General features: G+C 54.3%; 49 protein-coding genes (2 of these 49 cut by a window edge). 34 read left to right on the plus strand and 15 right to left on the minus strand.

Going from position 1 to position 57671, the window contains the following annotated elements:
* Nucleotides 1-352: the 3' end of a DNA polymerase III subunit alpha gene (gene dnaE, locus ACZ1HV_RS01120; protein ID WP_472717051.1), read on the plus strand. 3140 nt of this gene lie to the left of the window's left edge; 352 of the gene's 3492 nt are visible here — the last part of the coding sequence; its start codon lies off the left edge, out of view; it ends in the stop codon at nt 350-352.
* Between the two features lie 44 nt (nt 353-396).
* On the opposite strand, the gene ACZ1HV_RS01125 is transcribed toward dnaE, so the two are convergent.
* Nucleotides 397-1317, minus strand: coding sequence for a LysR substrate-binding domain-containing protein (locus ACZ1HV_RS01125; protein ID WP_472717052.1), 921 nt, complete (start codon nt 1315-1317; stop codon nt 397-399).
* Nucleotides 1318-1494: 177 nt separating this feature from the next.
* Here ACZ1HV_RS01125 and ACZ1HV_RS01130 point away from each other — a divergent pair, with 177 nt between their 5' ends.
* Nucleotides 1495-2175 (plus strand): isochorismatase family protein, encoded by a 681-nt coding sequence (locus ACZ1HV_RS01130; RefSeq protein WP_298985926.1) that lies wholly within the window; start codon nt 1495-1497, stop codon nt 2173-2175.
* Between the two features lie 156 nt (nt 2176-2331).
* Here the strand turns inward: ACZ1HV_RS01130 and ACZ1HV_RS01135 are convergent, their stop codons facing one another.
* Nucleotides 2332-4011: a pentapeptide repeat-containing protein gene (locus ACZ1HV_RS01135; protein ID WP_472717053.1), complete on the minus strand. Its 1680-nt coding sequence runs from the start codon at nt 4009-4011 to the stop codon at nt 2332-2334.
* A 64-nt stretch (nt 4012-4075) separates the two neighbouring features.
* Nucleotides 4076-4474, minus strand: a complete 399-nt coding sequence (locus ACZ1HV_RS01140) for a VOC family protein (protein ID WP_298961684.1) — start codon at nt 4472-4474, stop codon at nt 4076-4078.
* Between the two features lie 320 nt (nt 4475-4794).
* Between ACZ1HV_RS01140 and rpsB the strand changes: the two genes are divergently transcribed.
* The 14 genes from rpsB to lpxB all read left to right on the plus strand — a co-directional run bounded on the left by rpsB (nt 4795) and on the right by lpxB (nt 19373).
* A complete protein-coding gene (rpsB, locus tag ACZ1HV_RS01145) occupies nt 4795-5667 on the plus strand; it encodes a 30S ribosomal protein S2 (protein ID WP_298820545.1) in 873 nt (290 codons plus the stop codon).
* A gap of 143 nt (nt 5668-5810) precedes the next feature.
* Nucleotides 5811-6728, plus strand: coding sequence for a translation elongation factor Ts (gene tsf / locus ACZ1HV_RS01150; RefSeq protein ID WP_298820547.1), 918 nt, complete (start codon nt 5811-5813; stop codon nt 6726-6728).
* Nucleotides 6729-6797: 69 nt separating this feature from the next.
* Nucleotides 6798-7517, plus strand: coding sequence for a UMP kinase (gene pyrH / locus ACZ1HV_RS01155; RefSeq protein WP_298820549.1), 720 nt, complete (start codon nt 6798-6800; stop codon nt 7515-7517).
* Nucleotides 7518-7627: 110 nt separating this feature from the next.
* Nucleotides 7628-8191: a ribosome recycling factor gene (gene frr, locus ACZ1HV_RS01160; protein ID WP_298820551.1), complete on the plus strand. Its 564-nt coding sequence runs from the start codon at nt 7628-7630 to the stop codon at nt 8189-8191.
* 29 nt (nt 8192-8220) lie between these two features.
* On the plus strand, nt 8221-8991 hold the full coding sequence (locus ACZ1HV_RS01165; RefSeq protein WP_472717054.1) for an isoprenyl transferase: 771 nt from the start codon (nt 8221-8223) through the stop codon (nt 8989-8991).
* Nucleotides 8992-9006: 15 nt separating this feature from the next.
* A complete protein-coding gene (locus ACZ1HV_RS01170; protein ID WP_472717055.1) occupies nt 9007-9849 on the plus strand; it encodes a phosphatidate cytidylyltransferase in 843 nt (280 codons plus the stop codon).
* A gap of 14 nt (nt 9850-9863) precedes the next feature.
* Nucleotides 9864-11069, plus strand: coding sequence for a 1-deoxy-D-xylulose-5-phosphate reductoisomerase (dxr, locus tag ACZ1HV_RS01175; RefSeq protein ID WP_472717056.1), 1206 nt, complete (start codon nt 9864-9866; stop codon nt 11067-11069).
* A 118-nt stretch (nt 11070-11187) separates the two neighbouring features.
* Nucleotides 11188-12330, plus strand: a complete 1143-nt coding sequence (rseP, locus tag ACZ1HV_RS01180; protein ID WP_298820559.1) for an RIP metalloprotease RseP — start codon at nt 11188-11190, stop codon at nt 12328-12330.
* A 161-nt stretch (nt 12331-12491) separates the two neighbouring features.
* A complete protein-coding gene (gene bamA / locus ACZ1HV_RS01185; RefSeq protein WP_298820561.1) occupies nt 12492-14873 on the plus strand; it encodes an outer membrane protein assembly factor BamA in 2382 nt (793 codons plus the stop codon).
* Between the two features lie 79 nt (nt 14874-14952).
* Nucleotides 14953-15990, plus strand: coding sequence for a UDP-3-O-(3-hydroxymyristoyl)glucosamine N-acyltransferase (lpxD, locus tag ACZ1HV_RS01190; RefSeq protein WP_472717057.1), 1038 nt, complete (start codon nt 14953-14955; stop codon nt 15988-15990).
* 50 nt (nt 15991-16040) lie between these two features.
* Nucleotides 16041-16505 carry a 3-hydroxyacyl-ACP dehydratase FabZ gene (gene fabZ, locus ACZ1HV_RS01195; protein WP_298820565.1) on the plus strand — a complete coding sequence of 155 codons (465 nt, stop codon included), beginning with the start codon at nt 16041-16043 and terminating at the stop codon, nt 16503-16505.
* A 6-nt stretch (nt 16506-16511) separates the two neighbouring features.
* Entirely contained in the window at nt 16512-17309 is a 798-nt protein-coding gene (gene lpxA, locus ACZ1HV_RS01200) for an acyl-ACP--UDP-N-acetylglucosamine O-acyltransferase (protein ID WP_298820567.1), read from the plus strand.
* Nucleotides 17310-17313: 4 nt separating this feature from the next.
* Complete coding sequence (locus ACZ1HV_RS01205) at nt 17314-18198, plus strand: LpxI family protein (RefSeq protein WP_472717058.1); 885 nt, start codon at nt 17314-17316, stop codon at nt 18196-18198.
* On the plus strand, nt 18195-19373 hold the full coding sequence (lpxB, locus tag ACZ1HV_RS01210; RefSeq protein WP_472717059.1) for a lipid-A-disaccharide synthase: 1179 nt from the start codon (nt 18195-18197) through the stop codon (nt 19371-19373). The genes ACZ1HV_RS01205 and lpxB overlap by 4 nt, the downstream gene beginning before the upstream one ends.
* A gap of 107 nt (nt 19374-19480) precedes the next feature.
* On the opposite strand, the gene ACZ1HV_RS01215 is transcribed toward lpxB, so the two are convergent.
* The 3 genes from ACZ1HV_RS01215 to gltX form a co-directional block, all read right to left on the minus strand.
* Nucleotides 19481-21907 (minus strand): methyl-accepting chemotaxis protein, encoded by a 2427-nt coding sequence (locus ACZ1HV_RS01215; protein WP_298985909.1) that lies wholly within the window; start codon nt 21905-21907, stop codon nt 19481-19483.
* 423 nt (nt 21908-22330) lie between these two features.
* On the minus strand, nt 22331-23623 hold the full coding sequence (gltA, locus tag ACZ1HV_RS01220; RefSeq protein ID WP_298820575.1) for a citrate synthase: 1293 nt from the start codon (nt 23621-23623) through the stop codon (nt 22331-22333).
* A 236-nt stretch (nt 23624-23859) separates the two neighbouring features.
* The gene (gltX, locus tag ACZ1HV_RS01225) at nt 23860-25284 is read right to left on the minus strand and encodes a glutamate--tRNA ligase (protein ID WP_472717060.1); all 1425 of its coding nucleotides are present in this window, start codon (nt 25282-25284) and stop codon (nt 23860-23862) included.
* A gap of 248 nt (nt 25285-25532) precedes the next feature.
* Here gltX and ACZ1HV_RS01230 point away from each other — a divergent pair, with 248 nt between their 5' ends.
* Nucleotides 25533-26075, plus strand: a complete 543-nt coding sequence (locus tag ACZ1HV_RS01230) for a DUF4131 domain-containing protein (protein ID WP_472717061.1) — start codon at nt 25533-25535, stop codon at nt 26073-26075.
* A gap of 77 nt (nt 26076-26152) precedes the next feature.
* Nucleotides 26153-27844, plus strand: a complete 1692-nt coding sequence (locus ACZ1HV_RS01235) for a ComEC/Rec2 family competence protein (RefSeq protein ID WP_472717062.1) — start codon at nt 26153-26155, stop codon at nt 27842-27844.
* A gap of 24 nt (nt 27845-27868) precedes the next feature.
* Here ACZ1HV_RS01235 and lexA read toward each other — a convergent pair whose 3' ends face one another.
* The 3 genes from lexA to ACZ1HV_RS01250 form a co-directional block, all read right to left on the minus strand.
* Nucleotides 27869-28591 carry a transcriptional repressor LexA gene (gene lexA / locus ACZ1HV_RS01240; RefSeq protein WP_298820581.1) on the minus strand — a complete coding sequence of 241 codons (723 nt, stop codon included), beginning with the start codon at nt 28589-28591 and terminating at the stop codon, nt 27869-27871.
* Nucleotides 28592-28748: 157 nt separating this feature from the next.
* Nucleotides 28749-29618: a PPC domain-containing DNA-binding protein gene (locus ACZ1HV_RS01245; RefSeq protein ID WP_472717063.1), complete on the minus strand. Its 870-nt coding sequence runs from the start codon at nt 29616-29618 to the stop codon at nt 28749-28751.
* Nucleotides 29615-31201, minus strand: a complete 1587-nt coding sequence (locus ACZ1HV_RS01250; protein ID WP_472717064.1) for an acyl-CoA synthetase — start codon at nt 31199-31201, stop codon at nt 29615-29617. Before ACZ1HV_RS01250 ends, ACZ1HV_RS01245 begins: the two co-directional genes overlap by 4 nt.
* 154 nt (nt 31202-31355) lie before the next feature.
* Here ACZ1HV_RS01250 and ACZ1HV_RS01255 point away from each other — a divergent pair, with 154 nt between their 5' ends.
* Both ACZ1HV_RS01255 and fumC read left to right on the plus strand, forming a co-directional pair.
* Complete coding sequence (locus ACZ1HV_RS01255; protein WP_472717065.1) at nt 31356-32165, plus strand: alpha/beta hydrolase; 810 nt, start codon at nt 31356-31358, stop codon at nt 32163-32165.
* Between the two features lie 22 nt (nt 32166-32187).
* Nucleotides 32188-33573 carry a class II fumarate hydratase gene (gene fumC, locus ACZ1HV_RS01260; protein ID WP_472717066.1) on the plus strand — a complete coding sequence of 462 codons (1386 nt, stop codon included), beginning with the start codon at nt 32188-32190 and terminating at the stop codon, nt 33571-33573.
* A 75-nt stretch (nt 33574-33648) separates the two neighbouring features.
* Here fumC and ACZ1HV_RS01265 read toward each other — a convergent pair whose 3' ends face one another.
* Nucleotides 33649-34395 (minus strand): FadR/GntR family transcriptional regulator, encoded by a 747-nt coding sequence (locus ACZ1HV_RS01265; RefSeq protein WP_298820590.1) that lies wholly within the window; start codon nt 34393-34395, stop codon nt 33649-33651.
* 763 nt (nt 34396-35158) lie between these two features.
* Here ACZ1HV_RS01265 and ACZ1HV_RS01270 point away from each other — a divergent pair.
* The 9 genes from ACZ1HV_RS01270 (at nt 35159) to ACZ1HV_RS01310 (ending at nt 47459) form a co-directional block, all read left to right on the plus strand.
* Nucleotides 35159-36784, plus strand: a complete 1626-nt coding sequence (locus tag ACZ1HV_RS01270; RefSeq protein ID WP_472717067.1) for a sensor histidine kinase — start codon at nt 35159-35161, stop codon at nt 36782-36784.
* 7 nt (nt 36785-36791) lie between these two features.
* Complete coding sequence (locus ACZ1HV_RS01275) at nt 36792-37490, plus strand: DUF3369 domain-containing protein (protein WP_472717068.1); 699 nt, start codon at nt 36792-36794, stop codon at nt 37488-37490.
* A complete protein-coding gene (locus ACZ1HV_RS01280; protein ID WP_472717069.1) occupies nt 37391-39028 on the plus strand; it encodes a bifunctional diguanylate cyclase/phosphodiesterase in 1638 nt (545 codons plus the stop codon). The genes ACZ1HV_RS01275 and ACZ1HV_RS01280 overlap by 100 nt, the downstream gene beginning before the upstream one ends.
* Before the next feature lie 273 nt (nt 39029-39301).
* The gene (locus ACZ1HV_RS01285; protein ID WP_472717070.1) at nt 39302-40024 is read left to right on the plus strand and encodes an SRPBCC family protein; all 723 of its coding nucleotides are present in this window, start codon (nt 39302-39304) and stop codon (nt 40022-40024) included.
* A 124-nt stretch (nt 40025-40148) separates the two neighbouring features.
* Nucleotides 40149-40640, plus strand: a complete 492-nt coding sequence (locus tag ACZ1HV_RS01290) for a (2Fe-2S)-binding protein (protein WP_152501626.1) — start codon at nt 40149-40151, stop codon at nt 40638-40640.
* 177 nt (nt 40641-40817) lie between these two features.
* Nucleotides 40818-43178, plus strand: coding sequence for a xanthine dehydrogenase family protein molybdopterin-binding subunit (locus ACZ1HV_RS01295; RefSeq protein ID WP_298966984.1), 2361 nt, complete (start codon nt 40818-40820; stop codon nt 43176-43178).
* An 83-nt stretch (nt 43179-43261) separates the two neighbouring features.
* A complete protein-coding gene (locus ACZ1HV_RS01300; protein WP_472717071.1) occupies nt 43262-44062 on the plus strand; it encodes an FAD binding domain-containing protein in 801 nt (266 codons plus the stop codon).
* 310 nt (nt 44063-44372) lie between these two features.
* A complete protein-coding gene (locus tag ACZ1HV_RS01305) occupies nt 44373-46121 on the plus strand; it encodes a type I secretion system permease/ATPase (RefSeq protein WP_472717072.1) in 1749 nt (582 codons plus the stop codon).
* Nucleotides 46122-46124: 3 nt separating this feature from the next.
* On the plus strand, nt 46125-47459 hold the full coding sequence (locus ACZ1HV_RS01310; protein ID WP_298963226.1) for an HlyD family type I secretion periplasmic adaptor subunit: 1335 nt from the start codon (nt 46125-46127) through the stop codon (nt 47457-47459).
* Nucleotides 47460-47468: 9 nt separating this feature from the next.
* Here ACZ1HV_RS01310 and ACZ1HV_RS01315 read toward each other — a convergent pair whose 3' ends face one another.
* From ACZ1HV_RS01315 to ACZ1HV_RS01335, 5 genes are read right to left on the minus strand one after another with little or no spacing between them, the layout of a single operon-like run.
* Nucleotides 47469-48674, minus strand: coding sequence for a molybdopterin molybdotransferase MoeA (locus ACZ1HV_RS01315; RefSeq protein ID WP_472717073.1), 1206 nt, complete (start codon nt 48672-48674; stop codon nt 47469-47471).
* Nucleotides 48674-49186: a cyclic pyranopterin monophosphate synthase MoaC gene (gene moaC / locus ACZ1HV_RS01320; RefSeq protein WP_472717074.1), complete on the minus strand. Its 513-nt coding sequence runs from the start codon at nt 49184-49186 to the stop codon at nt 48674-48676. Before moaC ends, ACZ1HV_RS01315 begins: the two co-directional genes overlap by 1 nt.
* Nucleotides 49187-49193: 7 nt before the next feature.
* The gene (gene trpC / locus ACZ1HV_RS01325) at nt 49194-50009 is read right to left on the minus strand and encodes an indole-3-glycerol phosphate synthase TrpC (protein ID WP_472717075.1); all 816 of its coding nucleotides are present in this window, start codon (nt 50007-50009) and stop codon (nt 49194-49196) included.
* A complete protein-coding gene (gene trpD, locus ACZ1HV_RS01330; RefSeq protein WP_472717076.1) occupies nt 50010-51023 on the minus strand; it encodes an anthranilate phosphoribosyltransferase in 1014 nt (337 codons plus the stop codon).
* Nucleotides 51024-51049: 26 nt separating this feature from the next.
* Entirely contained in the window at nt 51050-52948 is a 1899-nt protein-coding gene (locus tag ACZ1HV_RS01335) for a peptidylprolyl isomerase (RefSeq protein ID WP_472717077.1), read from the minus strand.
* Between the two features lie 226 nt (nt 52949-53174).
* Between ACZ1HV_RS01335 and tpiA the strand changes: the two genes are divergently transcribed.
* The 5 genes from tpiA to ACZ1HV_RS01360 form a co-directional block, all read left to right on the plus strand.
* Nucleotides 53175-53933, plus strand: a complete 759-nt coding sequence (gene tpiA, locus ACZ1HV_RS01340; protein ID WP_472717078.1) for a triose-phosphate isomerase — start codon at nt 53175-53177, stop codon at nt 53931-53933.
* Between the two features lie 110 nt (nt 53934-54043).
* Nucleotides 54044-54427 (plus strand): preprotein translocase subunit SecG, encoded by a 384-nt coding sequence (secG, locus tag ACZ1HV_RS01345; RefSeq protein ID WP_298821936.1) that lies wholly within the window; start codon nt 54044-54046, stop codon nt 54425-54427.
* A gap of 132 nt (nt 54428-54559) precedes the next feature.
* Nucleotides 54560-56188: a CTP synthase gene (locus ACZ1HV_RS01350; protein ID WP_472717079.1), complete on the plus strand. Its 1629-nt coding sequence runs from the start codon at nt 54560-54562 to the stop codon at nt 56186-56188.
* Nucleotides 56189-56215: 27 nt separating this feature from the next.
* Nucleotides 56216-57049 (plus strand): VOC family protein, encoded by an 834-nt coding sequence (locus tag ACZ1HV_RS01355; protein ID WP_472717080.1) that lies wholly within the window; start codon nt 56216-56218, stop codon nt 57047-57049.
* 182 nt (nt 57050-57231) lie between these two features.
* On the plus strand, nt 57232-57671 hold the 5' portion of the coding sequence (locus tag ACZ1HV_RS01360) for an efflux RND transporter periplasmic adaptor subunit (protein WP_298821933.1). 724 nt of this gene lie beyond the right edge of the window; 440 of the gene's 1164 nt are visible here — the first part of the coding sequence; the start codon lies at nt 57232-57234; the stop codon falls past the right edge of the window.

The following is a 57671-nucleotide window of genomic DNA, read 5'->3' on the forward strand; positions in this document are numbered from 1 at the left end:
GCTGGAACAATTCCGAGATGTCCTTCAGTCCGGCAGGTCCGTTGTGGTGCTGGTTGGTGCCGACATGCGTGACGATGAACCCTCGCTGAGGGTTGAACAGGTGGACCCGATCGACAAGGTGGCTGCACGCCTTCAAAAAAGTATGCGTGTCTTCGTTCGTGACGAGCGTCCCATCAGAAGCCTCGCCAATCAGCTTAAGGTCCGTGGGGAAGGGGATGTGACAGTGATCGTGCTACTTGAAAACGGCGCGCGCGAAGTAGAAGTCAAGCTTCCCGGAAGGTTCAGATTATCTCCGGAAATCGCAGGTGCGCTGAAGGCTGTTCCAGGCGTAATGGATGTGCAAATCGCGTGACAACGACGCCTGAAACAATTCAGCCGACCCTGCGAGATCATTGATTACCGGCTTAGGGGCCCGTTGCCTTCATCACTGGCGATCAGTTGCGGAATTTGGTCGGCTGCAAGGTCGACAAACGCCCTCACAGCTGGGCGCATAAGCCGCTGAGGCTGATAGACAAGATGAACTGGCACATGGCGGGCAAACCAGCCGGGGCCCACTCTGATCAGCTGATTGCTTTTAACAGCGGGGGCTGCAATCAACTCAGGCAAGACGGCGATGACGTCGCTTGCCAGGGCAGCGTCGAGCAGCAACCACGGATTCATGCATATTAGGCGCGGCTTGACGACGAAAGACCGGTTTTCGCCATTGGCGGAATGAAGTTGTAGTGTGGGATCAGCTTTCATACCCTTGTGAAGGAGTGCTACGGGCAGGTCGCTGAGGTCATTCAGAGAAACCTTCGGTGCTCCACCACGGCGGTAGAGGGCTGCGCGAACTATTCCGAGTGTTCTTGCAACGAGCGTGTCGTCTACGATCGGTCCGACCCGTATTGCAGCGTCATAGCCCTCTTCGGCAAGGTTGATGTGACCGTCGGCCAGGTCGATATGAAGGTCGCAATCCGGGTATTGAGCAAGGAACAGGCTGACAATCGGACTCAGCAGCGCTTGTCCAAAGATAGTCGGCGTAGTGATCCTGATCGTACCGACAGGTGCATCACGCATTGAAGACAATGAGGTTTCAACGGCCTCCACCTCCGAGATCATTCGCTGTGCATGATTGACAGCCAACGTTCCGGCTTCCGTGGGGCATACCGAACGCGTGGTTCTGTCAAAAAGCCGCAAGCAAGCTCTGTCTTCCATGCGCATGACGCGGCGGCTAACCGTCGCTGGCGGCATTCCGAGTGCCTTGGCGGCTGCCGCAAAACTCAATCTGTTATGCAACTCGACCAAAATCCGGGCGTCGATGAGGTCTTCGATAATCATTCCATTTTCGTCACTATTGAGATGCATTTGCTGCAGCTAGTCGCATGAGTGCAATTGTCTATATCGCGTTTTGAGCTCAGGACTCAACGCGTAAAGCTTCTCTTGGCCTAGCTCTGTCTCAAACGGAGTATGGCCAGGTTGCTGGCCTTTCACTCGTCAAAACACAGGAAATAGTGAATGACCCTTCCAACATCCGAACTCACGCCTGACAATTGCGTTTTCCTGATGATCGACCATCAGGTCGGGCTCATGCAGTTTCTGTCTTCGATTGATCCGATGCTGCTCAAGAACAACATCCTTGGTCATGCGAAAACCGCCAGGGCAATGAACATTCCGGTCGTGATGGGAACAAGTTGGCCTCAGGGCCCGAATGGCCCGACCATGCCCGAGTTAAAGGCATTGTTTCCGGAGATTGACGTGATTGACCGGCCATTTGTCAATTTCTGGAACGATCAGGCCTCACGGGAGGCTGTCCGCGCAACCGGGCGAAAAAAACTGGTTATTTCCGGATTGGCGACTGAAGTTTGTGCCGCTTTCCCTGCAATTGCGGCGCTACGGGAAGGGTACGAGACTTATGTGGTCATGGATGCAAGCGCGGATTTCAATCCCTTCATACAACAGGTTACGATGACCCGACTGGCGGCTGCGGGTGCGATTGTAACAACCTGGGTTGCCGTTCTCGCCGAATTATCGGCCAATACGCAAATAAACGGGCAGCATATCGGGCGGATTCTCAGCGAACATATGGGGCAATATCAAGCCGCTATGAACAACTTCCTCGGAACGGCTGCAAATGCGGCTGAAGTCCGTGAAGGGGTGGGGCTTACCGGCAATCCACCAATCCCGATGGCACTATAACAGCAAAGCTGACCCCGCCGAAGCACAAGGTCAATTGGACCTGTCTCGGCGGTGGTTCTTACGACACAGTCCTTCTGTGTGAAGCTGTCCTAAAAAGGTCCGGATTGAGTTGAAATTTGTTGGCTGTGATTCGTGCCAGTAAAGACCAAAAGGAGCCTATTGCTCGAACGGTTCGACGCGCTTGATACGCCAGACGCTGTCGGATCCGAGCAGTTCCTTGAAGTCGCCTGCCTCCAGCTGTGAAAATGTGGAGTAGGTTTCCATCACGGCTTCGATAGACGATGCCTCTTGAACAAAACGGCTTCGTTTGAAACTTCCCGGGTACGCTTTTTCGCCAATCCGATCCAGGAAATCTTGGGCAAAAACATAAGCTCCATCGAAATCGACCGATGCCAGGATCGCCCCGTTAAACTCTGCATGTCCCAACACAGTACCCCTGAAGGTTGATCCGCTCAGATCTGCTCCGCTAAAGTCTGTCCCCATGAGCGTTGCCCGATCGAAGTTTGCTGCTGTGAGCCGTGCGTTTTCGAACCAAACGAACTGCAGAAAGGCGTCGGTGAGATCAAGGCCGGTTAAGCGGGAAGTCAGAGGTTGAGAGGTTGTAACGACAGGAGGAACAGCGAGTTCTGGTTCAAGCGAAGAAAACCGTGCCGATTCTATACGTGCTTCCCGCAAGATCGCGTTTTCAAGATTTGCTCCCTGGAAGTCGACTTCCGTAAAATGGCCTCTTGCAAGGTCAGCATACGCCATCTTGCCATTTTGAAAGCTGAACGGACCGAAGAAAAAGTCGCGCAATGCGGCGTGCGACAGATCAAGTCCATAAAAATTCAGGAATTCGAACGATCTGATGCCAGAGCGCACAAGCGTGTCCAGCAGCTGACCACGTTCAGGGCTGTAGCTGCGTGCCACCAGTGCCCGGGCCTCGGGAGCCTCTTGCCAGTTTCCAAGGCGAGCCATGCGTGCAAATGAAGTCGGCAGTTCTTCACGCCGCCTTCGCATGGCGTCCTTAATCGCGCTTTGTACACTTCCGAAGTCATCACCGGCGTCCAGGTATCTATATGGCTTGGAGGCTTGCGAAGATGCGACGATCCGCATGATGAGGCTTTGGTCGAGGTCTTTGGCGGGATCAATCACCGGTATCTTGTCAGCGGCGACATCGCCTGTTGGAGCATCTGCTCCGTCTGACTGTGTAGCAACCTTGTCCATCACAGTGCCAAGCAGCGCGGCGATTCGGGTGATTTCGACGGCAATCGCTGCATTTCGGGCGGCTTCTGCAAGTTCGACTTGCTGGGTCAGCAATGCTGTTTGTTCCTCAATGCGGACATTCTGGCTCGCAATCAATTCATTCTGCCTAAATAGGAGAGCTGTGCCGGCGAGCGCTGCCAAAGACGCAATCAGCCCGGTCAGCGAAGCAATGATCCAGCGTCGCGCAGTGATCCAACTGTACCGGGCCAGCGTCAGCTGAACCAGTTCGCGGGCTGCGTGGGTTGCGCCTTCCGGATCTCTATCGATGGCCTTCTGAGTAACGCGGGACAAGGGTTCGGCAAACATGTCGAGCCGGGATTCCGCAATACCAAACAAGCTTGCCATCAGCTTGCCGCGGAACACGTAAAGGCCAAGACCCGTCAAAACAATGAGGGTTACCAGAACCACAAATCCGGCAAGCACGTGGGTGAAATAGACTTCAAACAGGTCAAAGCCTGAAAAGGCCAGGAAAAAGCCAGCGGCGATTCCGAAGAGGAAAAACAAGATGCCGAAACTGAAGGAATGGGTCTTCCGGTTCAGTCGTTCTGTTTCGGTCGCGGCAATTCCTGCTGGGTCTTCACTTTCATCCATTAAGGGACTCCGGATTGTTCCAGACGAGACAGAAGAGCTCTTGGTTTGCTATTCGCCGGAACAGCTAGCTCGCGGGCCAAATGATTTCGACACGAATGCCTCCCGGCTCAAGACACATCATATGCATGCGCGGCCCACCTGAAAGCAACTCCGGTTCGAATTCCATGCGGACGCCAGGCCAACTGCGAATTTTGTCTGCAAGAGCAAAAAGCATTTCCTTGGTCGAAACTTCGAAGGCAACGTGGTGCAAGCCAATATTGGACTTGCGGTCAAAGGCCGTCACGGGTTTGGAAGTATCCGCCTGCCAGAGAGTCAATCGGCAGGCACCGTCTGAAACAGTCGTGCGGGGGTAGCTTTCGTCTTTGGCCAACAGCGACCAACCGAGTCCTTTCGTAAAAAAATTGGTCGTGCTTGAAAGGTCCAGAACCGTCAGACCCAAATGATTTATGCCTTGCGTTGTCAATGGATCTCATCCGCTGGTTTGTTTCAGGTTTCTTGTTAGAAATACCTTTGTCGTGGGTCAATGTTTGCGACCCGGGCTGGTGTTCTACCTAAGTGATGCATCAGGTCCAGTTTGAAATTGCACAATCATAGCCTCGAAGCCAAAGAAATCCGGCGCTTAGGCCTTGAAATAATATTTCTTCCCAACTATAAGGCGCCCATTCCACACGCAAGGGGCGGAAACCGAGCTTATCGGTGTCCATCCGGTGGTTGAGGGAAAATTTCCTTCGGCCCAAACCCTCTTGCGGAGGTTAAACCGGAAAACTCAGGAGTTTAAGGGCCATGTCTTTGCCCGATTTCACCATGCGCCAGCTGCTTGAGGCAGGTGTGCACTTTGGTCACCAGAAGCACCGTTGGAACCCACGCATGGGTCAGTACATCTTTGGTGTGCGCAACGATGTTCACATCATGGATCTGTCTCAGACCGTTCCGCTTCTCCACCAGGCTCTGAAAGCTGTGTCCGACACAGTTGCCGGCGGTGGCCGCGTTTTGATCGTCGGCACCAAACGTCAGGCACAGGACGCCGTTGCCACTTCGGCACGCAATTCCGCACAGTACTTCGTGAATGCACGTTGGCTCGGCGGCATGCTGACCAACTGGAAAACGATCTCTCAGTCGATTCAGCGTCTGCGCAAGCTGGAAGAAACCCTTTCTTCCGATGCCGCAAACGCATTGACGAAGAAAGAGCGTTTGTTCATGGATCGCGAGCGCGAAAAGCTTGAGCGGAACCTTGGCGGTATCAAGGATATGGGCGGTATCCCGGATCTGATTTTCGTGATCGATACCAACCGCGAATCCATTGCCATCCAGGAAGCCCGTCGTCTGGGTATTCCTGTTGCCGCAATCCTTGATTCCAATTGCAGTCCGGATGGCATTACCTATCCGGTGCCGGGCAACGACGATGCAGGCCGTGCGATTTCGCTTTATTGCGATCTCATCGCTCGTGCAGCTATCGATGGTATTTCCCGTGCGCAGGGTGCTTCCGGCATGGATATCGGCGAAGCCGAAGAAGCTCCGGTCGAGGAAGTTCTTGCAGCTGAAGAGGCTCCGGTTGAAGAGGCTCCAGCTGAGGCCGCAGCAGCAGAAGAAGCTCCGGCTGAAGCTGCACCGGCAGAAGAAGCAGCTGCAACCGAAAAGGCTTCTACTGAAGCTTAAGCAGAATTTCGCCGCGGGTTAGCGGCGAAAACTTGTTGAATTCGCAAGACGGTCCGCGATTTTTCGCGGTCCCGTCATAAAGGCGCGGTTGGCCATGGGTTAGACCGCGTCTTATTCTGAAACCCCCATCCACGAGGCAATCGATGAGCATTACCGCTGCGATGGTAAAAGAGCTCCGCGAGAAATCCGGCGCTGGCATGATGGACTGCAAGACCGCTTTGACTGAATCTGGCGGTGACATGGAAGCGGCTGTTGACTGGCTGCGCACGAAGGGCTTGGCCAAGGCGGCCAAGAAGGCTGGCCGTGTGGCTGCTGAAGGCCTGGTCGGCGTTGCTACTGACGGCAAAAAGGCTGCAGTGATTGAACTGAATTCCGAAACCGACTTTGTCGCCCGCAACGAAGGCTTCCAGGAGCTTGTCGCCAAGGTCGCCAAGGTTGCCATCGGCACCGACGGTTCGGTTGAAGCACTTGGTGCTGCTGACCTTGACGGAAAATCTGTTGCAGATTCCGTCACTGAAGCGATCGCGACGATCGGTGAGAACATGACATTGCGTCGTTCCGCCGTTCTGAGTGTGAACGAAGGCGCGGTGTCCACCTATGTGCACGGTCAGGTTTCTGAAGGCCTGGGCAAGATCGGTGTCCTCGTCGCGCTGGAATCTTCCGGCGACAAGGACAAGCTGAATGCTCTTGGCCGTCAGGTTGCCATGCATGTTGCCGCAACAAGCCCGCTGGCCTTGAGCACAGACGAGTTGGACCCGGCTGTTGTTGAACGCGAAAGAACAGTGTTCTCCGAGCAGGCGCGTGAATCCGGCAAGCCTGAAAACATCATTGAAAAAATGGTGGAAGGCCGTTTGCGCAAATTCTACGAGGAAGTTACCCTCGTGAAACAAGCCTTCGTTATCAACCCGGATCAAACGGTTGAGCAGGCTGTTGAGGCGCTTGCAAAGGAACTCGGCACTGACGTCAAGCTTTCCGGTTTCGTCCGCTTCGCACTTGGCGAAGGGATCGAGAAGGAAGAGCAAGACTTTGCCGCAGAGGTGGCGGCAGCCACCGGGCAGTAAGCTCAAGGAAAAGCGCCGGCAAGACCGGCGCTTTTTTTTAGGAAGACAATTTTCTAGACGGGGGCACCCATGACGAATTCTTTGCGTTGGAAACGGATCCTTCTGAAACTCTCTGGTGAAGCGCTTATGGGCTCCCAGGCTTTTGGAATTGACCCGGCCATTGTGCAAAGGATCGCCAAGGAAATTGCTGATGCGGTAGCCCTCGGGGCCCAGGTTGGCGTTGTTGTCGGGGGCGGGAATATCTTCCGTGGTGTTGCAGTTGCCGCAAAGGGTGGGAACCGGGTAACCGGCGACCACATGGGAATGCTGGCAACGATCATGAACAGCTTGACCCTGGCCGATGCCCTGCGACGTCTCAAAGTGAATGCGCGTGTTCTGTCGGCCGTTGCAGTTCCATCCATCTGCGAGACGTTTTCACAGCGTGTGGCAGACCGCTACATGGAAGATGGTGATGTCATCATTTTTGCTGGCGGCACAGGCAACCCGTTTTTCACAACTGACAGCGGCGCGGCACTCAGAGCTGCGGAAATGAAATGCGACGCCTTCCTGAAGGGGACGCAGGTTGATGGTGTCTATTCGGAAGACCCCAAGGTCAATCCCGAAGCAGAACGCTATGAAACGCTTGGCTACGAAGAGGTCATCTCGCGCAATCTGAAGGTCATGGATACGACCGCGATAGCGCTCGCGCGTGACAATTCCATTCCGGTGATTGTGTTTTCCATTCACTCACCTGGTGCTCTGGTCAGCGTGCTCCAGGAGACCGGCACCTACACAGTCGTGGGTGACTGAAAGATTTAATCTCTTTCCCGAGCCAAGCTCTTGTGTTTCAGCGCGTTTATGCCATGTTGACGCGCGCCGAGACTCTATTCAGCCAAGATGAAAACAATAGTGAGGACAAAATGTCGGTAGAAGGTGTCGATCTGGATGATTTGAAGCGCCGCATGCAAGGAGCTCTTTCGGTGCTGAAGACCGAATTCGCTGGCCTTAGAACTGGCCGCGCATCTGCTTCCATGATGGACCCGATCTCCGTTGACGCCTATGGCCAGGCGATGCCGATCAACCAGGTCGCAACCGTTTCTGTTCCGGAGCCACGTATGGTCGCGGTTCAGGTCTGGGACAAGAGCATGGTTGCCGCTGTTGAAAGAGCAATTCGTGAATCGAATCTTGGGCTTAACCCGGTTGTCGACGGCCAGTTGCTGCGTTTGCCAATTCCCGAGCTGAACCAGGAGCGACGTCAGGAACTGATCAAGGTCGCACACAAATACGCGGAAAATGCAAAGGTTGCGATCCGCCATGTGCGCCGGGACGGGATGGACGACGCGAAAAAAGCTGAAAAAGACGGTGCGATCTCTCAAGATGACAGCCGGGTCGCTTCGGATGAAGTGCAAAAACTGACCGATACGATGATCGGTGAAGTGGATGCGATGCTTGAAAAGAAAGAACAGGAAATCTCTCAGGTCTGATTGGCCTGACCTGTGAGGTGAGGACTCCCATGAGCGTCAGTCCGGACCATACTCCGCAGAATGTTTCAGCGGATGGTTCCAGCGAAAATCTGCCGCGCCATGTTGCGTTCATCATGGACGGCAACGGGCGATGGGCGACTGCGAGAAGCCTGCCTCGAACCGAAGGACACAGGCAGGGTCTGGAGACCTTGCGCAGTGTTATTCGTCACGCGGGACGGGTCGGCATCGAAGTGGTGACGATCTATAGTTTTTCTTCAGAGAACTGGAGCCGGCCCGAGGCGGAAGTTTCTTTCCTGATGGGTCTGTTACGCCGTTTTGTTCAGCGGGATCTGAGCGAACTGCACAAGTCCAACGTTCGCATACGCATTATCGGCAATCGGGCAGATCTCGAACCAGGCATTCTTGCGCTTTTGAACGAGGCCGAGGAACTGACAAAAGAAAACACCGGGCTCAATCTGGTGGTTGCATTCAACTATGGATCCAGGGCGGAAATCGTGAGGGCAGCACAGAGCCTTGCTGAAAAAATTGCCCAGGGTGAGCTCCAGGCGAGCGACATATCAGAAAACGCTCTGACGGATGCAATGGACACTGCGGGCCTGCCGGATCCCGATCTCATCATTAGAACCAGCGGCGAAATGCGCCTTTCAAATTTTCTGCTGTGGCAGGCAGCTTATTCTGAATTCTATTTTTGTGACAAGAATTGGCCGGAGTTCTCGGAAGCCGATTTCGACGAAGCTCTTGCCTGTTTTGGCAGCCGCCAACGCCGCTATGGCGGACTTGACGCCAAGGCGTCGCTGTGACGTCTGGCGCAAAACATGGCAAATCCTGAAACCTCCGGAAAAAAACTCTCCGACCTTGGGCTCCGACTGGTTTCCGCACTTGTTCTTGGACCGCTCGTTCTCCTGATCACTTATTTGGGTGGCGTCGCCTTTGTTTTGCTGATGTGCCTGGCGGCAACGCTATTCTTGTGGGAGTGGTTTTCGATCACTGGCGCAAAACATCGCTCGGTGCCCGCGTTGATCGGCTTCGCAAGTCTGGTTGGATTGTCGGTTCTGGTCTATTTGGGTCTGGCTGCAGCAGGACTTGGACTGTTGATGATCGCGGCCTTTGTCGTTTTTGCTGCGGACGGCTTTTCAAAAGATGGCAGGTGGGCCGGGGAGGGCGTGCTTTACAGCGGTCTGTCCCTGTTTTCGCTTCTGGTTCTTCGTGAGGGAACCGTCGGGCTTCTTTTCGCGTTTTTCCTGCTGTTTGTCGTTTGGGCGACCGATATCTTTGCCTATTTCACGGGACGGGCTCTGGGTGGTCCCAAATTGTGGCAGAGGGTCTCGCCCAAAAAGACATGGTCGGGAGCAATCGGAGGTCTGGTGTTTGCCTGCATCTTTGGTGTCGGCGTTGTCTATTGGGCGGGTGAGCGCGACCTTGTGCTCTGGTGCTTATTGGCTGCTTTGCTTTCGGTCGTTTCCCAGGCAGGCGACCTGCTTGAATCGGCCATCAAAAGACGATTTGACGTGAAGGACTCCAGCCGTCTCATTCCCGGACATGGCGGCATCATGGACCGCATTGACGGCCTGGTAGCGGCGGCGATCTTTGCCGTGATCGCTGGATGGATAAGCGGCGGTGCGCTCGCGGACCCGATTTCGGGATTTGGATTTGGTTGAGCGTGAGGAATTCGATGTCGGCCAATGTTGATGCAGCAAAAAGTGCTGCGCCGATCCGTATCACTGTTCTCGGCGCGACAGGATCTGTCGGTCAAAGCCTTGCCGACATTATTGAGAGAAATCCGACACAATTTGATGTCGTGGCTCTGGTTGCCAACCGCAACGTATCTGCGCTGAGTGATCTGGCAAAGCGGCTCGATGCAGGCTCTGCGGTTCTTGCGGACGCTAGCAAATATGATGCTTTGGTCGAAGCGCTACAGGGCAGCGGCATCGAAGCATCAGCGGGACCAAGGGCCGTTTTGGAGGCGGTCGACCGTCCGACCGACCTTGTGGTAGGTGCTGTCGTTGGCGCTGCCGGACTTGAACCAACGATGGCGGCAATTCAACCGGGACGCCGGATTGCGCTTGCAAATAAAGAGTGTCTCGTCTGTGCTGGCGATCTCTTCATGGCCCGTATTCGGGAGCACAACGCCGAGCTGCTTCCTGTTGACAGCGAACACAATGCCATCTTCCAGGTATTCGAAACGGCACAGGCCGATTTGATCGAAAAGGTCATTCTGACTGCTTCGGGCGGTCCTTTCAGGACATTTTCGAAAGAAGAGATGAAAACCGTTTCGCCAACTCAAGCTTTGAAACACCCGAACTGGGATATGGGTGCACGCATCACAATCGACAGTGCAACCATGATGAACAAAGGTTTTGAGGTTATTGAAGCTTCACACCTTTTCCCGATTCAACATGATCAGTTGGCTGTGTTGGTGCACCCCCAATCGGCTGTACACGGGCTCGTTCAGTACAAGGACGGGTCGCTTCTTGCCCAACTCGGCAGCCCGGATATGCGCACACCGATTGCCCATTGCCTTGCTTTTCCAAGGCGGATGGACGTTCCGGTGAAAAGGCTCGATCTTGCTGCGATTGGAACATTGAGCTTTGAAGAGCCGGATTTGGCGAGATTTCCTGCATTGCGTCTCGCGCTTGAGGCAATGGAGGCCGGCGGAGGCGCGCCGGCAGCTCTGAATGCAGCTGACGAGGTGGCGGTAGAAGCGTTCTTGTTGGGGCAAATTGGATTTCTTGATATCCCGGCCGCAATTGAGACTGTTCTGGACAATCTAACTGCGGAAGGAGCCTTGCAGTCAGCGTCCTGCGTTCAAGATGTGCTACAGTTGGACGACGCTGCCAGGATAAAGACGAAAGAATGGGTCAAGGCCCGGAGCAACTAAGGCTTTGACAGGCTGAATCATAGCTGCGGAAAATTTTCTTCGACCATTAACACGCCGTAATTTTCCTTTTAGTACAGTGCGCTGACGCATTTGCAGCCGTGCAGGATCGGAACCCTTGATGGACTTACTTTTTTCCGCGTATTCACTCTTGGTCGGAACGATCATTCCCTTCTTGTTTGTCCTGACTGTTGTGGTGTTCTTTCACGAACTTGGCCACTTCGCCGTTGCACGCTGGTGCAACGTCAAGGTTGACGCGTTTTCCGTCGGCTTCGGGCGGGAGATTTTTGGCAGAACCGATCAGAAGGGCACCAGATGGAAACTCTGCATGATCCCGCTGGGTGGCTATGTGAAGTTTGCAGGCGACGAGAATGCCGCAAGTGTTCCAAATCGTGAACTGATTGCACAATTGAGTGAAGAAGAGCGCAAAACGGCGTTCATTGCAAAGCCAGTCTGGCAACGAGCCGCAATTGTTGCTGCCGGTCCGATTGCCAATTTTATTCTTGCCATCGTCATTTTCGGAGCCCTGTTCATGGCGATCGGCAAACAGGGTACTCAACCCTTGATCGAAGAGGTTTTTCCAGATCGCGCTGCAGCGCGCGCCGGGCTTCAGGCCGGTGACATGATCACTGAAATCGATGGCCGCAAGATCGAGACCTTCGGAGAATTGCGCCAGATTGTTCTCATGAATGCCAACACTCCGCTGGTCTTTGAAGTTGATCGCTACGGTACACCGGTCGTGCTGACGGTTACACCGGACGCGCGGGAGAAGGAAGTCTTCTTCGGCGAACGCCAGGTGGCGGGTGATATTGGCCTGCGCGGCACAGCTAACCCGGAATATCTGGTGCGGATAAAGTACAGTCCCTTGGGTGCTCTCGCTGAAGGCACGCGTGAGACCTACCGGATCATGGAAGGCACCGTCAGCTACATCTGGGGCGTCATAACACAGCGCCAGTCTGCAGATCAGCTCGGTGGACCGATCCGCGTTGCTCAAATCTCAGGACAGGTTGCCGATCTCGGAATCTTGCCCCTGATATCTCTCACCGCAGTTCTTTCGGTCAGCATCGGGCTCATAAATCTGGCTCCTGTGCCAATTCTCGATGGAGGGCACCTGGTTTTTTACGCTGCGGAGGCGTTACGCGGAAAGCCGCTCAGCGAAAGAGTTCAGGATGTGGGATTCAGGATCGGTTTAGGCTTGGTACTTATGCTGATGGTCTTCGTTACATGGAAGGATATCATGCGGCTCGTAACCACCAATTCCTGATTGCCGTGACATTGACGCAACGTCTTCAGACTAAATCGCTTTCAGGCGGGAAGGGATGTTGCGTTATCGGCAAAAACCTATAAAACGTTCGTCGGTTCCGAGAATCTACAGGGGTGATGTGGATTCCGGAAAGGGGTATTTAAAAAAGGCATAGCGCAATAATGCAGCGATTGCAGAAACTTACACGGGCCGTTCTGTTTGCGGTTGCCGTACTGTCGATTGGGTCAGTTTTGCCGCAATCTACAGGGTTGAAGTTGTTTGTTTCAGAAGCTCAGGCAGCGGTTGCCCGGAGCATCGACGTTCGGGGTAATACCCGCGTCGAGGATGAAACCGTTATCAGTTACATGACCATCGTTCCCGGGCGCAATTACAGCGCTTTCGATGTCGATGAGTCGTTAAAGGCACTTTACGCGACTGGTTTGTTTGCCACCGTTGAGATCACCCCGCGTGGCAGCCTGGTTGTTGTAACCGTCACGGAAAACCCGATTATCAATCGCGTTTCCTTTGAGGGTAACAGGAAAATCAAGGACGATGCGCTTGCGACAGCCGTTCGCTCGCAGCCTCGCTCCATGCTTTCTCGCGCCAAGGTTCAGGCCGACGTGCAGAACATTCTGGAAGCCTATCGCCGCTCCGGCAGGTATGGTGCTTCCGTCGATCCTCAGATCATTGATCGCGGACAGAATCGCGTTGATCTCGTTTTCGAAATCAACGAAGGCGCCAAGACCGGTGTTGAGCGGATCAGCTTCATCGGAAACCAGTCTTTCAGCGATGGTCGTCTGCGCGACGTTATCAGAACCCGTGAAAGCGGTCTTCTGAGCTGGTTACGCAGCACTGACACTTATGACCCGGACCGTCTCGCTGCAGACGAAGAGTTGCTGCGTCAGTACTATAACAAGAAGGGTTACGCTGACTTCCGGATCGTTTCGGTTAGCGCTGATCTGGACCGTGAGCAGAATATCTTCTACGTCACCTTCACGGTGGATGAGGGTGAGAAGTACGAAATCGGCGATGTCGAAATCGTCTCAACGATTTCCGATGTCGATCCCGAAGAGCTGCGCCGCCTGGTGCGCACCCGCAGCGGTCAGACTTTCAATTCCCTGCGTGTTGAGCAGACAGTTGAAGACATCACACTGCGCGTTTCCGAGGAAGGTTATGCCTTCGCCCGTGTTCGGCCACGTGGTGCACGTGATTACGACAACAACACGATTTCGCTGATCTACTACATCGAAGAAGGTCCTCGGGCGTATGTTGAGCGTATCAACATCATTGGCAACGACCGGACGCGTGAGTTCGTTATCCGTCGTGAATTTGATCTCGCAGAAGGCGATGCTTTCAACAGGGCGCTCGTCGACAAGGCGGAACGCCGGTTGAAAAACCTCGGGTACTTCGAGCGCGTTTCAATTACGACCCAGCAGGGCAGTGCAGCTGACCGCGTGATCGTCAACGTTCGTGTTGAAGAGAAGCCCACAGGGGAAATTTCCTTCGGTGTCGGTTACTCCACCGTCGATGGTGTGGTTGGCGACATCTCGCTGACCGAGAAAAACTTCCTTGGCCGCGGTCAGTTTGTGAAGATCGCTGTAGGCGGTGGCACAGACACGCAGTCTTATGAGTTCCGTTTTGTCGAGCCTTTCTTCATGGGCCGGCGTGTCGCACTGGACTTGGATCTTTACCGCAAGGTTGACGATGCCAACGACTACCGTTCCTTCGACCAGAAGAAGACCGGTGGCGGTTTCGGCTTTACGCTGCCACTGCGTGAAGAAGAGCTGACGGTTCGGCTGTTCTACAGCATCTTCCAGGAGAAGAACTCGGACCCGGACAACCAGTCGACCAACATCAATAACTGTAACACGGCCAATTTGTCGCTCGCCGTTTGTGACTCTCTCGGCACCTACCTGACTTCACTGGTCGGTTACGAGTTGCGCTACAACACTCTGGACCGCCTTATTGACCCGACCGACGGTGTCTATGCTTCGTTCGGTCAGGAATTCGCAGGTCTCGGTGGCGACAGCTACTACATCCGCACTGAAGCACAGGCTCGCGCCTACAAGGAAATCCTGGCGGACTACGGCCTGGTTGGTAGCCTTTCCATTCGTGGTGGTAACATCATGGCGATCGGCAGCGAGCGTCTGCGGGTCTCCGAACAGTTCATGCTCGGCGGCACACTGGTTCGCGGCTTTGAGAATCAGGGTATCGGCCCACGCGATGCAACGACAGAAGACTCCATCGGTGGACGCTTCTTCTTCGCGGCGACGGCCGAGACAAGGTTCCCGTTCCCGGTACTTCCGAAAGAGTTCGGTCTGTCAGGTGCAGTCTTTGCAGATGCTGGTTCTCTTTGGGATGCCGACAGCGATCTCGTGAGTTTGGTTGAGAACAATGGCGGTCGGATCGACTCCAACGAATTCTCGGTTCGCGCATCGGTCGGTGCAGGTATCCGCTGGCAGTCACCATTTGGTCCGCTCCGTGCTGACTTCGCTTATCCGATTGCTAAAGACGATGCGGATAAAACCCAGGTATTCCGCCTGAGTGGTGGTACGCGCTTCTAAATCGCGGTCAATTAGGTTAGATATCGGCCGCCGATCACATCGGCGGCCGTTTTTGTTGGCTGGCAACAAGGATAAAATGATGTCCGAGCCAAAGTTTTTCAGGGCTCCAGATCCCGTTTCCCTGGGTGATATCGCGACCTGGGCAAATGCCGAAATTGAAGCGGGCAGTGAAACACTGGAAGTAACTGGTGTCGCGCCCCTTGAGGATGCCTCGCCCGGAAGCCTGGTTTTCTTCGATAACACCGCATATTTGAAACAGCTGGAAACAACCAGCGCCGCAGCCTGTCTCATTGGCAAGCGCCACAAGGGAAAGGTTCCGGAAGGCGTTGCTGTTCTTGTGTGTGCCGATCCTTATCGCTCTTGGGCGATGGTACTGGCCAGACTTTATCCCGATGCTATGGTTCCGGCCGATCGGAACAATGTCTTTGTCTCCGACCGAGCTGTTGTCGACCCGGAAGCGCTCCTGGAAGAGGGTGTCACGATTGAGCCTGGAGCCGTTATCGGCAAGGGCGCTGAAATAGGTTCAGGAACAGTGATCAGGGCCAACGCGGTGATTGGCAGCGACGTTAAAATTGGCCGGGACTGCGTGATCGGCCCGAATGCGACCGTCCAGCACTCCGTACTGGGAAATCGTGTTTACCTGCATCCTGGTGTGTGCTGTGGTCAGGATGGCTTCGGCTATGCCATGGGACCTCAGGGACATCTGAAGGTTCCTCAAGTCGGGCGGGTTATAATTCAAGATGACGTTGAGATCGGTGCCTGTACGACGATAGATCGTGGTGCAAATCGTGACACGATGATCGGCGAAGGAACCAAGATCGACAATCAGGTGCAGATTGGTCACAACGTGGTGGTCGGCCGACACTGTGTTCTTGTTTCCCAAGTAGGTCTTTCGGGGAGCTGCACGCTGGAAGACTTCGTCGCTATTGGCGGCCAGACAGGTGTTCGTGGCCACGTTAGAATTGGCATGGGAGCTCAGGTCGCAGCAGTCAGCGTCGTCAGCGAAGATTTGGCGCCTGGTGGTCGATATGGAGGCACACCTGCCAAACCCGTCAAACAATGGTTCCGCGAAGTGGCTGCAGTCAGAAAACTTGCAGAGCGCGGCAGTGGATCGTAAACGGTAAAATCATCAAGGACTTTGCGGCATTAAGGCGCCGAGGGGCTATTATGGAAAACGCGGAAAACAAAACACTTGTCAGCGCAGATATCATGAAAATCATGAAACTTCTGCCGCACCGTTATCCCTTTCTGTTGATTGACAAAATCGTCGATATGGATGGTGACAACAGCGGTACGGGCATCAAGAACGTTACCATCAACGAACCGCATTTCTCCGGTCATTTCCCAGAACGACCGGTCTTTCCAGGCGTGCTTCTTATCGAAGCGATGGCGCAGACAGCAGGAGCCCTTTGCGTACATGCACGTGGAGACGATGCGCCGCCGCAGCTGGTTTATTTCATGACGATCGACAAGGCCAAGTTTCGGAAGCCGGTCGAGCCTGGTGATCAGGTCCATTTCCACGTGAAGAAAATCAAGCAGCGCTCGAACATCTGGAAATTCGATGCCGTTGCCATGGTCGACGGTGCAAAAGTGGCAGAAGCTGAAGTCAGCGCAATGCTGATAGATGCGTGAGGATATATGACTGATATTCATCCGACGGCGATCGTCGAAGACGGTGCTGAAATCGGCGAAGATGTTCGCATCGGACCTTACTCAACAGTTGGTTCGAATGTGAAACTCGCCGAGGGCGTGACGCTCGAGTCGCATGTCGTTGTAACCGGGCATACGAGCGTAGGTCCGAATTCGCATATCTTTCCTTTTGCAAGCATCGGGCATAAGCCCCAGGATCTGAAATTTTCCGGTGAAATCACTCATTTGGAGATCGGCGCCAACAACCAGATCCGAGAACACGCGACCATGAGCCCGGGCACGGAAGGTGGCGGCGGTGTTACACGTGTCGGCAACAATTGTCTTTTCATGATGGGTACCCACGTTGGGCATGACTGTATCGTCGGCGATTACGCGATCCTGGCAAACAATGCCACGCTGGCGGGTCATGTGGAACTGGCGGATCATGTGATCCTGGGCGGGTTGAGTGCGGTTCGGCAGTGGTCGCGGATCGGTACAGGTGCCATCGTCGGCGGCATGACGGGCGTCGAGTTTGATGTCATTCCCTTCGGCTCTGTGATTGGAGACCGTGCCAGACTTGCTGGATTGAACCTCATTGGATTGAAACGAAAGGGTTTTCCGCGCGAACAGATCCATGCGCTGAGGGCGGCTTATCGTGAACTGTTTGAGAGCGAAGAAGGCACGCTTCGCGGTCGGGCCGAGGGCCTGGCTGCGGGACAGCCCGACCAGCCATTGGTCAAGGTCGTCACAGATTTCATCCTGGAAAAGGAAGACCGCAGGTTCTGTACACCGCGCAGCGATGACTGATCCAATGAGTGGAGGTGCCAACCAGAACGCGGCGAGATTGGCTCTGATTGCCGGAAACGGCAGCCTGCCTTGCCAGATAGCAGATGCGCTTCAGCAGACTGGGCGGGAATTCCGGATTGTCGCGATCAAAGGCGAGGCCGATCAAAAAACGCGTGAGCGCGCGCAAGTCGAACTTGGCTGGGGTGAAATCGGGCGCCTGTACAAGTTTCTCAAATCCAATGGATGCAGAGAAATATTGTTGATTGGAGGCGTTTCCAAGAGACCGGATTTCGCGTCAATTCTTGGCGATTTTGGAACGTTGAAGCGCTTGCCGACTATTATTCGCGCACTTGCAGGTGGTGATGACAGTCTTTTGACAAAGGTTATCCGGCTGTTTGAAGTTGAGGGGTATCGCGTCGTGGGGATCAAGGATGTGGCACCACAGCTGCTCGCTGCAAGCGGTGTCCTCGGGAGCCGGGAGCCAACGGACGAGGATTGGCGGGATCTCGAGCTTGCGCTGAAAGCCACACGTAAACTTGGCGAACTCGATGTCGGACAGGCGGCTGTTGCTGTCGGCGGGCGTGTTGTGGCGCTTGAAGGCGCGGAAGGCACAGATTCAATGCTGGAACGTTGCGCTGACTTGAAACGCAACGGCCGGATCAGAGGCCGTGGTCAGTCCGGTGTTCTGGTCAAATCAGCTAAACCTGGTCAGGACCTTCGTGTCGATTTGCCAACAATTGGCCCAAAAACGATCGAATTGGCCGCGGCAGCAGGACTTTCCGGCATCGCTGTAGAAGCTGAAGGGGCATTGATTGCGGAAAAGGACGACACGCTGAAGAAAGCAGATGCCGAAGGTGTCTTCCTTGTCGGGTTTGATGGTGGTCAATGCAGCGAGATTCTCGATCCATGACTGGCACCATGCCAATCGTCTGCCTTGTCGCCGGTGAAGAATCTGGCGATCAGCTCGGATCAGAGTTGATGAAAGCGTTGAATGCCAAACTTGGAACCGGCGTACGATATTGCGGCGTTGGCGGAGAGCGCATGTCATCGCTTGGCTTGACCAGCTTTTTCGACATGAGCGACGTCTCGGTGATGGGGTTGACGGCTGTGCTGGCGCGGTTGCCGCTGATCGTGAAGAGGGTCTATCAGACGGTCGATGCCGTGATCGCTTCAAATCCAGATGTTCTGGTGATCATCGATAGCCCTGAATTTACTCATAGCGTTGCCAAACGCGTGAGGAAACGTGCTCCTCATATCCCGATAGTTGGTTATGTGTCGCCTTCGGTATGGGCATGGCGGCCCGGTCGAGCCAAGAAAATGAGCGTCTATGTGGATGATCTCCTGGCGCTATTGCCGTTTGAGCCTGAAGTTCACAACAAGCTGGGCGGACCAACAACACACTATGTTGGCCATCCACTGAGTGAAAATGCCAATGAACTCCGCCCATCAGACGGTGAGCGCGAGGCACTCGATCGGCCAGGCAGAGTGTTGCTGGTGCTTCCCGGGAGCCGGGGCAGCGAGATAGACAGGTTGCTGAAAGATTTCGGCGAGACAGTTGCTCTGGTAAAGCAAGAATTTCCCGATCTGAAGGTGGTGCTGCCCGCAGTCTCTCATTTGGAACAAAGGATCCGGGAAGGGGTTGCAGAGTGGCCGGTTGCGCCCGAGATCGTGACGGGTATTGCTGCCAAGAATGCAGCTTTCCGAAAGGGACATGCGGCATTGGCTGCTTCCGGCACGGTCTCTCTTGAACTTGCTCTTGCCGGTGTGCCCATGGTGGTAGCCTACAAGGTCGACTGGTTCTTCAGGCGCCTCAAGGAACTCAACAAAATATTCAAATTCTCAAGCGTTGAGTCCTTCGTGTTGCCAAATATCATTTTAGAGAAAAAAGCCATTCCCGAGTTTCTGGATGATGAGGTTCAACCAAGCGTTTTAGCACAGCATTTATGTGCGCTTTTACAGGATGGTGACGACAGGAAGGCTCAGATTGCCAGCCTTACATGCTTGGACGATGCAATGCGTCTGCCGGAAGGGTATAGCCAAAGCGCTGCGGCTGCAGACGTAGTGGTCAACCTGATGAAGAGATAATTGGTTGTTTGGTGAATGTCCGTCCGACCGACCGTTCTTCAATACAATCCCGGGCAAAAAGCCCGGGACGTTTCTGCGATCATTTCGTTCTGTCGAGCCTTGATGGGTTAGGCACTGGCGACGTTGTCGAGGAAATGTCCAACTTCCTGCTTTAGAACATCGGTCTTGTTGGAAAGTTCACTTGATGCGCCAAGCACGAGATTGGCGTTCTGGCTTGTTTGCGCGACTGCTTGTGACAGATCCGACATGTTTGTCTTGACGGAACCTGTACCTTGGGCTGCCCGCTGAACATTGACCGAAATCTCGTTCGTGGCAGCGCCCTGCTGTTCAACTGCGGTTGCGATTGTGGACGTGTATTCATTGACCTCGTCCATTGTTTCCGTAATGGCAGCAATAGCAGTGACGGCATCTTTGGTGGCGTTCTGAATTTCGGATATCTGTGAACTTATTTCTTCAGTCGCCTTTGATGTCTGTGTCGCAAGTTCTTTCACCTCGGCTGCAACGACTGCAAAGCCTTTGCCGGCCTCTCCGGCACGCGCGGCTTCAATGGTGGCATTGAGAGCGAGAAGATTGGTCTGCTCAGCAATTGCCTGAATGAGGCTGACAACTTCGCCGATCTTGGTAGCTGCCGTAGACAGTCCCTGGACCTTTTCGTTCGTGACTTGTGTGCCTTCCGTCGCCCGTTCTACAACCTGGGTCGTCTGGCTAACTTGACGGGAGATCTCCCCGATCGAGGCTGCAAGTTCTTCAGCGGCGCTGGCGACCGTTTGCACATTTTGAGTTGCTTCATCGGTTACGCCATATGTGCTGTCGGCAAGACTGGAGTTTTGACCTGCGATCGAGCTGAGATCTTGAGCGGTGCCGTCAAGCGTTTGTGCGGTATCTGCGACGGATTCCAGAACTTCCGTTGCCTTGTCCCGAAACCCGGAGATGAGTTCTTCAACCCGAGCCTGACGTTCTGCGCGCAGGTGCTGTTCCTGTTCGGTCTCCGACTGCAAGCGGACACGCTCAACAGCATTGTCGCGGAAGATCTGCAAGGTACGCGTCATATCGCCAATTTCGTCACCGCGTCCAATGCCGTCGATTTCGACATCCGTGTCGCCTTCCGCGAGTCTGGACATGGTCATTGTGGTACGACGAAGCGGTCTTGTGACCGCAAAGTTCAGCGCGATCGCCATTCCCACTCCGGCAAGAACCGCGGCTAGAAGAGCCAGGCTGATGACGCCCAAGGCGCTTGTGCTTGATGCCTGTGCCGCAGCGCTCTGGTCGGCTGATATCGTCGATATCTGAGTTTGAACAGTGTGCGAAAGTTCCTTCAAAGTCGCGATCTGACCGGCCAGCTGAAACTGGTTCGTCGCCAATTCGGTGAAGCTCGATCCAAAGGTCTCTACCGATGTTTTGACGGCCGGAACCTGGTCGGCGATCGAAGGGAAGTCCTTGGCGCTTTTTTCCAGCCTAGAGGCAAGCTTGGACAGTCCCGCGATTCCGTCGGTCACCGATGCCTGTGTGGTCTCGTTTGGTGTCAGCAAGAAATAGAAAGCCGCCGCTTTGACTGCGTTGGCATCAGCCTCGATTTGCATGACTGTGTCGGCAACACTGTCGGCCACATAAAAGCGCTTATTGATTTCGTCTGCCTGCGCATAAACGTTGTCAATGGCCACATTCGCTTGGGTTCGAATTTCCTTCACGCTCGCAACAAGCTGTCCAAAACCATCTTTGGCGGCATCCGTCAGATCAAATATCTTTATGTAGTCTTTGGTTTCGGAGAGTTCCCCAAGCGTTTGCTTGATCTCTTCCGTTATGGCAGCAAGGTCCTGAAACTTGGACGGATCGACGCCGTCGAAACTGTTGGCAGCCATTTCTTTGGCGGTGGGAACCATTGCAGAGACGCGATCTGAAATTTCTGCCAGTTGCTTGGCGTTGTTGGCAGCCGCATTGAACAGGTTCTGCAAAGTCAGCGCTTCTTCCTGAAAGCCTGCTGCGGCCTGGCCGACCTTGTTCGCCAAAACCAGCGTCTTGCGAGCGTTGCTTTCGTCCATACTGACGCCATCGCGTGCCATCAGCGCCTTGCCGAGGATCTGTGAGGCGGTCTTCTCCAGATGTTCAACAGCGCCCTCCAGCTGAGATTGCTTCTCACCCTGGGTTTGGGTCAGTCCGACCACCTTTTCAAAGGCGTTCTTGAACTTTGTCACTGCGGTTGCAGCTTCAGCGACAGGAACCTGCGCCTGTGGATCTCCCTTCAATTGATTTTCGAGGGTCTGCAAATTCTCGCTGAGCGCTCCAATATCGAGCAGGGTTGCTTCTGCAGACTGAATGTCCTGCGTCGTAAGAAATTTCTCGCGTTTAGAGGCAAGATTTTGAAGCTGTGCAATTGTTGACGTGGATTGTTTGGCAACTTCCATTCTTTCCGAGAGGGTCATCACACTGTATGCGCCCACACCGCCCACAATTCCGGTCAGTGCAATAACTGCGGCAAAACTACCGCCAACTTTGATACCAAATTTAAGATCGGAAGCGAATTTCAGGAAATGCATTTCAACCCCTTGAAGTCCTCAGCGCGAATTGCGCAAACTTACTTTCAAGAAAGCTAGTCTGTGTTTCCTTATTATTTGTAAATGTAGAATGATTTCTAAAGATACTACTTTTAGTATAGAAAAATACTAATGTTGTTTCAGTAAAGCATAATACTAACAAATTAGTAAAAGAATATTTTTGGAAAATAACAGGGGTCTGTTTTCGGGGTGTCGATTTAGTGTCGATATGTCTTGAGCAACGGGTGCGAAAAGCTGTCGTATGAAATTTTCACTTGTTTCAACATTCCCAGGTGAAAAACTATTTCTTGCAGACAGTTTCTTTCCTTTGGGAGAAGCTCAGAAAAATGGGTGTTTCCGGAGATCGGAAACACCCTGTTTGATGGCCTCATTGTGCGTTGGCACAACGGCGATTCTCAGGTCGTCTTAGCGACGTTGATCAATTGGCAGGTAGTCGCGTTTCGTTGCGCCTGTGTAGAGCTGCCGCGGACGGCCGATACGCTGGGACGGGTCCTCGACCATTTCCTTCCACTGTGCGATCCAGCCAACAGTACGCGCGAGCGCAAAGAGCACAGTGAACATGTTTGTCGGGAAGCCGAGCGCGCGAAGCGTAATACCGGAATAGAAGTCGATGTTCGGATAGAGCTTCTTTTCGACGAAATATTCGTCGTTCAGCGCTATTTTTTCCAGTTCCATCGCTACGTCGAGCAGCGGGTCGTCCTTAATGCCCAATTCGCCCAGAACTTCATGGGTCGTCTTCTGCATTATCCGTGCCCGGGGATCATAGTTCTTATAGACACGGTGACCGAAGCCCATCAGTCTGAAAGGATCATTCTTGTCCTTTGCGCGCGCTACGAATTCCGGAATGCGATCTACCGACCCGATTTCGGAAAGCATGTTGAGCGCGGCTTCATTCGCGCCACCGTGCGCAGGGCCCCAAAGACATGCAATACCTGCGGCAATGCATGCAAACGGGTTCGCACCTGAAGATCCGGCGAGGCGCACGGTGGAAGTAGATGCGTTTTGTTCGTGATCTGCGTGAAGGATAAAGATCCTGTCCATTGCCCGCGCGAGGACCGGGTTCACCTTGTATTCTTCACAAGGTACGGCGAAACACATGTGCAGGAAATTTGCCGAGTAACCGAGATCGTTGCGCGGATAAACAAATGGTTGTCCCACGTGGTATTTGTGGGCCATTGCCGCGATTGTCGGCATCTTGGCGATCATGCGCAGCGACGCAACCATGCGCTGGTGCGGATCTGTGATGTCTGTGGAGTCATGATAAAACGCTGCCAACGCACCGACGGTACCAACCATGATTGCCATGGGGTGGGCGTCGCGGCGGAAACCGGAGAAGAAGCGGTTCATCTGCTCATGGATCATCGTGTGGTAGGTCACACGGTGCACAAAGTCGTCTTTCTGCGCCTTGGTCGGCAGTTCGCCGTAGAGCAGAAGGTAGCAGGATTCCAGAAAGTCGCCATGGTCGGCGAGTTGCTCGATTGGATAGCCACGGTAAAGCAACGTGCCTTCATCACCGTCGATGTAGGTGATTTTTGACTCGCAAGATGCGGTTGAAGTGAAGCCCGGGTCGTAGGTGAACATGCCTGTGTCCTTGTACAAGGACGCGATGTTCACTACCGACGGCCCGATGGATCCGTCAAGGACGTCGAAATCGTGGCTATTACCACCGACGTTTAGCTTGGCGTTGTTGTCGGCCATACAGAAAACCCCTTTGCGTTGTCCGGGTGTGCAACTCTAGTGAATGGCTAGCAAACCGACGAGATCGGTTCCTGCTGCCGAGCGGCACTGGAGAAATTTTCGCGTCCTGCGTAGCCCATTTACTGCACTGCCGCAAGTTGGCCGGCATAACCCTTTGGTCAAAGACCAATTTGCCGGGAATGCCGGAGCCGCCGTTAAACCGCTTTGGGCGACCCCAATCCGTATTACTGCGTCAATTAGACCGTCTGATCCTGAATTCTGGCCAGCGATTCATCACGGCCCAGTGCAACAAGGACATCATAAATTCCCGGTGAAGTCCCGCGGCCGGTGAGGGCTGCACGCAGCGGCTGTGCGACCTTTCCGAGTTTCAGTTCCTTATGCTCTGCATAGGCTTTTACGGAGGTTTCGAGATGCTCAGCGCTCCATTCATTGGCTGCCGTCAAAACACCGTGAAGGTCTTTCAAGATGCTCTTTGCTTCATCGCTGAGGATTTTCTGCGCCTTTTCGTCAAAATCGAGAGGGCGCTGGCGCCAAAGATAAGAAGCGCTTGAGGTGAGCTCAACCAGCGTTTTGGCCCGTTCCTTTAGACCTGGTAGAGCCGCGAGCGCTACGCTTTCCTTGTCTGGTGAAGCAAGCCAATTCAATACTGCAGCGCCGTCTTCAGCATGCTGAAGATAGATTTTCCAATGCTCCAGCAACTCCTGGTCCGGTGTTGCGCGCATGTAGTGCCCGTTGAGATTCTCGAGTTTCTTGAAGTCGAAGCGGGCGGCGGACTGGCCAACAGCATCCAAGCCAAACCACTTTATCATGTCGTCGAGCGACATGATTTCTTCGTCGCCATGACTCCAGCCAAGACGCGCAAGATAGTTGCGCATAGCCTGCGGGAGATAACCCATGGCACGATAGGCTTCGGCTCCGGTTGCTCCATGGCGTTTTGACAGTTTCGCGCCATCAGGCCCGTGAATAAGTGGAATATGCGCCATGGCAGGGACTTCCCAATCAAGCGCTTGGAAAATCAGAGTTTGCCTGGCGGCATTTGTCAGGTGATCGACACCGCGGATGATATGCGTGATTCCCATATCATGATCGTCGACGACCACGGCAAGCATATATGTCGGTGTGCCATCCGATCGCATGATGACAAAATCGTCCAAATCCTTGTTTGGAATGACAACTCGGCCCTGGACCAAATCCTCGACGACGGTCTCGCCGGACTGTGGCGCTTTGAGGCGAACGACCGGTGCGATGTCCTTTGGCGCTTCTAATGGATCACGATCGCGCCAGGTGCCATCGTAGCGGGGCGGACGACCTTCAGCCCGCGCCTTTTCGCGCATGGCATCAACCTCTTCCGGCGAACAATAGCAGCGATAGGCTGAACCGTTTGCCACCATCTGTTCGACGATTTCGCCGTGACGTCCAACGCGGGAAAACTGAGAAATGGGATCTCCGTCCCAGTCAAGGCCCAACCATCCGAGACCGTCAATCAAGGCGTCAACGGCTTCATCCGTGGAGCGGGCACGGTCGGTATCCTCGATCCGTAGCAGCATTTTTCCGCCAAAATGCTTGGCAAACAGCCAGTTGAACAATGCGGTGCGAGCGCCGCCGATGTGTAGAAAGCCGGTCGGCGAAGGAGCAAAACGCGTGACGATGTCTTGTGCCATGGTGCTAATTAAAAGTCTCTGTCAAGATAACGGCGCAGGTTGCGCCTTTGAAGGTGGCGCGGTCTTAGCACAGGCATTGGCAAGGCTAAATAGGCACTTGCCCGTTTCTTTAGGAGATGGAAGGATCAGCAGGTGGTGCAGCAGCAAACACCGCCCGAAAAAAACAGAGCCGCAATTCAGCGGCTTCGCATCCTGCATCTCAAACCCAATTACTCGAAAACGAACCTCACCAATACCGCAGGGGCCGGATGGACAAGGCTCAGTCCGCCTGGGCGGTTCTGGCGGCGCTCACGTCAAAAAAGTCCGGCGTTGTTCAGAGCCGCATCTGGGAAGATCAGGGGCTTTTGTGGTGCTGCTTCGCATTTTCTGCAGGAATTGCGATCTACAAGATTTTGCCGGCTGAGCCCAATAGGATCTTGCTCACTGCGCTTACGCTTTTTGCAATGGGTGCTGTTTACCGAATTTCCCGGCGAGGGTCTTTAAGCAGGTTTGTTCTGCTCCTTCTGGCGCTGGTTTCCGGTTTGACTGTCGCCAGCGTCAGGACAGCCACGGTCGCGGCCCCAAAACTCTCTGAAATGATGAATGTCACGCTGACCGGGTTTGTTCTTGAGCGACAGGTCAATGCGCGCGGTGTTCGGCTGCTGCTGCAAGTTGAAACCGTCAATGATCGAACGCGATCGGACCTGGGATTTCCCAAAAAGGTTCGGATGCGGGTGCCGGCAGGCGACATTGCCAGACCGGGGCAAATGGTCGAACTGCGGGGGAGGCTTTTCCTCCGGCAGGACCAGTGATGCCTGGGGGCTATGATTTTTCTTATCGAGCCTTCTATTCCCAAATTGGTGCGACGGGGTTTGGCTATGGGCCTTCAATGGTCTTGGCATCTGACAATACGCCACTGACGATCCAAGCCAGAGCACTGGTTCAGAACCTGCGCGAAGGTATTGCAGACAAGATTAGAACTGTGATGGGGCAGGGCCCGGAAACTGCCCTTGTTGTTGCCCTCCTTGTGGGGGACCGAAGCGGTATCACCGAGGTGCAAGAGGAAGCACTTCGCGCAGCAGGATTGGCTCACATCCTGGCAATTTCCGGATTGCATATGGCTCTTTTCGCAGGGGGTGCATTTGGCGCGGTTTTGTTGTTGCTTTCGCTGTTTCAACCGCTTGCACTCAGATGGCCCATTCACAAATGGGCGGCGGCAACTGCGCTATGCGCCGCGGTTGGTTATTTGCTCATTTCCGGCGCGGCCGTCGCAACTCAGCGCTCATTTGTGATGATCGGACTTGTCTTTCTTGGGGTTTTGGTAGGCCGTCGTGGTTTGACGCTTAGAAGCGTTGCTCTTGCCGGATTTCTGCTTCTGTTGATTTCACCAGAACGCTTGTTTTTTCCCGGGTTCCAAATGTCCTTCTCAGCTGTCATTTGCCTTGTCGCCGTCTATGAGCTTTGGCGCAGTCGAGACAAAGAGAGCTGGAAGAAAGACGTTCGTGTTGGCTTGCTGCCAAGGATCTTTGCTTCTTTGGGAAAGTGGTCATTCGGTCTGCTTGTAACGGCAGTTGTTGCCGGACTTGCAACGGGGATTGTCGGGGCACACCATTTCGGCCGGATTGCGCCCTTTGGCGTGGTTGGCAATATGCTCGGAATGCCTGTCTTTTCATTGCTGGTCATGCCTATGGGTGTTCTTGCGCTCATCCTAATGCCATTCGGACTGGCCGCAATTCCTCTTGCCTTTATGTCGATTGGCATTTCCTGGTTGCTTGATATTTCAGAATTCACCGCAGCTCTGGGGGGCGATACAGGGACCGTCGGCAATCTCTCCGCGTTGCCTACCCTGTTTTTGATAAGTGCGCTGTTTCTGGTTCTTCTGGTGCCGGGGCGGTGGCGTTTGTTTTCAGCAGCGCCATTTGCCCTGGCGATACTCCTGATTTTCTTGTCTCGGCCTCCCGATATTCAAATCGCGTCTTCGGGTTCGAGAGTTGCGGCTCGCGACGAAAACGGTTTCTTGAACCTATCAGTCAACCGTTCTTCCTTCGTGACAGAACTCTGGCTTCAAAAAGAAGGGGTTTCCGTGTCTGCGATTAAATCGCGCAAGATGAAATCGCCCCAGCGGAACTGCGATCAATCAGGATGTGTGATCAGAGCGCATGCGCCAGTCGATCAATTGCCGAACGGTCAAAACGTCGAAGTGCCTGTTTCAATTGCATTTCCTCGGCATGCGGACGCTTTATTTCAGGATTGCCAATTTGCCGATCTGATCGTGACCGATTTAATCGTTCCAGATGGTTGCCGAGCAGCCATTGTTATTGATGCAGAAACGAGAGCCAGGCGAGGGGCGGTGTCTATTTGGCTGTCTGCGCAAGCAACGGCGCGCGACGACAAATTGCCTGACAAGCAGCAGCACACCGCTGAAACCGGAAATCAAAAGATTGATGGCACTGACAGGCGTGACACCCAAGCCGCAACCACCATCGTCTCAAAAATGATTTTCGCAATTCCAGAGGCACCAAGACCCTGGCACCAAATAGGAGAAATGACGCGCGCAAACCTGACCTCGAAAGCCAAGTGAAGCCGTTAGTAACGACCGTACGATCTAATACTGGCGAAACAAAGCAACGAGACGTCCTTGAACACGAACACGCCCCGGTCCGAAAATTCGGGTCTCATAAGCTGGATTTGCGGCTTCGAGTGCAATGGACGCACCTTTTTTGCGAAGTCGCTTCAATGTTGCTTCCTCATCGTCAACCAGTGCAACGACAATGTCACCGCTGTCAGCTGAATCTGTCCGACGAATAAGGACCGTGTCACCATCAAGAATGCCGGCTTCGATCATAGAGTCACCGCGCACTTCCAGTGCGTAGTGTTCGCCCTTGCCGAGAAGCTCTTGAGGGACAGTGATTGAATGACTGTGGTTCTGAATTGCTTCAATCGGAACACCGGCGGCGATCCGGCCCATAACAGGTATTTCTGTGCCTGCGACTTCAGGAACAGATGGAGCAGGAGAAGGAGACTTGGCGCCTTCTCCCTTGCCAAGAGAGCCCTCGATGACTTCGGGTGAGAAACTTCCACGTGGTCGTGGAGCCCCAAGGCCGGGAGCAATTGAGTCCGGAAGGCGGACAACTTCCATGGCTCTGGCCCTGTTTGGCAAGCGACGAATAAAGCCGCGTTCCTCAAGAGCCGTAATGAGCCGATGGATACCAGACTTGGAACGCAGGTCCAGCGCGTCCTTCATTTCATCGAAGGACGGTGGAACACCAGTTTCCTTCAGTCTTTCATGAATGAACATGAGCAGTTCGTACTGCTTGCGCGTCAACATAACGGTTACCCCTGACCTAGAATCGGACTGGTACAAATCGAGAACACCTTAGCTGTTCCTATTGTGTTCTGCAAGGGTAAATGTTCTCTTACTGTTCTATTGCCGCCGTTTTCACGGAATTGAACGGAGTTCATCAATTACGGCTTTAGAACGTGTTTCAGTCAGTTGAAATCAGCAGCAATTCGCAGGTTACGAGGGTCGGGCACCCGCCGGGCTGTGCAACCCCTTGATGGAGATTTCCGTCGAGATCTATGCAGCGTATCTGAATCCGTTGGCCTTGATTGGGTTCGCAGCCACTACCTGATTGCAAGAGGATTTCAGAGATAAGGCCTGTCATGGGCGGCGACGATGTGAATTCAGCACCTGCGAGACTGCCGAGACCGACAACCTTGAAGGTGTTGGCCCCAATAGTCGAAGCGAGATCGCAGATACTGTCGTGAAGATCCTCAAATGGTGCCAGCGTTGTGATGAGAGCGTTCGGCGGAGTGGAGGGGGCGACGATGGTTTGCGATGGCTTGATGCGGAAAAGCGTAAACTCAGTTTCGAGGTCGTATTCGGCTTCGAAACCAGCTCCCGTTAAGCCATATCCGGTCAGATCCGCTTTCCTTGCGAGGGACACGCTGTCCGGAAGGAGGTGGCCGAGATGGACATTGCCGTTTTCAAGCCAGTAGGCGTGAATATGCGCAAACCACTTGCCGTCCCGGAGGCCCAGAATGGCAACGGCTTCGATGAGTGTTGATCCTTCGGAGGCCTGTTTGTCGCTATACCAGGCGGCATGCCTGTCGTCGATCGCACGATCCGGCATGACATAGTCAAAGGCGTTGAGTTCCACGCCACCGAGATCAAGTATCGCGGATTGATAGCCTGACGCTTCGATCCACTGGCCAAGCTTTTCCAGCAGACCACCTCCATCGGACAAGGACAGCGCAACCGGTTCAGCATGGCATGGGAGAGAGGGTCTGCGTTGAGATGCAATTGGTCCAGGGTGCTTGATATCATCAAGTGTCCGTGGAACTCCGCGTCTCATATCAAGCCTTTTTCGATCAGAAATTCACGTACCAGCTTTTTCGTGATCTTTCCGTAAGCGCTGGTGGGCATTGCTTGAATAAACAAATATCGATGCGGTCTCTTGTATCGGGCGATCTTTCCGGCAAGAAATTCGCTCAATTCTGCCGCTTCCGGTTCCGGTTCAGAATTGGTTGAGGCCACACACACCGCAAGTCCGACTTCTCCCCATTGAGGGTCTGGAATGCCAAGAATTGCAACCTCCGACAAGGAAGGATGTGCCAACAAAACTTCCTCCACTTCCTTTGGGTACACATTCGACCCGCCTGAAATATACATGTCTGACGCGCGACCGGTTAGATAGAGATACCTGTCTTCGTCCATATGACCGATGTCCCCGGTTCGAAACCAACCGTCGCGAAACGCGTTTTCATTGGCGGCATCGTCTTCCAGGTAACCAGCGCAGACCGCAGCCCCGATGACGCAGACCTCACCTGTTGTTCCAGGTGGCAACAAGGCACCAGTTTCATCCTGTATCGAAACTTCAATTCCGGTCCGTTCGGTGCCGCAAGTGCCGATGCGCGCCTCAGGGCCGTCTTCTTGCACGTGATCCTGAGGGCGCAGGACGGTTATGTTGCCTGTCACTTCACCAAGTCCGTAGTACTGGACCAAAACAGAGCCCAGCTTCTCGAGAGCCAGCTTCTGATCTTCGCGGTACATCGGAGCTCCGGCATAAATCACATGACGAAGGCTCGAATGATCGTAGCGCTCGACAGCCGGGTCTTCGACGAGGCGTTTCACAATAGTGGGAACCGTGAACATGTTGCTGACCTTGTGCTTTTCGATCAGTTCGAAAGCGACTGTGGGGTTAAAGCCAGTTCTTGGCATCAGGACATGTGCCGTTCCTGCGGAAAGCTGCGCGATTTGCTGGAGACCTGCGCCATGCGAGAGAGGTGCTATCACGAGCGATGCATCTTCTTCGTTTGTTCCTGGCATCAGGTCTGTCATGTAGTTGACTGCAACGAAGCCGATTTGGCCATGCGACAGGACCACCGCTTTTGGCCGGCCGGTGGATCCGGATGTGAAGAACAACCAGCAGGGATCAGTGTAGTCGACCGGTGCATTTGGAAATTGTGTTCCCATGTGGCTGGTTAACAAGGTTTCATAGGAAACGCCAAAGGCGCTTTCTCCAATGCTAACGATACCGCGCACGTCCGGATTGGCAGCCTTGACGGCTTGTGCCTGTTCTTCGAAGTCTGCGTCGCAGAGCATCACCTTGGCTTTTGATTTCTCGCAAGTGTAGGCAGTCTCCGCAGGGGCTTGTCGAAAGTTGCAGGGTACCCAGATCGCACCAAGACGAAAGGCAGCAAGCATGATTTCGGTCATTTGATTGGAGTTTTGCGCCTGAACGAGAAGGCTGTCACCCTTGGTGATGCCGAATCTATCGCTTAGGGCTGCCGCGAGCGCTGAGACGCGCCTGTCGAGTTCCTGCCAGGTCCAGGTGTTGTCTTCCCAGATGATTGCCGCGCGGTTAGGCCACCGGGCCGCGTTTTTGGTCAAGAAGTGTGCCAAGTTGGCGACCCGGTTCGAGCTACGCTCTATCATTGGCTAAGTTCCCTTCATCCCACCCGGAAAGTCCAGAAACCTAGGCTGAGCATCATAAGCTTGACAAGCTGGCAAGGAATGAAACGTTCCCCAGACACAAATATCCGTGCAAGGATACCTGTTGTGTTTCGCAATAAGAGACTTTGAGCGGGAAATGAACGAGCAAGAGACTTTCGATTGGGACGATGCATATGCAAATGCTGCGCACATTCAAGATGCTGCGAGCTTTCCGCCGCGCTGGGAAAAGGAAGCCAGTGCGTTCCGGGATACCTGGCCCATAAAAGAAATCGATGTCGTCTATGGTGATAGTGAACGCCAAAGATTTGATATTTTCAGTCCTGACGGGCCATCACGTGGTCTGATGGTTTTCGTGCATGGTGGCTATTGGCTGCGTTTCGACAAATCCAGCTGGTCGCACCTTGCTGCCGGTTGCCTGAACCAGAACTGGACCGTTTGCCTGCCTTCGTATGAGCTGGCACCTTCGGTCAGGATTGAAGATATCACCTTGCAGATTGGAGAAGCCATCAATACAGCCGGTGACCGTTTGGACGGGCCTATACGTCTTGCTGGTCATTCTGCGGGCGGTCATCTGGTGACACGGATGCTTTGTGCGGATACACCGATTTCGCCAACCTTCCTTGGAAGAATTGAGAAAGTGGTCTCCATTAGCGGACTTCACGACCTTCGTCCGCTCAGGAAGACCGCCATGAATGCATCTTTTAATTTGTCGGAAGATGACGCAGCAAGGGAGAGCCCGGCTCTTGCAGAGCCTCTCAGGGAATGCCCCGTCGTCGCGTGGGTTGGAGAAGACGAGCGCCCTGAATTTGTACGCCAGTCGACCTTGCTGGCTCAGGCTTGGCCAACCGCGACTTGTCATACAGAACCTGGCCGGCACCATTTTGACGTGATTGAAGACCTGATCGATCCGAATAGCGGGCTGGTGTCCGCTCTGTTGAAGGACTGACCTGGTAAGCGGGGAATGCCGAATGCGCAGAGAAAGCGACAGTCTTGGGGAAATCGATGTACCGGAAGACAAATACTGGGGTGCTCAGACACAGCGCTCCATAGAGTATTTTTCGATTGGAACCGACCTCATGCCAATTGAGTTGGTTCACGCCTACGGCTATTTAAAGAAGGCTGCTGCGCTCACCAACGCGGATCTAGGACTTCTGCGAGAAGATCTGGCTGACCTCATCGTCCGGGCCGCGGACGAAGTGATAGAGGGAAAGCTGGATGTCCACTTTCCCTTGCATGTCTGGATGACTGGCAGCGGTACGCAGACAAACATGAATGTGAATGAAGTCATTTCCAACCGCGCCATCGCAATTGCGGGTGGAGTTCTTGGGACAAAGGACCCGGTCCACCCCAACGACCATGTCAACATGTCCCAGTCATCAAATGACACTTTTCCGGCTGCGATGCACATGGCGACCGCCCTACAAGTGAAACAACGTTTGCTGCCCGGTGTGAGACGCCTTCACGACAGTCTCAAGGCCAAGTCGGCAGCTTGGGATACAATCATCAAAATCGGGCGCACGCATATGCAGGATGCAACGCCATTGACGCTTGGTCAGGAGTTTTCAGGTTACGCAGAACTGTTGAAGCAGGATATCGAACGCATAGAATTTTCGCTTCAAAACGTCTATGGGCTCGCGCTTGGCGGAACGGCTGTCGGAACGGGGATCAATACTCACCCAGACTTCGCGGTCATGTCAGCTGCAAAGATTGCAGAATTGACTGGACTTCCTTTTTATACCGCGCCGAACAAGTTTGCGGTTCAGGGCAGTCATGATGCACTGGTTATGCTGAGCGGTGCTCTGCGCACACTGGCAGTCTCGCTGTTCAAGATTGCAAACGACATTCGACTGCTTTCCTGTGGTCCGCGATGCGGTTTTTATGAACTGATCATTCCAGCAAATGAACCAGGCTCTTCCATCATGCCGGGGAAGGTCAATCCGACACAATGTGAGGCCCTGGCCATGGTAGCGGTCCAGGCTATGGCAAATGACGTTGCCACGGGAATTGGCGGTGCAAGCGGGTATCTGGAAATGAATGTCTACAAGCCGCTGATGATCAACGCGATTCTGCAATCAATCCGGATTATGGGGGATGGCTGTAGCAACTTCTCTAGTTTCCTCGTTGAAGGCATGGAGCCAAACGAAAAACGAATTCGAGAGTACCTTGAACAGTCCTTGATGCTGGTAACAGCATTGAGCCCTGTTATCGGTTATGACAAGGCCAGCCATGCGGCTCACCACGCCTTTGAAAATGACATCACGTTGAAGGAAGCCTGTTTGGCGCTGGGCTTTGTGCTGGAGGAAGAATTCGATAACGTTGTCGACCCTACAAAAATGCTCGGTCCATCGTTGTAACCGGTCTTAAAGCAGATTATCGCGGTGCTTGTCAGCGAGTGTCACGACCCGGTGATTTGGTCATGTTGCCCGGTGTCAAGCAGAGATAAATCTCTCCGCAGTCAGTTTGTTTTGCATAAGCATGTCGCGCATGCGGACCCGCGAAAGCTCTGTCTGGCCTGACTTGATTGCTTCAGCTACTCCAATGTGGTCATGCATGGAGAGGTGTTCCTTCCGCTCAACCTTGCGACCCGCCGAATACGAAAAAATCAAGACGGCATAAATCAGATTTTGAAGCTGAGCCAACATCATGTTGCCGCTGGCCTGAAGGATGGTCGCGTGAAACGCGTAGTCCGCGCCGATGACGTTCGTTTCGTCGTTCATTTGAGTCAGGCTTTGCGCAGCAGCCAGTATCCTGCCCCGCTGTTCCGGACTGGCATTTTCAGCTGCCAGGGCAGCCGCTTCAGGTTCGAAAATGAGACGCAGCTCCGTTGCTTCAGCAAAGATGCGCGCAGTCAACGGGCTTTCGGGATCGTGCCAGCGAATGACATCGGGATCCAACAGGTTCCAGTCTTCGAAAGGACACACCCGCGACCCGTAGCGGCGTGCCGTTCGAACAAGGCCTTTGCCGCACAAGACCTTGATGGCTTCTCTCACAACAGTTCTTGAAACGCCAAGCGAATCTACCAGCTCATCTTCTTTAGGCAGGACTGCGCCGGTCTTATAGTAACCGCGCGCAATACGTTTGCCCAAATGTTCCACCGTGTCCTTCACAGCACCAGTCGGCAATGAAGTCAGAACCTTGTCAGGCAGGGTGAAGGAAAGATGGGTTGCTTTGTTCATCGTATCAACTCAAGTGGTCGTGGTGCCAGAACCGGAAGTAGAACTCGTTGGGCTGCCGACGTCTTACATTTATGTTTTACAGGGGATTCTCGAGAAAAACTAGAATTATCAAGGATTAATATGGCACCAAAAAATAAAATTAACCGATAACTTGCGTATTCTCACGTTGTTTAGGGTGAGGCATTGTAAAATAACCTGATTGTAGGACAGATTTTTTATGGATAGTCGACAATTCCAGACTATTTCGTCGATAATTGAGATTTTATTTGTAGCTTTTTGCAGCTAAAATTGTTGCAAACAATAGTATTTCCGCTGCCACGCAGCTCAAAAAATGTTCCGAAGTCGACGACATTCAAATGCATGGCCGACAGAAGTGCGACGGTCGCGTCAAGTCGATATTGGCTTTACAGCAAATGCAGCGAAATGAAGCTTTAGGAAAGTCAAGAACTGAGAATTTCACTTGAGGCATTCAAGAGAGATCTTGCAGTTATAAATATTGCCTCGAATTTATCATAATCATGAGTGGGCTGTTTTTATTTACAATTGATTTTTATGGAATATTTAGGAGAATCGCCCAAGGTGATATTTCGGTACTTGTGTCTGGCTTTCAATCGCTTCACCTGTGTTTTCAATGTGGCAACCAGTGGTGTGATTGGGGACAAGTAGCAAGTAACGGGGAAACGGGTTGGGTTTTTCTCCTCTTTTTGAAAAGGGGCAATCGACTTCGGGTGTTGTTTGATCTGTGTTGATTGGACAAGATCTGGTGCCGATAGGTGAGGTGGGCATTTTGAGTTTGAGCGGCAGTTCGACGTTGCCATACACTCCCAAGGAGATGGGCCGTGCAAGTCTGTCTCGCACTTTCATTTTTTATACACTTGGATTGTTCGCTCTTCTGGGTGTGCTGTTCATCGGCATCTTGACGAAGATAACCTGGGATTCGTCGCACGCACGCGCCATCCGTGTCACGGAAGCCTTTTTTCAAGCAACCAAACGGCCCTTTGAACGCGCAATCTGGACAGTCAATGCAGATGCGACCCTTCAGCTGATACGTGGCTTGGAAAGCCTTGAAGTCATCGAAAAGGTATGGGTCGAAACACCCGATACCGGCAATTTCGGTGAGCCGTTGACGGGCCCGCGGGCGGATGAAGCTCTCAGCTACACCCTCAATTCACCCAGTACTATTCTGCACAAGGATGCAATCGGGCAGGTCTTTATCCTGATCGACCGTAGCACGATCTCCTACGAAATTGCCTCGACGGTCGGCTTCATCGTTACGGCGATCGTTGTCTATATTCTGCTGCTGGCGATCGTGATCCGGACAGTCTTCAAACGGCTGATCGGTCAACCCTTGTCAGACATCGTCAGTTATCTTTCTACACCGCGTTTGATCGAAGATCCGCCCAAGGCGGAACTCATGCCAGGCAGGGCTGACGAGATTGGAATTCTGTCCGCAAGCCTACAATCGATGGTGCAACGGCGACACATGGATTTGCAGAAAATTCAAGAATATCAGACCAATCTCGAAGACTTGGTGGCGCATCGCACGGAGCAGCTGAAATTGGTTCAGGAAGAGCTTATTCAGGCCGATAATCTGGCTGCGCTCGGGGCGCTTGTTGCCGGGGTTTCTCACGAATTGAATACACCGCTTGGCAACGCGCTGATGGCGGCTACCACGATCAAAGACTCAACACAGCTCCTGACCACCGAACTTGACCAACAGAGCCTGAGCAAAGAAGCTCTTGAAAATGAAATTGGCCGGATTTCCGATACGGCGGACATTATTGAAAAGACACTTGGACGGGCGCGGGATCTGGTCGGTAACTTTCGACAGGTCGCCGTCGACCGGCAAAGCGAAAAGAAACGCACCTTCAGTTTCGATCATATAGTTCGCGAAACACTTGCAACGCTTCAGCCGACTTTGAAAAAGACGCCGTTTGAGGTCCAACTTGATCTGAATGCAGATGGCGTGATCGACAGTTACCCCGGTGCCGTCAGCCAGCTGGTTTCCAATCTGGTCGAAAACGCTCTGAAACATGGATACGAGGATCACACTCAGGGGGTTATCAGGCTGTCTTCGCGTTTGGAAACCGTCCCGCCAATTTCCGGCGGTAAACCCGGCCAGATGAAGATTGTTTTCAAATGCAAAGACGATGGCGTCGGGATACCTGAAAAGAATCTGAAAAAGGTCTTCGAACCATTCTTTACGACCAAGTTCGGCAAGGGTGGATCCGGGTTGGGGATGGCCATTTGCTATCAACTGGTGACGGAAGCCCTTAGCGGGACGATCTCGGTCGTATCCAAAGTGGGGTCGGGAACTGAGTTTACTATCGAATTCCCGGTCGTCGCTCCTGCCGAAACCAAGCAACCTGCTAGAAGCAAGGTGCAGTGAGATGGTGATGGATTTTCTTGCTCCTTCTAAACCTGAAGCCATCAAGAGTACGAAGGCTCCCTGGAAAATTCTTATCGTTGACGATGATCCAGATGTACATGAAGTGACAAAAATTGCAGTTGCTGGGTGCATTTTCGATGGGCGATCGTTTGATTTGCTGCATGCTCTTTCGGCGCAGGAGGCGCAAGAAATACTCAAATCCAGCGACGACATCGCTGTTGCGCTTGTTGATGTCGTCATGGAAAGCGACACCGCCGGCCTTGGATTGGTCAGCTGGATACGGTCTGAACTTGGAAATCACTTTACCCGTTTGATCCTTCGGACAGGCCAGCCCGGTTATGCGCCGCAAACTGATGTGATCATGAAGTTCGACATCGACGGATATGCAGAAAAGGCAGAGTTGTCTCGGACAAAATTGCTCACGGCAATAATCACGGCCCTGCGCGGCTACAAGCTTGTTATGTCGCTTGAAACCAATAGGCGAAAACTCAAGCAGCTGAACGGTCATTTTGCTGAAATTGTTCAGAAAAACGCGCTGAGTGAATTTGCAACGGCTGTATTGCGACAGTTGACCGATCTTCTGGACCATCCCGTCGATCTGCTGCTTTGCGGTCAAGATACTTTGTCGGAGAAAAAAACGACAGATCCAACATACGCGTTCTCGCTGCAACGGGTGGACTTCAGGAAAAAACGGATCTTCCCATAGAAGTCCTGGGGGAGGATGCCGTCCGCAGAGCGGTCAATTCATGCATCGAAACAAGAGAACCTGTCTCGGGACCGAATGGTCTCGCTATGCCCCTCATTACGCGTAACGGTATGACCGGCGCGCTCTACCTTGCCATGAGCAATGTAGAGCTTGAGGAGATTGTTGGAACGGAGCTTATGCAGCTCTTTGTCTCCAATGTCGCACTCGGTTACGAGAAAACCGGGTTGCTCGAGCACATCCGGAATCTGGCCTTTGTCGACCGGGTCACGGGACTTTCAACGTTTTCCGGCTTCATTGAGACCTTTCAACGACATGCCTCCAATCAGATACCGCTTCTCGTGGTCCATTGTGACATCCAGCGTTTTCGAGTGGTTGTGGATGGCATTGGCGATGAAAGGGCGGGCGGGGTTCTGAAACGTACCGGCCATCGACTGTCTCAGATTTTCCCCGATGCCCTGACGATCGCGCGTAAGGAGAAAGACGAGTTTCTTGTTCTTCTCAAAGGTGGCGAGGCCAACGATATCCAGAGCATTGTGACTCGGGTGGAGGATGCGTTTCAGGAACCCATTACTCTGGATGACAACCAGATTAATCTGCGCATGCGTCTTGGGTTTGCCTCAAGCGAGGACAGTGCTCATGGCGCCGAAGAGTTGGTGCGCTTTGCCTCAATCGCGCTCAATGATGTCCGCCAGAAGGGCATGACCAATCATTCCGTTTTCCATCCGTTGATGCAGGAAGCTGCCTTTGAGCGTTTGCGCCTGGCTTCCATGCTGACGGGCAGCGCCAATCAGACAGAATTTCATCTTCATTACCAGCCAATCATGCGATCCGGGGACGACAGCATTGCGTCATTCGAAGCGCTGATGCGCTTCAAGACGCCGGCAGGAAATTTTCTGAACACCGCTCGGATGATCGAAGCAGCCGAAGCCAGTGGTCTGATAACCGAAATCGGTGCCTGGATGTTCAAGTCGGCATTCTCCGAATTCCGGAAACTGTCCGTGGCCGGAAATGATGTTCGTCTGAATGTCAATTTGTCGCCCAGACAGGTTCAAACAAACAGAATTTACAAGGATATAGAGGACGCTGCTTCGGCTGCTGAACTACAGTTGCATCGATTGGTCTTCGAGGTGACCGAAGGCCTCTTTTTAAGCAACGATCAGGTTACGCTGTCACTTTTGACGTGGCTGCGGAACAAGGGGGCCAAGGTCGTCATTGACGATTTCGGAACGGGATATTCTTCGTTCAGCTATTTGCGCAAACTGCCTGTCGACGGCATCAAGATCGACCGGAGTTTCATTTCCAACATGGACCAGGATGCTGACGCCCTGGCTGTGGTGAAATCGATTATTGCTGTTGCGAAAGCAATGAATTTGGAAGTTACTGCCGAAGGTGTCGAAACCACCGGGCAGCGTAAAATCATGCAAGAACTCCAATGTGACTACCTGCAGGGTTTTCTTTATTCAAAGCCTCAGAGCTGCGATGATCTCATGAAGTTCGTTCAGCAATCTTCTGTCTCCGGCAGCACTTTTCAATCGTAAGGCCTAAGTTCAAGTTTGCTCGCAGTTTGGGTGTGTGCGCCGAGAATTCTGCTCTGGAGCAGTTGATACCTGGCCTTTGTGGCAGCCGCTGCTTTCTCGTTGTGAGCGTGTGAGAGCGGAAGTTCTTCAACATTTTAAACATAAGCGATTGAAAGTTCGGGTGAAACACGCTCTGATACCAGAAGTGCGAGGGCGCTGCGCCTTGTCGCTTCGTGAAACGTTCCATACGCACCGGCATAGTAAGAACTTAAGCGCAACCTGAGGAGAAATCAGATGGATATGAGCGGATCTCATCGGATACCAGCCACGCGTTCTTCTGTTTGGTCAGCGTTGAATGACGCTGATGTTTTGCGTTTGTGCATACCTGGTTGTGAAGTTCTTGAGCGTGTTTCGGATGATGAGATGTCGGCTTCGGTTACGTCGAAGATTGGTCCTGTCAAGGCGAAGTTCAAAGGTTCTGTTACGTTTGAGAATGTTGTTGCGCCGGAGAGTTACACGATTGTTGGCGAGGGCAAGGGCGGTGTTGCCGGTTTTGCCAAGGGGTCGGCTGACATCCGTCTGGTTGAAGATGGTGATGCGACGGTTTTGAGTTACGAGGCGAAGGCTCAGGTTGGTGGCAAGTTGGCGCAGCTTGGCAGCCGTTTGATTGATTCCACGGCGCGCAAGATGGCCGAGGAGTTTTTCTCGCGGTTTAGCGAGCAGGTCGGGGGCTCTGCGGCGGCGGTGTCCGAGGGGTCTTCGGTGTCTTCGGACACGGATCTTGCGGCTGATCTTGATGAAGGTGTTGCCGAGGAGGCCAAGCGGATCGCGCTTGAGGAGGCGCCGGGCGAGGTTCTTCATGCGATTGGCGAGGCCGAGCACAAGGTTGAGGAGGGTCTTCACAAGGCAGAGGAGAATTTGGAGGATGCTGCGGGTCGGAATGCGTTTGGCGGACCGATGGTGTGGGGTCTTTTGCTGCTTGGCGCGCTGATTGTTGTTCTTGCGCTTGCCAGTTGACCCTTTGGCGACAGATTTGGAATGATCCGGTTCTGGTGGCGTTTGCTGTCAGGACCCACAGAACACGGTGTTAAACCGGCAATTTGGGCTTTGGCCCGAGAGGTTCCATGAGGGAGAGAGATTTATGTCGAAAGTATCTTTGGTATTGAACGGGAAGACCGTTTCGTCCGAGGTCGAGGACCGGACGTTGCTTGTGTCTTTGATCCGGGATGTTCGGGGTCTGACGGGAACGCATGTTGGTTGTGACACGTCGCAATGCGGCGCGTGTGTTGTTCATGTTGACGGCAAGGCGGTGAAGTCCTGCACGATGCTGGCGGCGCAGGCGGATGGCAGTGAGGTGGTGACGCTTGAGGGGATTGGCAGCGCGGATGCGCTTCATCCTGTGCAGGCGGCGTTCCGGGAGCATCACGGTCTTCAGTGCGGATTTTGCACGCCGGGGATGATCATGAGCGCGGTTGACATGATCAACCGTCACGGTGCGGGCAATCTTGATGAGGCAACGATCCGGCACGAGCTGGAAGGCAACATCTGCCGCTGCACGGGGTATCAGAACATCGTCAAGGCGATCAAGGCGGCGTCCGACCAGATGGCTGGCATGGCGCAGGCGGCCGAGTGAGGGCCCGGTTTTAGGAACACGACGGATTTATGGGTCAGGCGGGACGCCTTTGATCTGCCGGAGGGAGCCGGCAGTGGCGGTCTGGAACCGACCTTTGAGAAGACGCGGGCCGGGCAGACCGGTCGGAGGAGACCATCCGGAGTTTTTTGATCCGGAGCAGTATTTGGGAGAGAGATGATGGCAGTTGAAGGGATTGGCGCCCGGGCTCTGCGCAAGGAGGACAAGCGCTTCATCACGGGCCGTGGCCGTTATACGGATGACATGGCGATGCCGGGCATGGGCTATGCGGCCTTTGTGCGCTCGCCGCATGCCCATGCGAAGGTCACGGGGATCGATGCCAGTGCGGCTCTTTCGATGCCGGGAGTGGATGCGGTTCTGACGGGCGATCAGCTTGTGGGCGACGGTGTCGGCAATCTGATCTGCGGATGGATGATCCACTCCAAGGACGGCACGCCGATGAAGATGGGCGGCTGGCGGGCGCTTGAGCCTGAGGTTGTGCGCCATGTGGGCCAGGCTGTTGCGGTTGTCATTGCCGACACGCAGGCCGAGGCTCGGGACGCTGCCGATGCGGTGGTTGTCGACTATGAGGAGCTTCCTGCGGTTGTTGATCCGCTTGCAGCCCTTGAGGCGGGCGCGCCGCAGATCCATCCGGAAGCGGAAGGCAATCTGATCTACGACTGGGAAATCGGTGATGCGGGAGCGACCGACGAGGCGTTTGGCCGTGCCGCGCATGTGACGCGGATGGAGATCCACAACAACCGCCTTGTTCCGAACGCGATGGAGCCGCGGGCCGCGCTTGCCGGCTATGATGCGGCCGAGGAGCATTATACGCTCTATACGACTTCCCAGAACCCGCATGTGGCGCGTCTGGTCCTGTCGGCGTTCTACAACATCGCACCGGAACACAAGCTGCGCGTGATTGCCCCTGATGTGGGCGGCGGCTTCGGCTCGAAGATCTATATCTATCCGGAAGAGATGGTGTGCCTTTGGGCGTCGAAGCGCGTCGGCCGGCCTGTGAAGTGGGTATCGGACCGCACGGAAGCGTTCCTGACGGATGCCCATGGCCGCGATCACCGCTCGGAAGCCGAGCTTGCGCTGGATGCGGACAACAAGATCATCGGCCTGCGGGTGAAGACGGTTGCCAATCTGGGCGCCTACATGTCGCTGTTCTCGTCGTCGGTTCCGACCTATCTCTATGCAACGCTGCTGTCGGGGCAATACGACATCCCGGCGATCCATGCGAATGTGAAGACGGTCTATACCAACACGACGCCTGTGGATGCCTATCGCGGCGCCGGACGTCCTGAGGCGACCTATCTGCTTGAGCGGATCATGGAGACGGCGGCGCGCGAGGTCGGCCTGTCGCCGGCCGAGTTCCGGCGCAAGAACTTCATCCGGTCGTTCCCGCATCAGACACCGGTGATCATGTGCTATGACGCGGGCGATTATGATGCGACGCTGGATGCGGCGCTGAAGGCGGCCGATTATGACGGGTTTGCCGCGCGCAAGGCGGAAGCGGCCTCGCGTGGCAAGCTGCGCGGGATCGGCCTGTCCTGTTACATCGAAGCCTGCGGGATTGCGCCGTCAGCGGCGGTCGGATCTCTTGGTGCCGGTGTGGGTCTTTGGGAATCTGCCGAGGTTCGTGTGAACCCGGTGGGGACGGTTGAGGTTCTGACCGGTTCCCACAGTCATGGCCAGGGCCATGAGACGACCTTCGCACAGCTGATCAGCGAGCGCTTCGGCCTTGACAGCGATGCGGTTGCGATCGTGCACGGGGATACGGACAAGGTCCAGTTCGGCATGGGCACCTACGGGTCCCGCTCGGGCGCGGTCGGCATGTCGGCTGTTGTGAAGGCGCTGGACAAGGTCGAGGCGAAGGCGAAGAAGATCGCGGCACACTTGATGGAGGCCTCGGAAGGGGACATCCAGATCGAGGGCGGCGAGTTGAAAGTGGCCGGCACAGACAAGAAGCTGAGCTTCACCGAGGTGGCGCTTGCGGCCTATACGGCGCACAATCTGCCTGAGGGCATGGAGCCGGGTCTGAAGGAGGGGGCGTTCTACGACCCGACCAACTTCACCTTCCCGGCGGGGACCTATGTGTGCGAGGTCGAGGTGGACCCGGAGACGGGTCAGACGGAGGTTGTGAGCTTTGTGGCTGCAGATGACTTTGGTAACATCATCAACCCGATGATCGTGGAAGGTCAGGTACATGGCGGCATCACGCAGGGCATTGGCCAGGCGCTGCTTGAGAATGCGGCCTATGACGAGAGCGGTCAGCTTCTGACGGCCTCCTACATGGACTACACGATGCCGCGTGCGGATGATGTTCCGTCCTATCAGCTGTCGACCCATGTGACGGCGTGCCCTGGCAACCCGCTCGGCATGAAGGGCTGCGGGGAGGCCGGAGCGATCGGGTCTCCGCCTGCGGTGATCAATGCGATCACGGATGCGATCGGCAGCAACGCTGTGTCGATGCCGGCTTCTCCTGAGAAGGTGTGGGCGCTTTGCCAGGCGGGCCTGAGGCAGGCTGCCGAATAGGACTTGAGACGATGAGCGGGCGGTGTGACCGCCCGCATTGGACCTGATGTCATTGGACACTTGAGATTTGGGGGAGACCCAACATGTATGAGACAACCTATCACCGTGCCGGTTCCGTATCGGAGGCTGCCGAGAAGATGGCGGCAGCAGAGGACGGCAAGATCCTGGGTGGCGGCCAGACGCTTCTGCCGACGATGAAGCAGCGTCTTGCGGCGCCGTCGGACCTTGTTGACGTGACGAAGATTGCGGAGATGCAGGGCATTTGCGAAGGCGAGGGAACCATCGTGATCGGGGCGGCAACGACCCACGCGGAGGTGGCGGCATCGGATCTTGTGCGGCAGAAGCTGCCTGGTCTTGCGGCCCTTGCCGGGGGCATCGGCGACCCGGCGGTCCGTCACATGGGCACGCTTGGGGGCTCGATTGCCAACAACGATCCGGCGGCGGACTATCCGGCGGCCTTGCTCGGGCTCGGTGCGGTCGTGACGACCAGCAAACGGACCCTTGCGGCCGGGGACTTCTTCACCGGCATGTTCGACACGGCCCTTGATGAAGATGAGGTGGTTGTGTCGGTGGCCTTCCCGCTGGCGGCAAAGTCGGCTTATGCCAAATATCCGAACCCTGCCTCGCGCTATGCCATGGCGGGCGTGTTTGTCGCCAAGGGCGCAGACGGGTCGGTGACGGTGGCCGTGACAGGCGCCGGGCAGAACGGCGTCTTCCGGATGAGCGACATGGAAGCGGCCCTGGCCGGCAACTGGTCACCGGACGCTGTCGCAGGAATTGCCCCTGCGCCTGCAGATATGCTCTCAGACCTCCACGGATCCGCAAACTACAGAGCAAACCTCGTAACAGTCATGGCAAAACGCGCCGTGAATGCAGCGCAGTGAACGAATAGAAGTTGGAATAAATGCTTAGGCCCGGCTTTAATACAGTCGGGCCTAGTTACAAATATTTAAATTTTTAGAGAAAGTTAACTTCGTTTTATTTGCGGAGCCGACAAACATTGTGTGATATGGAACACCTTATTCGTGCCATCCGGATGCCAATATTGTTGAGGAATAATTCGACTCAAGAGGGCTATAGATTCTAGCAATCCGGTAATGGTTACATCCCGCCTTGCATGTTTTGCCGGCAAGGTGGGCCATATCGATGCTTGAATGTGAATTCCCGATCAAAAGCAACGTTTCCGAGGGCTAAATGGTGGGTGCAAAACAGAGCAACGCGAAAGCGATAGTTGGCCGGGACAATCCGGTGACAAAAGCATTTCGTCCCGTCAGATCGGCCTTTTGGGGAGTTGCGATTGTCAGCTTCGTCATAAACATCCTGATGCTCACCGGACCGGTGTTCATGCTTCAGGTTTATGACCGTGTTCTGGCGAGTGGCTCCGTTCCGACGCTTGTGGTGATCGGTGTTCTGGCCATCGTGCTCTACCTCTTTTATGGCCTCTTGGAGGGCGTTCGAAGCCGAATTCTGTCGCGTCTTGGCCAACGTGTCGATGCGCGCTTGAGCGGGATTGTCTACAGAGTTTCCAATTCACTTCCGGTGAGACTAGGAAAAAAGGCGGCCAAACTTCGCCCCGTTCAGGATCTGGATACCGTTCGGCAGTTTCTGTCCGGTCCAGGTCCGGCTGCGATTTTCGACATTCCCTGGTTGCCATTGTATCTGGGGATCGTTTTTCTCTTTCACCCGCTTCTGGGTATTGTCGGAGCTGCCGGTGCGCTGATCATCACCATTTTGATTGGCTTGAATGAGCTCATGTCACGTGGCCCATCTGAGGACGCGGCCGGTCAGGCCGGCAAGCGTTCGGCTGAAGTTGAAATAGGTCAGCGGAATTCCGAAGTCGTGACGGCGATGGGGATGCAGAGCGCCCTGACATCGAAGTGGGATGACCAGAACAACGAATATCTCTCGACTCAGCGCCGCGCTGCAGATCGTACAGGTGTTTTTGGTACGGCGATCAAGACAATCAGATTTGTTCTGCAGTCTGCGATTTTGGGCGTCGGCGCCTGGCTTGCGATTCAGCAGGAAATCACTCCGGGCGTTATGATTGCGGCGTCAATCATGACATCTCGCGCGTTGTCGCCGATTGAGCAGGCGGTTGCTCAATGGCGTGGTTTCGTCGCAAGCAGGCAAGCGCTGAAACGTCTGCGCGAAGTATTGCTGATTGCAGATGACGAACCAGAAAAGATGGATTTGCCGATCCCGACACAAAACCTCAAGGCTGAACAAGTCTTCTGCGGCCCGTTTGGCGAAGCCATGCCGTTTGTTCAGAATATTTCGCTTGAACTGTCGGCAGGTGACGGCCTGGGGATCATTGGACCTTCGGGCTCAGGCAAATCGACATTTGCACGCGCTCTCGTAGGTGCGACACCATCCCTCAAGGGTGTTGTTCGCTTTGACGGATCGGAACTCGGCCAATGGCCGAGTGCGAAGCGAGGCGATTTCATCGGCTATTTGCCTCAAGATCTTCAGCTTTTTGACGGAACGATTGCGGAAAACATCGCGCGCTTCAATGCAGAGGCTTCTTCTGAGAAGATAATCGAGGCAGCCAAACTGGCCGACGTGCACGATCTGATCGTGAGCCTGCCTGATGGCTATAATACCGTTATCGGTCGCAGCGGACGTTTGCTTTCTGCCGGGCAGAGACAGCGCATTGCGCTTGCCAGGGCACTTTACGGAAATCCCTTCCTTGTGGTGCTGGACGAGCCGAATTCAAATCTTGACGCTGAGGGTGAGGGCGCCCTGACCAACGCCATCAAGGCGATGCGTGACAAGGGCTCGATTGTTGTTGTCATCGCGCACCGTCCGAGCGCCATCGCAACAGTCGACAAGATCCTGTGTCTCAAGGAAGGCAAGATGGTCGGATTCGGCCCTAAGGAAGACGTACTTAAACAAGTTGTTCAACCGGTTCCGCGCGTGCAGACCGGAATGGCTCCGGGACGGTGATCAATGGCTAAGCAGAAAATCAATCAAACAACCGGACACGCCCAAACAAGCAACGCGGACGACATGTTGCGCAAGACAGTCCGCAATCATTTGTTGTTTGCCTTGTTCGTTGCGATCTTCGTGGTGGGCGGCATCGGAGCCTGGGCCACCTTTACTGAAATATCCGGAGCGGTTGTTTCCTCGGGGACCATAGTTGTTGAGAGCAATTCCAAGCAAGTCCAGCACCGTGAGGGTGGGATCGTCCATCAGATTACGGTCAAGGATGGCGACTTGGTCGAGGCCGGCGAACTTCTTCTCAGGCTGGACGACACCGTTACCCGCGCCAATCTGGCAGTGATCACCAAACAGCTGACGGAATTGACTGCACAGGAGTTGCGCCTTGAGGCTGAGCGCGACGATCAAACCACAATCGACTGGCCTGAGGAACGCAAGGACAAAATCGGCGATATTGAGCGTGGACAGCAGCTGCTGCTGCAAGCCAGGCAGAATTCCAAGGAAGGCCGCAAAAACCAGCTTGAAGAGCAGATCCGGCAATTCAACAAGCAAACCCAGGGGTTGGAAGCCCAGGTTACGGCCAAGGATTCGGAAATTGAGCTGATCGATGAGGAATTGGGAGACCTGGATGGTCTCTTGAACAAGCAACTTGTCTCGAAAAGCCGGGTGACAGCGCTTCGAAGGGAAAAGGCCCGTCTAGCAGGCGAATATGGAGACCTGATCGCGCAAATCGCAAGGACGAAGGAGTCCATAAGCGAGCGCCGTATCCAGATCCTGCAGATCGAGGAATCGTATCGCGCCGAGGTTCTGGAGCAGCTTCAGGAAGTCCGTTCGCGTATAGCGCAGCTGGAAGAACAGAAGATCGCGGCAGAAGACGAGCTGACCCGCGTTGCAATCCTGGCGCCGATCAACGGATTCGTGCACCAGCTGTCTGTCCATACAATCGGCGGCGTGATCGCGCCGGGCGAAACCGTCATGCAGATCGTGCCGAGAGGAGATCAATTGCTCGTTGAAGCACAGGTTCGCCCGGTTGATATTGACCAGATGGCCCCTGGACAAAGTGCGAGAGTTCGGTTCCCGAGCTTTGACCAGAGAACCACGCCGGAGCTGAATGCCGAGCTTCTGACCGTGTCTGCCGACCTGACGGAAGATGAACGCACGGGCAACAGCTACTACGTTGCACGGATGGTGATCGACGACAAGGAACTGCAAAAACTCGGCACCCAGACGCTGGTGCCGGGCATGCCGGTCGAGACCTTTCTGCAAACCGGGGATCGGACAGTGTTGAGCTATCTGGTGAAGCCGATTACGGATCAGATTGCTCACGCAATGAGGGAACGCTAGTCCGGCGCTTCAGAGTATCAGGATCGGAACCGTTGTTCCGGCTTTCTCGCCAGGAGCATGTGGCGGCCGGATTATCAATGCGCCTGACATTGCCAGCAGGTTCAACATAGAGCTGTCCTGCTTGGCAAAAGGCGTAACAACCTGGCGGCCATTGTCATCCTCTTTCAAGGCTGCGCGTACATAATCCTGCCTTCGGTCGTTCTCTGGTAGGTCTGCGCCAAGTATTGCGTGTTGCGGTCTTGCTTGATCCGGTCTCTGGCCGAGCATTGCCTTCAGCAAAGGTTTCAGGAACAAAAGACCACACACCAGGCTTGAAACGGGATTGCCAGGCAATCCGAGGACTTTGGTTTTGCCGAGACGCCCGGCCATCAATGGTTTTCCGGGACGCATGGCAATGCGCCAAAAGGCAAGGTCCATGCCTTCCTGGCCAAGAACATCCTGCACCAGGTCATGGTCCCCGACCGATGCCCCGCCCAGTGTGACGAGAATGTCGGCTTTGGCATCGAGTGCCTTGCGCACATGTGTCGCGAGTTCAATCGGATCGTCGCGCGAAATGCCGAGATCCAGCGGTAAACCGCCGCAGTCTTCAACCAGAGCAGCGATGCCAGCGTGATTGGAAGCGATGATCTGATCCGGACCGGGGTCCTGGCCCGGGCGAACCAGTTCATCGCCTGTTGCCAGTATCGCAACGACGGGTTTGCGGATGACAGGCACCTTTTCGTGGTTCATCGCCGCTGCGAGCGCAAGATGCCGGTATGTGAGGCTCAAAGGAGGAGACAACAAGATCTCGCCCTTCGAAAAATCGAGGCCTGCCGGCCGAACAAATGCAGCCTTCTGCGGTTGTTCAAGCACAGTGATGCTGTCGCCTGTTCTTTCCGCGTTTTCCTGAATAAGAATAGTGTCGGTTCCGTCAGGAACCGGGGCGCCGGTAAAAATCCGCACAGCCTGGCCGTTCTGCACCTTGCCCGCAAAGCCGTGTCCGGCGGGGGCTTCTCCGATCACCTCTAGGACGGTTGTGTCGCCGGTGAGGTCGCTGTGACGGATGGCGTATCCATCCATGGCGGAAGCGGCAAAAGGGGGCTGATTGCGCGTGGATGTAAGTGGTTCGGCAAGAAAACGACCATTTGCCTTGTCGAGTGGTGCCTGAACAGTCTCTCTTGGTTCAACACCTTCAAGCAGGTTTTCAAGGGCCTCTGAGACCGGCATGAGGCTCATCAGGTGCCACCTTCGCTGCCATCTTTATCCAGCGTCCAATGACCTGACTTGCCACCGGCCTTTTCCACCAGTTTGATGTCGCCGATAACCATTCCCCGGTCGACGGCTTTGGCCATGTCGTAAATGGTCAGGCAGGTGACCGAGCATGCAGTCAGGGCTTCCATTTCGACGCCGGTTTGTCCGCTGACCTTTGTTGTCGCTGTTACAATAAGACCGGGCAGTTCCTCATCGACTTCGATATCAACGGCGACCTTCGATAACATCAGGGGATGACAAAGCGGAACGAGCTCGTGGGTCTTTTTCGCCGCCATGATCCCGGCGACGCGAGCAGTCCCAATCACGTCACCTTTTTTGGCATTGCCAGACCGAATGAGCGCAAGCGTATCGGCGCGCATGGTCACGCTCCCACGCGCTACAGCGATTCTATGGGTACTTTCCTTGGTCGAAACATCCACCATGTTGGCTGCACCGGCCTCGTCAAGGTGCGTCAGTTTCGGATCGTGATTGCTCATGGCCGGACTAAACCGCTTTTGACATGGGTGGATGTTGCAGGAGGTCTTTTGTCGCTTTGCTTACGTCATTCTGGCGCATCAGGCTTTCGCCAATCAGGAACGTTGAAATTGAAACCTTGTTCATACGGGCGAGATCATCAGGAGTGAACAATCCGGATTCGCCAACCACGATCCGGTCGTCCGGGACCTGAGGTGCCAAAACTTCACTGGTCTCAAGTTTCGTCTCGAAGGTCTTGAGGTTTCTGTTGTTGATACCGACCAGACGGGAAGTGAGTTTAAGCGCGCGTTCCATTTCCTCGGCATTGTGCACTTCCAGAAGAACATCCATGCCAAGTTCGAATGCGGTGTCCTCGAGCGCTTTTGCGGTATCGTCATCGACTGACGCCAGAATGACAAGAATACAATCACCACCCCAGGCGCGGGCTTCGTAGACCTGGTAGGTGTCGTATAAAAAGTCCTTGCGCAATGCAGGCAGGGAAACAGCCGAGCGTGCTGCAGTCAAAAACTCAGGTTTTCCCTGAAAAGACGGCGTGTCAGTCAGGACCGAAAGACAGGCTGCTCCGCCATCTTCATATGCTTTTGCAAGTGCAGGCGGGTCAAAGTCCGCCCGGATGAGGCCCTTGGAGGGACTGGCCTTCTTTATCTCTGCAATCAGGGCGTATTCGCCAACTGAATGCTTGGCCTCGATAGCCTTCAAAAATCCTCTGGGGCCGTCGTTGTCAGCACAGTGTGCCTTAAGATCGGCAAGAGAGACACGCGCCTTGGCAGCTGCGATTTCTTCGCGCTTGTAGGCTTCAATTTTTTGCAGGATATCGGCCATCATTTACCCGTTTGAAGCGGCAACCAGCTTTTCAAGAGTGTCGGCTGCTTTGCCGCTGTCGATGGATTCTGCTGCCATTTCGACACCCGTTTTGAGATTGTCGACCTTGTCAGCAACCATCAAGGACGCAGCAGCGTTGAAAAGAACAATGTCGCGATAAGCGTTTTCGGCACCTGACAGCACCTGACGTAGAGCCTTGGCGTTTTCGGCTGGTAGCCCTCCCTTGAGATCTTCCATCCTTGAAATAGGCAAGCCTGCATCTTCCGGTGAGATTTCAAAAGACCGGACACTTCCATCCTTGAGTTCACTGACAAATGTCTTGCCGGTGGTGGTGATTTCATCCATCCCGTCGGAACCATGAACGACCCATGCCCTTTCCGAACCCAGTTCGTTCAAGGATTGCGCTACAGGTTCAACCCACTTGTGTGCGAACACACCGACCATCTGCCGATTGACACCTGCCGGGTTCGACAAGGGACCGAGAAGGTTGAAGATCGTTCTGGTTCCAAGCTCCATGCGGGTAGGGCCCACATGTTTCATCGCCGCATGATGAAGCGGCGCGAACATGAAGCCAATTCCTGCCTTGTGAATGCACTCTGAAATCTTTTCAGGTGCGACGTCGATATTCACACCGAGCTCTGAAAGCGCTTCAGCGGCACCGGACTTGGAGGAAAGGGATCGGTTTCCGTGCTTGGCAACCGGCACGCCGCAACCAGCTACGACAATCGCTGTGCAAGTTGAGATATTGTAACTTCCGGAACTGTCGCCGCCTGTACCGACGATATCTATGGCATCGTCTGGCGCATCGACAGGAAGCATTTTGGCACGCATTGTTGCAACAGCGCCCGTAACTTCGGCGATGCTTTCACCGCGTACGCGCAGAGCCATCAAAAACCCGCCCAGCTGGGAAGGTGTGGCGGATCCGGAGAGGATGACTTCAAAGGCCTCGCGAGCGTCTTTTGGGCTCAAGGTTTCGCCGTCGGCCACGCTTGCGATGATGTCCTTGAAATTGGTCATGTCGTCAAATCCGCCAGTGCCGAATGTCAGTGCTGCTGCTGTGTCAGTCCGATCACCTGGGAAATACCGGCATTGTTGATCTCAACGCCTGACTTTCTTTCCTGATCGGAGATGAACTGACCTAACAGCGTTTCCTGGATCTGCTGTGACAGTTGAGAGCCAATCGCCGCGGCTTCCGGTGAATCGGCCTCAAGTTCCGGACGAGACGTTGCAGTGACCTTCAGGACGACACGGCTATTGCCATCCGCGGCAGCTGTGGTTGCAACGTTTCCTTCTGGTCCATTGAAAACAGCCGTGATTGCTTCCTGCCCCAGATCCCCCAACGGGTTGTTTCGTTTCAGATCTTCGGCCGTTTTGACCTCAAGCCCCATTTCCGTGGCAAGATTCGCGAGCGGTGTTCCACTTTCAGCTTTTGCCAGAGACGCTTCGGCAGCTTCACCAAGCTGCTTTGCCATCTCATCCTGTTTCCAGCTGGCGATGGCATCGTCGCGGACCTCGTCAAGGGTTCTGTCGCGCGACGGGATCACTTTTGTGACCTCGTACCAAAGGAAACCCTGGTTTCCGAGCTGGATAACATCATTTTCAATGCCGATGTCACTGTCGAAAACACCGGACACGAGGCCGTCAGCTTCAGTCAATTCAACCGCTGAACCCGACATTGACAGGCCACTGGCATCGAAAGCTTCAGGGGATTTCACCTGAAGTGAGAAGCGCTCTCCGACTTCGTCAAGAAGGGCACCGCCTGCACGGGCATCCTCGATTTCATCAAGCAGATCAAGTATTTCGCGTTCGGCCTGTTCCGCTGCCAGCTCCGTTACGATTGTGTCACGCACCTCCTCGAAGGGCTGCACGTCTTCCGGCAGAATTTCTTCAACATTCAGGACAACTGTCGAGAAACGACCGTCGACAGCGCCACTCGTTTCTCCTTCTGCAAGTGAAAAGGCAGCATCTCCCAGCGTGTCATCCAGAAAATCCGCTCTTGCCATTACACCGAGGGAAACGTCGTTGCTCGTCAGATTGCGCTCAGTCATGAGATCGTCAAAGGTCTTGCCGCTCTGCAGTTCTGCCGCTGCTTCTTCAGCTGCTTCCTGAGAAGGGAACGACATTTGTCGGACCCGTCGGCGTTCAGGTTGCGAAAAGTCTTCTTTCCGGCGCTCATACTCTGCAAGGGCATCTTCTTCGACAATGTCGCCTGGTCTGGAAAGCGCCCCAGGCGTCAACTCAAGCACTTTGATTTCGCGATATTCAGGTGCTTTGAAATTTGCCTTGGTGTCTTCAAAGTAGGTCGAGAGATCCCCGTCGGCAGGATCTTCAATCTCGCCGATATAGTCGGCGGTAATCAAAAGATACTCGGCGTTGCGGCTTTCGCTCTGATAAGCGTTCAAAGCCTCAAGATAGGCAACAGGCGCCTTCATGCTTCCGGCGATGCCTTCGGCGAGCTGACTGCGTTCAGCAATGTGACGGCGTTGGACGACATATTCGTCTTCTGTATACCCGTTGCTTTGAAGCACCTGTTGCAGGCGTGTGCGATCATAACGTCCGCTTGAGCTTTGGAATGCCGGATCGGACTGAATGATGGTCGCAAGACGTTCGTCTGATACGCTCAATTTCAATTCGTTCGCTGCATTGTTCATGGCAGCTTCGGCAACAAGCCGTCCGAGAGACTGCTGAGGAATGCCGAGTGCAGCTCCTTCGCTCGGTGTCAGCGGACGGCCAAGCTGTTGACCGAAACGGTTGAGATCCTGACGGTATGTGCGATCGAAATCGAGGAGGGAGACTTCTGTGTCACCAACTCTTGCCGCAGTGTTTTGGCCGAAGCCCTGCAGGAAGTCAGTAACACCCCAGATGGCGAAGCTAAAGATCAGCAAGGCGATGAATATTTTGGCAATCCATGTGCCAGCGCCCTTGCGCAGCGCGTCGAGCATGACGTCTCCCGTATTCTTGTCATTCCAGCAGCCGAACAGCAGGCTGATTATGGGACCGGCTTCAGCCGGAGCGGGCGGATCATAATGAGGTCATGTCGCCGCCGCAAGGCGGTGTGGCCTAACTTCAACGCAGATTTGATTTTGAAGGGCAGGTGCGGATTGCAACATTGGGAAGCTTCTGCTCTATAGGCGGCAAATTCTTGACATGACGTGGGAGCAAAACACTATGAGCGCTGCGATCAAGCCGCTGGTGGCGGGAAACTGGAAAATGAATGGCCTGAAGGCCAGTCAGGCCGAGTTCTATAAAATGGTGGTTGGCATCTCCGACGAGGTCGCCGACACCGTTGACGCGATGATTTGCGCCCCGTCGACGCTCACAGCCCTGTTGGCTGAGAAAGCCGGTAAGGGACCGCTCGCAATCGGCGGACAGGATTGTCACACTGCTGCCTCTGGCGCTCATACCGGCGACATTTCTGCTGAAATGCTGGCCGATGCCGGTGCGAGCGCCGTGATTGTCGGACATTCTGAGCGCCGCACTGATCATGGTGAAACCGATGCAATCGTAAATGCCAAGGCACAGGCGGCCTGGCGTGCCGGTTTGATCGCAATCATATGCGTGGGAGAGACTGAGACGGAGCGAAAAGCCGGGAACGCGGTTTCGATAGTTGAAGGCCAGCTTAATGCATCGATCCCGGATGGTGCGACGGCTGAAAACACTGTCGTTGCCTATGAACCGGTCTGGGCGATCGGTACCGGGTTGACCCCGACCGCCGCGGATGTGGAAGAAATGCACAAGGCTATGCGGGTCAATTTGGAAGGACGGCTGGGAAGCGAAGGACAGAGGATGCGTCTGCTTTACGGCGGTTCAGTCAAACCGGCAAACGCAAGAGAACTCATGTCTGTCGACAATGTGAATGGAGCACTGGTAGGGGGCGCAAGCCTCAAAGCCGATGACTTGTTGGGTATCCTGGCCGCCTACTCCTGATCACTAGGGTCTTGAAGCTTCTGTGTTCAAGACGCAATTGAAGGGTAGAAAGCAACCGCGGTCTGGTGTAGAAGGCCGCCAAACTTGAAATCAATACAGAATGGCATTCGATGGAAACCGTAGTCATCGTAATACACCTTATGGTCGTGCTGGCCCTGGTGCTTGTTGTCCTCCTTCAGCGCTCTGAAGGTGGTGCACTTGGTATTGGCGGCGGCGGCGGCGGTGGCGGCTTGATGTCAAGCCGCGGCACGGCAAACATATTGACCAGGGCGACTGCGATCCTTGCAGTGGCATTTTTCGCAACGTCCCTGACGCTTAGCCTGATTGCAAAAAACGAAGACAGCCCGGCGTCCATTCTCGATGCCGCTCCGGCCACGATCGACGGCGCACCAGCTGCTCAAGATGGGGACACCCAAAATGGGTCAGGCGGTATTCTTGATGATCTTCAAGGCCTAAGCCCACCATCAGGCCCACAGGTGCCGACCGCGCAATAAGGCGGTTCTGAAGGCTCATCGGCCTTTCGTCCAACAAGTGCCCTGCGGCTGATCTCGCAGGGCATTTTTATGTGTTAAGAACGCAACTCCCGAGTGGCCAAACCGCCCTCGGCAAGGATATGGTATTGATCCATGGCGCGATACATCTTCATCACTGGCGGCGTGGTTTCCTCGCTTGGAAAAGGTCTTGCATCGGCGGCACTGGGCGCATTGCTCCAGGCCCGCGGGTATAAGGTACGTCTTCGTAAACTCGACCCTTATCTCAATGTTGACCCCGGTACGATGAGCCCGTATCAGCACGGCGAGTGCTTCGTGACCGATGACGGGGCGGAGACGGATCTCGATCTCGGTCACTATGAACGCTTTACCGGGCGTCCTGCCAATCAGCAGGACAACATCACCACGGGGCGAATATATCAGGACATAATTGCCAAGGAACGCCGCGGCGACTATCTGGGCGGCACGGTACAAGTGATCCCGCATGTCACCGATGCCATCAAAAACTTCGTCTTAACCGGCAATGAAGACTACGATTTCGTTCTGGTCGAAATCGGCGGCACCGTTGGAGACATCGAGGGATTGCCGTTCTTTGAAGCAATCCGACAACTTGGTAACGACCTGCCTCGCGGCGATGTTGTTTATGTCCACCTCACTTTGATGCCTTACATCCCGAGTGCCGGTGAAATGAAAACCAAGCCGACGCAGCACTCTGTGAAAGAATTGCGGTCAATCGGCATTCAGCCCGATATCTTGATGATTCGCTGTGATCGACCCATTCCAGAGACAGAAAAACGCAAGCTCTCCCTGTTCTGTAATGTCCGCGAAAGCGCGGTCATTCCTGCCTATGACGTGAAATCGATCTATGATGTTCCGATTGCGTATCACAAGGAAGGCCTGGACAGCGAAGTGCTGGCAGCCTTTGGCTTGAAAGGCGCCCCAGCTCCTGTGCTTGATCGTTGGGAACGTATCTCTGAGGCCGTCGCAAACCCCGAGGGCGAGGTCAAAATAGCGATCGTTGGCAAATACACCGTGTTGAAAGACGCCTACAAATCTCTGATCGAGGCTCTTGTTCACGGCGGAATAGCCAATCGCGTCAAAGTGGAACTCGAATGGATCGAATCGGAGATATTCGAGAAAGAGGACCCAAGTCCTTATCTGGAAGGCGTCCATGGCATTCTGGTTCCCGGTGGTTTCGGTGAGCGCGGCGCTGAAGGTAAGATAGCGGCTGCAAACTACGCCCGGACGCGAAACATTCCTTATTTCGGTATCTGTTTCGGGATGCAGATGGCCGTATTGGAAGCCGCCCGCAATCTTGCCGGTATCAAGAACGCCAATTCCACTGAATTCGGACCCGCAAAGGAACCCGTCGTTGGTTTGATGACGGAGTGGACCAAGGGCAATGAAAAAGAAACCCGTGTTGCCGACGGTGACCTTGGCGGTACGATGCGTCTTGGTGCTTATCCGGCTGCTTTGAAAGCAGGGTCGAAAATTGCCGAGATTTATGAAACGACCGCTATTTCAGAACGGCACCGCCATCGGTATGAGGTCAATATCGGCTACCGCGAACGCCTTGAGGACTGCGGTTTGATTTTTGCCGGGACATCCCCAGATGGTGTACTTCCGGAGACCGTTGAGATCGCTGAGCATCCTTGGTTCATCGGTGTGCAATATCATCCGGAACTCAAGTCTCGACCTTTCGAACCTCATCCGCTTTTTGCATCGTTTGTTGGTGCAGCTATGCAGCAAAGCCGTTTGGTCTGATTGAGCGTTAAACCTGAAGGAATGGCCATGGTGCGCGGTCTTGATCACGTCGTCGTCGCAGTAAAAGATCTAGATGCGGCCGGTCGCGCTTATTCCGAGCTTGGCTTCACGGTAACACCTGAGAACAGACACCCTTGGGGAACGGCAAATCGACTGATTCAGTTTGATGGCTTTTTTATCGAGCTATTAAGTGTGGCTGACGCGAACCTCATTGCGGAGCCTGCGGGAAAACAGTTTTCCTTCGGCGCTTTCAATCGGGACTTTTTGGCGTGCGGGGAAGGGGCCAGCATGCTGGTCCTGGAAAGCAAAGGTGCTTCTGAAGACCGTGAGGCGTTTTTGAAGTCCGGGCTGGACGTCTATGAACCGTTTTCCTTTGAACGGACAGCGCATCTGTCAGATGGATCCACGACATCTGTTGCCTTCGATTTGACGATTTTGAATAATCCGCTCTCTCCGCAGATCGGTTATTTTACGTGTTTCAACAAGTACCCCGAGAATTTCTGGAAACCCGATTTTCAGACCCATTCAAATGGTGCGAGGGCAGTGCAAACCGTCTATATGCTTGCCGAAGATCCGTCGGATCACCATGAATTTCTGGGGGCTTTCACAGGACAGCGTGAGATGCGGGCCACCAGTCTTGGACTGGAACTCGAAACGCCTCGTGGAAAGGTATTCGTGCTTAGCCCGGCAGGCTACAGATCGCTTCTTGGAGAGGCCGCTGCAAACGCCGTTGCGGATGATCTGCCGATTCTGGCGGCTTTGGAAATCGAATGTGAAGGCTTAAACACGACCAGGATCGTTCCTGCCAACGAACTTTTCGGTCTCACTATCGTCCTCACTCCGGCCAAAGAACGCACGTAAAGCCTCTTGATGTCTTGTCAGTAGCGCACATGCGCAGTTCTCAGAGTTGAAAAAGTAACTTATTTTGTCGCCCGCCCGGTCAGGCGCGGGCAGAATAATCTCTTGTTGAATCAACAAGTCCTTTTATAGTGAAGTTCAATCGTGCGCCTCGGCCTCAAGGGTCTGACAGCGGAGCTTCATGAATGTCCATTTTTCACTTTTCCTCTTTTCACCGTTCAATTGTAATTGCCGGAGTATCTGCCGTATTTCTGGCTGCTTGCTCGGACAGCTCTCAACAGACGGAAGCACCCGCGCCACCGCCGCCCGCGGTGACTGTTGCAAAGGTCACGTCACAGGATGTTCGCGATAGTGCGCGATTTGTCGGACAAATCGAAGCTGTCGACCAGGTGGATCTGATTGCACGGGTCAGTGGATTTCTGGAGGACAAAGCTGTCCCGGACGGTTCCGTTGTGAAACAGGACGATCTGCTTTTCACGATCGAAAAAGCGCAATATGAAGCAGAACTGACAAAGGCAAAAGCTGATGTCGCGAGCGCAAAGGCTGATTCGGCGCTGAAGGCGGCCGATGAAAAGCGCGACAAGGATTTGCTGGAAAAAGGACACGTCTCTGAAGCCGCTTATGA

This window comes from Roseibium sp. JB4-4, from assembly GCF_055693425.1.

Coding starts and splice junctions, on each gene's coding strand:
- fabZ (WP_298820565.1), top strand. CDS start 16,041: ATGGAAAACGCGGAAAACAAAACACTTGTCAGCGCAGATATCATGAAA.
- lexA (WP_298820581.1), bottom strand. CDS start 28,591: ATGTTGACGCGCAAGCAGTACGAACTGCTCATGTTCATTCATGAAAGA.
- ACZ1HV_RS01235 (WP_472717062.1), top strand. CDS start 26,153: ATGGTCTTGGCATCTGACAATACGCCACTGACGATCCAAGCCAGAGCA.
- ACZ1HV_RS01335 (WP_472717077.1), bottom strand. CDS start 52,948: ATGCTCGACGCGCTGCGCAAGGGCGCTGGCACATGGATTGCCAAAATA.
- ACZ1HV_RS01230 (WP_472717061.1), top strand. CDS start 25,533: ATGGACAAGGCTCAGTCCGCCTGGGCGGTTCTGGCGGCGCTCACGTCA.
- ACZ1HV_RS01255 (WP_472717065.1), top strand. CDS start 31,356: ATGAACGAGCAAGAGACTTTCGATTGGGACGATGCATATGCAAATGCT.
- ACZ1HV_RS01305 (WP_472717072.1), top strand. CDS start 44,373: ATGGTGGGTGCAAAACAGAGCAACGCGAAAGCGATAGTTGGCCGGGAC.
- ACZ1HV_RS01300 (WP_472717071.1), top strand. CDS start 43,262: ATGTATGAGACAACCTATCACCGTGCCGGTTCCGTATCGGAGGCTGCC.
- ACZ1HV_RS01355 (WP_472717080.1), top strand. CDS start 56,216: ATGGTGCGCGGTCTTGATCACGTCGTCGTCGCAGTAAAAGATCTAGAT.
- lpxB (WP_472717059.1), top strand. CDS start 18,195: ATGACTGGCACCATGCCAATCGTCTGCCTTGTCGCCGGTGAAGAATCT.
- ACZ1HV_RS01350 (WP_472717079.1), top strand. CDS start 54,560: ATGGCGCGATACATCTTCATCACTGGCGGCGTGGTTTCCTCGCTTGGA.
- ACZ1HV_RS01265 (WP_298820590.1), bottom strand. CDS start 34,395: ATGAACAAAGCAACCCATCTTTCCTTCACCCTGCCTGACAAGGTTCTG.
- bamA (WP_298820561.1), top strand. CDS start 12,492: ATGCAGCGATTGCAGAAACTTACACGGGCCGTTCTGTTTGCGGTTGCC.
- ACZ1HV_RS01215 (WP_298985909.1), bottom strand. CDS start 21,907: ATGCATTTCCTGAAATTCGCTTCCGATCTTAAATTTGGTATCAAAGTT.
- tsf (WP_298820547.1), top strand. CDS start 5,811: ATGAGCATTACCGCTGCGATGGTAAAAGAGCTCCGCGAGAAATCCGGC.
- fumC (WP_472717066.1), top strand. CDS start 32,188: ATGCGCAGAGAAAGCGACAGTCTTGGGGAAATCGATGTACCGGAAGAC.
- rpsB (WP_298820545.1), top strand. CDS start 4,795: ATGTCTTTGCCCGATTTCACCATGCGCCAGCTGCTTGAGGCAGGTGTG.
- ACZ1HV_RS01315 (WP_472717073.1), bottom strand. CDS start 48,674: ATGAGCCTCATGCCGGTCTCAGAGGCCCTTGAAAACCTGCTTGAAGGT.
- ACZ1HV_RS01205 (WP_472717058.1), top strand. CDS start 17,314: ATGAGTGGAGGTGCCAACCAGAACGCGGCGAGATTGGCTCTGATTGCC.
- pyrH (WP_298820549.1), top strand. CDS start 6,798: ATGACGAATTCTTTGCGTTGGAAACGGATCCTTCTGAAACTCTCTGGT.
- lpxA (WP_298820567.1), top strand. CDS start 16,512: ATGACTGATATTCATCCGACGGCGATCGTCGAAGACGGTGCTGAAATC.
- ACZ1HV_RS01165 (WP_472717054.1), top strand. CDS start 8,221: ATGAGCGTCAGTCCGGACCATACTCCGCAGAATGTTTCAGCGGATGGT.
- ACZ1HV_RS01290 (WP_152501626.1), top strand. CDS start 40,149: ATGTCGAAAGTATCTTTGGTATTGAACGGGAAGACCGTTTCGTCCGAG.
- ACZ1HV_RS01135 (WP_472717053.1), bottom strand. CDS start 4,011: ATGGATGAAAGTGAAGACCCAGCAGGAATTGCCGCGACCGAAACAGAA.
- gltA (WP_298820575.1), bottom strand. CDS start 23,623: ATGGCCGACAACAACGCCAAGCTAAACGTCGGTGGTAATAGCCACGAT.
- tpiA (WP_472717078.1), top strand. CDS start 53,175: ATGAGCGCTGCGATCAAGCCGCTGGTGGCGGGAAACTGGAAAATGAAT.
- moaC (WP_472717074.1), bottom strand. CDS start 49,186: ATGAGCAATCACGATCCGAAACTGACGCACCTTGACGAGGCCGGTGCA.
- ACZ1HV_RS01245 (WP_472717063.1), bottom strand. CDS start 29,618: ATGAGACGCGGAGTTCCACGGACACTTGATGATATCAAGCACCCTGGA.
- ACZ1HV_RS01130 (WP_298985926.1), top strand. CDS start 1,495: ATGACCCTTCCAACATCCGAACTCACGCCTGACAATTGCGTTTTCCTG.
- ACZ1HV_RS01250 (WP_472717064.1), bottom strand. CDS start 31,201: ATGATAGAGCGTAGCTCGAACCGGGTCGCCAACTTGGCACACTTCTTG.
- ACZ1HV_RS01275 (WP_472717068.1), top strand. CDS start 36,792: ATGGATTTTCTTGCTCCTTCTAAACCTGAAGCCATCAAGAGTACGAAG.
- secG (WP_298821936.1), top strand. CDS start 54,044: ATGGAAACCGTAGTCATCGTAATACACCTTATGGTCGTGCTGGCCCTG.
- trpD (WP_472717076.1), bottom strand. CDS start 51,023: ATGACCAATTTCAAGGACATCATCGCAAGCGTGGCCGACGGCGAAACC.
- rseP (WP_298820559.1), top strand. CDS start 11,188: ATGGACTTACTTTTTTCCGCGTATTCACTCTTGGTCGGAACGATCATT.
- gltX (WP_472717060.1), bottom strand. CDS start 25,284: ATGGCACAAGACATCGTCACGCGTTTTGCTCCTTCGCCGACCGGCTTT.
- frr (WP_298820551.1), top strand. CDS start 7,628: ATGTCGGTAGAAGGTGTCGATCTGGATGATTTGAAGCGCCGCATGCAA.
- ACZ1HV_RS01125 (WP_472717052.1), bottom strand. CDS start 1,317: ATGATTATCGAAGACCTCATCGACGCCCGGATTTTGGTCGAGTTGCAT.
- ACZ1HV_RS01285 (WP_472717070.1), top strand. CDS start 39,302: ATGGATATGAGCGGATCTCATCGGATACCAGCCACGCGTTCTTCTGTT.
- ACZ1HV_RS01310 (WP_298963226.1), top strand. CDS start 46,125: ATGGCTAAGCAGAAAATCAATCAAACAACCGGACACGCCCAAACAAGC.
- trpC (WP_472717075.1), bottom strand. CDS start 50,009: ATGATGGCCGATATCCTGCAAAAAATTGAAGCCTACAAGCGCGAAGAA.
- dxr (WP_472717056.1), top strand. CDS start 9,864: ATGTCGGCCAATGTTGATGCAGCAAAAAGTGCTGCGCCGATCCGTATC.
- ACZ1HV_RS01295 (WP_298966984.1), top strand. CDS start 40,818: ATGGCAGTTGAAGGGATTGGCGCCCGGGCTCTGCGCAAGGAGGACAAG.
- ACZ1HV_RS01170 (WP_472717055.1), top strand. CDS start 9,007: ATGGCAAATCCTGAAACCTCCGGAAAAAAACTCTCCGACCTTGGGCTC.
- lpxD (WP_472717057.1), top strand. CDS start 14,953: ATGTCCGAGCCAAAGTTTTTCAGGGCTCCAGATCCCGTTTCCCTGGGT.